The following is a 51700-nucleotide window of genomic DNA, read 5'->3' as shown; positions in this document are numbered from 1 at the left end:
CCGGGCGGGGCGCCCGGGCGCGCCGCCGGGGGGGGGGCCCCCCCGGGGGGGGGGGGGCCCCCCCCCCCCCGCGGCTCGAGGGGCCGGTTCCCTGCTGCCCCCTCAGCTGCCGGAGTGAGTGCGGAACGCCTTCTGGACGGTCTGCACGACCGTGTTCCCCGCTCCGTCCCTGGCCTCCGTGCGCAGCCACACGTCGCCGCCGGGTTTGTCGATCGTGACCTGCCAGCGGTCTCCGCTCGGCTGGACCGCCGCCTGGCTCCACGTCCTGCCGTCGTCCGCCGACCACTGCACCTTCACGACGGTGATGGGTGCGCTGTTGGAGGCGTGCAGGTGGTAGGTGAACGGTGTGCCGGCCGGTGCGGAGTTCATGAGGCCGAGCGGCAGGTCGTGGCGGAGCCGGATGAGCGGCTGGAACTGGCAGGCCGGTTGGCCCGCGTGACACGCGTACCCGGTGGGAGGAGGGTTCTGCGAGCGGTGGGACTGGAAGGTCCACGTGGTCTCGGTGCGCGGAGCGAGGGTGAACAGCACCGGGTTGACCGCGCCCGCGACCGCTCCCGGGGCGTGCGTCTCGACCGCTTCGAGCCGGTAGGCCGCCTTCTCCGGTGCCATCGTGAAGGTGGGGTAGAAGGCCAGCGGCTCCTGGGTGGCCGGGATCTCCGCGTCTCCCCGGAACAGGCGGACCTTGGTGGTCGTGAAGAACTTGCTGTTCTGGTAGGGGTTCGTGTAGTGGCCGGGGTTGCCGTCGGTCCACTGCAGGGCGGGGACGAACGTGTCGCCCGCCCGGCAGTTCGAGCAGAGCTGCCGCCACGCGCCGTTCGCCGCGGGGTAGCGGGCGGGGTGGTCGGACTGCAGTGCGATCGCGGTGCTGTGCATCGGTCCCGCGAACCACCGTTCCGGCGCGGCGGCGGCACCCTCGCGGAACACGTTCTCCTGGAACATGGTCATGGCCGCGCGCTGGCCCTTGGCGTCGGTTCCGCTCAGGGTCACGTGCCGCTTCCAGACGATCCGCTCGTCTCCCGGGCCGATGTACTCCGTCCACGCGGCCGGCGGCGTGAACGTGGTGCCGCGCAGGATTTGCGTCTGCCACAGGCCGGTCGGGAACGGGTACCACGTCTTCTGCACGGTCAGGCCCGGTTTGTCGGCGTGGTAGGCGGTCTGCCGCTTGACCAGCTTGGCCGGGTCCACCGTCCGGCGGTGGTCGGCCGGGATGCCGTTGGCGTCGAGGAAGCTCAGGTTGAACACGGACTCCGGGCCGGGTTTGACGGTGAGCCTCCAGGACGTCTGCTTGGCGAGGAACTCGCCGTCCGCGTTGCCGACGCTCAGCGCCGGGAGCGAGGCGCTGGAGAGCCCGGTGAGCGCGAGCGCACCCGGTGCGTCCACATAGGACAAGATCGCCTTCTTGCCGGCCTGGGCCGCGGCCGTGGCGGCGGTGTTGGCCGCCTTGACCATGTTCGCGGGTGTGTCCGGCTTGATCTTCACCAGTGCCGTGTCCCCGCCGAGCGTCAGGTCCCGCTCACCGGACCACTTCGCGGAGAGCACGGCCACGTCGCCGTCCGTCGTGAGCGTCCGGCCTCCCGAGGACGCGGTGACCGTCGCGGTCTGCAGGGTCACGTTGTCCTGCAACGAGATCGCGCCCTTCTTCGCGGCCGCGGCGGGCGTGGCCCGGATCTCCCACGGTGCCGAGCCGAGCGCGGCGGCCATCTCGGTGATCAACGGCAGCCTCACCCCGTCCTCCGGTACGACGCGGCGCAGGGTGACGGTGCGGTCGCGCTGTTCGGCCGGACCCGGTGGCACGACCTCGATCGGCACGGTCTTCTGCGCGTCGAGCGAGATGTCGGCGGCACCGGTGACGGTCAGTTCCGGTGCGGCGAGCGCGGACCAGCGCCGCACTCCCGCCGTGTTCTCGGTCGCCCAGGTCACCGCCGAGTAGCGGCCGCTCGGCACGTTCGCGACGCCTTCTCCGTTCACGACGTCGAAGTAGTAGCTCAGGGTCTCGTCGAACGGGTCGTTGACGTCGTCGCCACCGTTGGTGTCGTCGACCAGCTGCCCCATCGCCGGTGCGGGCGGTTTGCCGGCGCCGTCGCGGACCCGCACGGACACCGGGAACGTCTGGGGTGCCTCGTAGACGCTGACCGGGGTGCGCAGCGTCGTGCCGCCCCCGGTGGCCGTGACCACGCCGCCGTACACGCCTGCCGGGCCCACCTCCGGGTCGAGGGCGAGGGTGGCGGACGCCTTGGCGCGGGCGGGAACGGTCAACCGGCTGGTGCCGAGGGTGAACCCGGTCGTCGACTTCCCGTCCCAGCCCTTCAGCGTCGCGGTGAGGTCGAGGGTGAGCGCCGTGTCGGAGGTGTTGACGTACTGGAGCTCCCTGGTGAGCACCCCGCCCGTGCCGCGTTCGTGCCGGCCGTAGCTCGCCGACGCGGTGGCCGTGGCCTTCTGCGTGACGGCCCTGGCGACGTCGAGACGGCCGGCACCCTGCTCGTACCAGGACATGCCGACATCGGTGGCGCTGGTGACGAGGGCGTTCTTCACCGTCTGCGCGTCCCAGTCGGGGTGCTGCTGCGCGAGCAGCGCCGCGGCGCCCGCGACGTGCGGCGTCGCCATCGACGTTCCCGAGGCGGCCGTGTAGAGGCCGTCGACCGGGGCGCCCATCGAGGTGTCCGCCGCGCGGGCGGCCACGACGCCGACACCGGGTGCGTTGATCTCGGGCTTCACGTGCGCGTCACCGACGCGCGGACCGGTGCTGCTGAACGGTGCCAGCTTGTTCTGGCGGTCGACCGCGCCGACGGTGAGCGCGGACGCGGCGGCGCCGGGTGAGGTGACCGAACGGCCGGCGGGGCCGTTGTTCCCCGCCGCCGCCACGAACAGCACGCCCGTCTCCGCGGAGAGCCTGTCGACCAGCGCGCTCATCTCGTCACTGCCGTCCGTGACGTCCCCGCCGAGGCTGAGGTTGACGATCCTCGCCCCGGAGCGGGCCGCCCACTCGATGCCCGCCATGACCTGGGAGGTGTCGGCCTCACCGGCGCCGTTGAACACCTTGGCGATCACGAGAGCCGCGCCGGGGGCCACGCCCTTGTACCTGCCCGCGGAACCCTGGCCGGTGCCCGCGATGGTCGAGGCGACGTGCGTGCCGTGGCCGTGCCGGTCGACGACGTCCGGTTCGTCGGAGAAGTTCTCCGTCGCGGTGATCCTGCCGGCGACGTCGGGGTGGTTCGCGTCGATGCCGGTGTCGACGACGGCGACCGTGACACCGGTGCCGTCCAGGCCCGCCTTCCAGGCCTCCGGGGCACCGATCTGCCTGGTGGTCTGCTCGAGCGCGACGCGCACCGGGCGGTCGTACTTCAGCCGCACGCCGGACTTCGCGCTCATGTCCAGCGAGCGCCAGAACTCGCGCGCCTTCGACTTCTCGACCCGGATGCCCGAGGCGCCGAGAGTGCTGATCCGGGTGTGGGCACTGGCGGAGAAGCCACCCGTCATCAGCACCGGTACCGCGGCCGCGCGGTCGTCGGACTGACCGGTGCGCGCGAGCTCGGTGACGTTGAAGAGGGTGCGCTCGACCGTTCCGGACGTGACGGCGCTCATCGCGTCCGACGGGTAGACGTGCAGACCTTTTGCCGTCGTCATCGTGTGGAAGATCGGCTGCTCGCCATCCCTTGGCGCGGCGTGGATCTGGGCGAATTTTCGCCCGTCCGACCGTTCGGTGTAGTCCACGACGTCACCGGTGATGAGCGTGATCCGGTGCGACGCCTCGGATGTCTGCGTCTCCGCCCGCTGCGGTGCCGGCTCGGCGGACGCGGCTGGTGCGACGAGCGTTGCGGCAGCTGCGGCAAGTGCCAGAACTTGTCGAATCACGGCGCCCTCCCTCGTTGATCAGGTCACAGCAGGATGAGGGGCCGCAAATCGTTGGGAAACAGTAAAAAGCGGCGGTTAGTCGCCGTTGGCGACTTCGCGCCACGCACGAGCGTGCCCGGACCACCGAGGGGAGGTGGTCCGGGCACTTCGTTCGGTGCACCCGTTGGACGGTCGGATCCTGTTGGTCAGAAGCTGCGTTCCTGCAGCGAGAAGTCACGCTGGTTGTTGTTGGTGTCCTGGTTCAGCAGGTTGCGCGTGTTGGAACCGTTGAGCTGCGCGGTGCGCTGGTTCTCGGGCTGGGCGTGGACGCCTTCCTTGGCCGCGGTCACCGGCGACGAGAATGCGACACCGTCGATCTTGAAGGCGGTCGGGGCGAGGCTGCCGAAGACAGCCACACCACCGAGAGCCGGGATGCCTTCGGCGCCGGAGAATCGCACCGGGAGAACGTTCGGCGTGGACGTGGTGCCGGAGAACTCCGCGCCCGTCAGCACCAGCGTGCTGCCGACGTTGTTCGCGGGAGCCAGCGTGAGCGGCCCGCCGAGCGGGTCGACCAGCGGGATGGTCTGGATGACCTCGTTGCGCTGGTTGTAGATCCTGATGACCCAGTTGCTCAGGTCGATCTGCTCGTTCGTGGTGTTGATGATCTCGATCGCCTCGTCGAGCGGGCCGTTCGGTCCCATGGTCGAGACCTCGTTGATCAGCACTGCCGGCAGCTGCATGACCTCGGGAGACTCGGGCTCCTCGGCGGCCGTTGCCAGTCCGGCGAACGCGATGGTGCTCGCGATTGCCAGGGCGGCAGCTCCGCTCAGCAGTCGACGCATTGTCCTGTCCCTTCGAGAAAGTGAATTCGGGGTATTCCTCGTAGCGGCCCTGTGGTCGAGGGGAACGACCTGTCTTGCCGCTGGGACTGACTTTGCTCGCATTCGTTCGGCCTCGAAAGGGGCCATTGTTGATTGATCAGTGATTGCTTTCGCCGGGAGAAGGAATTCGGCAGCTGAAGTCGGCTGAGTTGTGATCCGTGTCCCGCGAGGCGCCGTCGCGGCCGAGCGATGAATCTGCGCAAGGTGTCGCGGCTCCCGCTTCCCGGCACGGCGAGGAGGAGCTGAGGCCGACGCTGTCGGTGTGTGCGCCGTGCCGGTTCCTGGCGATTACGCCACTTCCGTCCACGGTCTCCACGATCAGGCCGTTCGGCACTGTTCCGCTGAACGCGGCACCGACTATGACGAAGTATTCGCCCGGACCCAGGGGCGTGCCGGGTGAGATGGTCGCGAGGATTTCGGAGGTGCCGCCGGCGCAGGTCCGGACCGTCCACCCTCCGATGTCTGCCGTCGTGGAGGCCGTGTTGCGCAGTTCGACGAATCCGGCGGGGCCCAGTGCGATCTCGTTGACCTTGACCGGGGAAACGCCCGGTGTGCCGCCGATCGTGCTACCGGCGAGTAGGAGCAACGTCGCGACGGAGTGTCCGAAGGTTGTCACTTCACGAAGTCTGGCCCCCTGTGCGCGGACGCACAGGGGGCCAAAGGTCCTTCCTGCCTGGGACTTGTGGTAGGGCGGTGCCTGCGGCGGCCGCTGTGGGCACCGCCCTCCTGCGGGCGGGCAGACCCCTGCCGTCTGCCCGCGCACCGCTAGCAGGAGTGGTCTTCCTCCCTGGTCCTGCGGCATTCCCGCTCGATCACCGCGGCGCGGTCGAGAGCTGCGTGCGGCACGTCGAGCGCCTCGCTGATCCAGGCGCGCCAGTAAGGGCCGGGAATGCGTTTGCCGCGTTCCCATCTCGACACTTCTTCACGGGTGACGCTGTCGTTTTGTGAGATCTCGCACAACAGGTCCGCGAGTGCGCGCTGGGTCAGCCCTTGTTCTCGCCGCGCCTGTGGAATCAAGGCGGTAATCGGCGGGGTGTCCGGGTGCTCGTGGGCTTGAGTGGCTGCCTTGAGCACGGTTCTGCTCCGTTTCAGTGAGTTGGCGGGTGCGTCATCAACCATGCCTCAAAGTCCGGCAGTTCGTGCCGTGCATTGCGGTGATACCGACGGTCGTTGAAACTTCAGGTACCAACGGAATCGTCCGATCGGATGTTTGGGTGAAACGCAGCTGGTCCAATGGGGTGTGCGCACTCACATTTCGAGCGTCTCGCTAGTGTGACCGCACCGAGTTCATTGCCGCAGCAATGACCGGGATGAGAAGGTGAGTGAAATGTTCTCGACGGTCGAAGCGGTGCAGGTCTTCCTGGCACGACTCGCGGCACAGGACGCACCTGGCATCGCGCGGTTGTGCGCACCGACCGTGGAATGGGAGGCGCCCGACCCCAACGGCGTCCGCTGGGCACTCGGCAGGCGTACCCGCCGTGAGGTCGAGTCCCAGTTCCTGACCTTGTTCGCCACGTTCGACCTGGAGCAGCTGTCGGTGCGCCAGGTGATCGTCGACGGAGGGGACGCCGCCGTGATCGGCTCGGCGCGCTGGCGGATCCGTGCCAGCGGGAAACCGGTGGAAGTGCGCTTCGCCGCGGTGCTTTCGGTGCACCTGGGGGAGATCGAGCAGTACTGGCAGATGCCGGACACCTTCGCCACAGCCGTCGCGACCGGCGTCGCACGGACCAAATGATGAGTTCCAAACGCGAGAAGTCGGCGCACACGCGCACGAAGCTGCTGCGGGCCGCGGCGGAGGTCTTCGACCGCGAAGGGTTCTCCAGGTCGAGCCTCACGGCCGTGTGCGCGCGAGCGGACGTTTCGAAAGGTGCGCTGTATTGCCACTTTCGTTCCAAAGAAGCCCTTGGCGTCGCCATCATCGAGGAGCAGTCCCTGCTGTGGCACCGGCTGCGTGACGAGGTGCTCGCGGTCGAGCCGTCACCGGTGCAGGCGCTGATCGTGATGTCGTACGAGTTCGTCGGCCGGCTCGAGACGGATCTCACCGTGCGGGTGAGCGCGAAGCTGTTGCGGGAGGCGGTGTTCTTCGACGTCGCCGCGGCCGCGCAGGTGATCGGCTGGGTCACGGTCGTGCGGGACCTGCTGTCGCTGGCCTCCGAACGCGGCGAGCTGCGGCCGGAGGTGAACGTGCGGCACGCGGCCGAGCAGATCGTCGCCGAGCTGCTCGGCCTGCAGTTCGTGGCACAGGCGTTGACCGGCGGCACCGATCTCCGCGTCCGGCTGAGCCGGGTCTGGCAGGCCACCTCCGGCTGCCTCGTGACCGCCGAGGTCCGGGAGAAGCTGCGGTTCGAGTGACGGTCGTCCCGGCCCGGCCGGGAGCTGTACGACCTGGCCGGTCGTGCGCCGGATCGGCTCGGCGAAGTCCGCGGGAATCCTCGGTTGCGTTAACAAGCCGTACCCCGGCGACGACAAGGTGCTCGTGCGGGAACTCGCGGTGGGAGCGGTGTACTGGTGACGACACGCCTCCACCAGCGGGAACGCGGCGTGGCGGTGGGCCGGGAGATCTACACCGGGCAGATCGTAGTTTGATCTTCAGGTAGGGCGGGTACCGGAATTCCAGGTGACCCGTTAGGTTGCTGCGCAGGCGAGCGGAGGCCCATGAGCGCACCTTGGGACGGCGATCTGACCGGGTCGGTGATCGACGACCGTTTCGTCGTCGGCACGCTTCTCGGGTCCGGCGGCATGGCGGAGGTCTACCGCGCGTACGACAGATCGACGACCTCCTCGGTGGCGATCAAGATCTTCTCGGGTCCCGGCCTGCCCGACGACGAGCTGCGCCTGCAGCGCGAGGCCTCGATGCTGGTCTCGCTGGACTGCCCCGGCATCATCCCGGTCTACGCCTCCGGCACGGTGTCGCGCCGCCCGTACTTCGTGATGCGCGAGATCACCGGTGGCACGCTGCGCCAGCGCATGCGGGAACCGCTGCCGCCCCGGTTCGTGGCGCGGATCGGCAGCCAGATCGCCGCGGTGCTGGACCACGTGCACGACCTGGGCGTCGTGCACCGCGACATCAAGCCGTCCAACATCCTGCTCGACGACACCGAGAAGCAGGCCTACCTGGCGGACTTCGGTCTCGCGCTGGTGGCCGAGGTGACGCGGGTGACGACGTCCGGCGTGCTGGTCGGCACCGCCGGCTACCTGTCGCCGGAGCAGGTGCGCGGCGCCGACGTCGGCCCGCCCGCGGACATCTACTCGCTCGGTCTCGTGCTGCTGGAGTGCCTGACCGGGCGGACCGAGTACCCCGGCGGCGACGCCGAGGCCGCGCTGGCCCGCCTCGCCCGGTCACCGCGGATACCCGTGGACCTGCCGCTGGCGTGGGTGTCGTTGCTGTCCGCGATGACGGACATGGACCCGGCGCGCCGGCCGTCCGCCACTCAGTGCTCCCGGTCGTTGCAGGCCGCCTTCGAGGCCAGCCGCGGACTGCCGGCGTTGCTGCCGGACGCGGCCGTCGCACCGGACGAGCCTCCGGCCGTGCCCGAGCCCCGGTCCGGCCGGGGCAAGCGCGTGGCGATCGCGGCCGCGGCCGTCGCCGTGACCGCGGTGGCCGTCGTGGTGGCGAACTTCGGCGGTGGCGGGAACGAGGCCCCGGCGGCGGACCGGCCGGTGGTGCCGGACGCGCAGACCCAGGTCGTGACGGTCACGCCCTCGACCGTGACGGTGGTGCAGACGCAGGACGGGTCCGGCGTGCCGGCCGTCTCGGACGCGCCGGGGGTGCCCGGAGCGCCACAGCCCGGGGCCGGTGGGGTCGTGCCGTCGTCGGCTCCGGTCGTGGAGACCACCGAGGTGGAGCAGCCCGGCGGGACGACCAGGCCCAGCAAGGAGAAGAAGGACCGCGGCAAGCCCTCGGGGGATCCGGCTCCGTCGACCGTTCCCCAGCCGTAGGCCCGCGACGTCAGGCCTTGGGGTCCTCCACCACGGCGAACGGCAGGTCGGCCAGCTCCGCACGCAGCGTGTCCAGGTCCGGGTAGACCGCCGAGGCTCCGTTGTCGACCAGTTCGTCCTCGCCGAACCCGCCGGTCAGCAGCCCGATCGACGGCAGCCCGACCCGTGCGGCCGCCTCGCAGTCCCACACCGAGTCGCCCACCACGACCGCGCGCTCGCCCTCGACCTTGCGCAGGGCCACCTCGATGAGGTCCGGCGCCGGCTTGCTGTCGTCGACGTCGTCCGAGGTCGTCCAGGCGACGTCGCCGGGGTCGAGCAGCTTCAGGTAGTGCTCGACGTGCTTGCGCTTGCCCGAGCTCGCGAGCACGACCGCCAGTCCGAGGTCGGTCGCCGCGCGGACCAGGCGGTGTGCGCCCTCCAGCGGCTGGATCTCGTCCAGCATCTCGTCGAAGTACCGCTCCCAGGCCTGGCGCACCTTGTCGCCGTGGTCCTGTTCGACCTTGTCGCCCGCCACGGCGGCCACCAGCTTGTCGCCACCCATGCCGATCGCGCGGTGCACGCGCCATCCCGGCACGGTGACGTCGACGGTGCGGAAGGCGCGCAGCCACGCCACCGTGTGGTGGTAGTTGGTGTCGACCAGGGTTCCGTCCACGTCGAGGACCACGGTGTTGCTCATGAAACCAGGTTTGCCCGCGCTCCTACCTCGGCAAACCCACCAGCTCCCTGCTGCTCTCCTGCAACGAGGACAGCTCGCGGCGCAGCACGCCGTCGAGCCAGTGCGCGTCCGACATCCACGACTGGTTCGTGTTCAGGCAGACGTGGACCGACGACTTGTAGACCGACAGCGCGATGCCGACGGCGTGACCGGGTGCGACGGGTGCGACCGGGTACATCTCGCACAGCGCGGCACCGTCCAGCGCGAGGGGGACGGACGGCAGCGGCACCGACGTGACCAGCGTGTCGAACAACAGGGGAGCGCAGCGCCCCATGACCGGCGCGGCCAGGCGGTGCACCAGCGGCGGCACCTTGTCGGCGAGCAGCGGCAGCGCCCCGGCGCCCCGGTCCGGGCCCGCGGCCTTCGCGGACTCCATCTGCGCGCGGACGTTCCGCAGCCGCCGCACCGGGTCCGCCTCACCGACCGGCAGCGCGACCAGGAAACCGGAGATCTGGTTGCCCGAGGCGCCGTCTCCGGAGCGTGAGCGCTGGTTGACCGGGATCAGGGCGCGGACGACCGAGTCGGGACCGGCGCTGCCGTGGGCGGAAAGCCAGTGGCGCAACGCCCCTGTGACGAGGGCGAGCAACACGTCGTTCACCGTGCCGCCGTGTGCGCGGCGGATCCGGTGCACGTCCGCGAGGTCCAGGCGCGACATCACCACGCGGCGCGGCCGGGTGGACGCGGTGAGCACCGGCGAGTTCAGCGTCGGCGGGCGGGTGTTCATCAGCACGCTCGACGCGATGTCGATCGTGTCCTTGATCCCGCGCAGCGACGGCAGGGACGGGAGGATCGACTTGGCCGCCGGCTCCGCCGCGTCCGGAATGGACAGCCGTGACGGGTCGAAGAGCTGGATTCCCAGGCCGACGGCCTTCATGCCGTCGCACAGCGAGTGGTGCAGCTTCGCGACGACGGCGAACCGGCCGCCCGCGAGACCGGTGACGACGTGCAGCTCCCACGGCGGGCGCGCGAGGTCGAGCGGCTGCGCCATGAGGTGCGAGACCAGAGTGGCGAACCGCTCACGGCCGCGCGCGTGGTGCGTGAAGACGTGGTCCTCCGGCGCGAAACCGGGGTCCTCCACCCAGCGCGCGCCACCGAGCAACGAGGTGCGGGCGCGCTGGCGCAGGCGCGGAATCTCTTGCGCCCGTTCGCAGAGCACGGCGGCGATACGGGCCGGATGCACCGGAGTGGACGGTGCGAAGGTCGCGACCGCGCCGAGGTGCAGCGGATTGGTGTCGCCCTCCATCGCGAGGAAGGCGATGTCGAGGGGGGAGAGGTGGTCTGTCATATCTGAGCAAGGAAAACAGGTCATCGTGTCGTGCGCATTGCGATGAGATGGCGGTGACTCCCTACCGTCCCAAGTACACTCGAACGGTGGTACCGCTGTGACTCGTGTGGGTGCGAACCAGGTCACACAACAGGTTCACCATCACGATCCCGAAGCCGGACAGGCCGGTGAACGACGGCGGGAAGCCCGAGCCGGAGTCGCTCACCTCGCACACGACGGTGCCGTCCTCGCGCCACAGCCGCAGCACGCCACGGCCCGATGCGTGCAGGATGCTGTTCGTCGCCAGTTCGTTCACCGCCAGCACCAGGTCCTCGACCTGCTCGCGGCGCAGCCAGTGCGCGAACGCCGACACGATCTTGCGCATGTGCGCGAGCGTGCCGACGGAGAACGGGTGCTCCTCGGCGTCCGCGGGCGGCGGCGGTAACGGCACGTTGTAGACGTCGGCCAGCACGGAGGGATCCGTGTACCACTTGCTCGCCGTGCGCCGCCCGCCCTCGATCACCACGGGATGGGTGCGGCGCGCGTCCTCCAGCACGTGGGCGGGCAGCGCCGTCGCGTCGTACGGGCACAGGATGACGCCCGGCCGTCCCTCGAACGCCGTGTTGATCAACGCCTCGTGCTGCACGCACGCCGGGTACTCCAGTTCGGTGCGGCCGGGCCAGATCGGCTGCCCGACCACGCGGAACCGGCGTTGCGTGCTCGCGCTGAACGCCATCAGCACACCGGGGATGATCCGCCCGGGGTTGCGGCCGGCCTCCGTCATGTCGATGAAGTGGACCTGCTCCGCCACGCCGCCGAGCCGCTCGCGCAGCGGGCTGATGCTCACCTCGGGCACCGCCACCAGCACCGGCTCGCCTCTGTCGACACCTTCCGCCACGAATCTCGCCGTACCGGAGAGGAAGGTGTCCTCGTCCCGGTAGAACAGGGCTTCGTGCGCGAACGGGGCAACGGAGTTCATCGGCTTCCCGGTGAGGTCGGTGACGGCGGCAGTCCTCCATTCTGCTCCCCGTAACAGTGTTACGGCGGGGGCCAGGCCGGTGGTTGTCCACGAGCGGCGAACCGCAGGTTGGATTCGTCGTGCGAGTGGGGAACACCCCAGGCAGACTCCCGGTTGTCGGGGCACAGCGAGGAGGTGACGCCGTGCTGCACCACACGTTGACCGGCCCGCGAGACGCGCCGGTGCTGGTGCTCGGCAACGCGCTCGGCACGACGACCGAACTGTGGCGCGACTTCTCGCTGCCGTTCCGCCTGCTGCGCTTCGACCACCGCGGCCACGGCGGCAGCGCGCCCGTCGAGGGCCCCTGCGCGATCGAAGACCTGGCGCGCGACGTAGTGGAACTGCTGGACCACCTGGGACTGCGCCAGGTGTACTACTGCGGCGTGTCCCTCGGCGGCATGGTCGGCATGTGGCTGGCCGCGCACACCGACCGGATCTCGCGGCTGGCGCTCGTGTGCACCACCGCGTGGGTGCCGGACAAGGCCCGGCTGGACGAGCGGATCACGCTGGTGCGCTCACGGGGAATGGAGGCCGTCGCGGACTCGGTCGTCTCCCGGTGGTTCACGCCGACCTGCGCGCCGGCCGTCGTCGCGCACTTCCGCGCCGAACTGCTGAAGACCGACCTGCCGACGTACCTCGCCTGCGTCGAGGCCGTCCGGGTGATGGACCTGCGGCCGGACCTGGCGAAGATCGACGTGCCCACCGTGGTGATCGCGGCGGCGCAGGACCACGCGACGCCGACGGAGCTCGTCCGGCACATCGCGGACGACCTGCCGGACTCGGAGCTCTACGTCGTCGGAGACGCCGCGCACCTGGCGGTCGTCGAGGCGCCCAGGACGATCTCGGTGATCCTCGACGACCACTTCGGCAACGAGTAGCCGGGTCCGCGCACCCGGTCAGAGGTCGTGCCCGAGCCACCTGGCGCCCACGTCAGAGAGGTCCGCCGCTTCGGACAAGGCATCTGATCAGGCGCTCAGACCTTCTCCAGGGGCCGGTGCGGTTCCGCGGGCAGCTCCACGCGGATCTCGTCGCCGGGCCGGACCACGCCACCCGCCAGCACGACCGACATGATGCCCGCGCGCCGGACGAGCTCACCGTCCGGACCCTTGCCCACGACCTCCTTGAGCAGCCCCTTCGCGAAGGCGTCGATCTGCAGGCACGGGTTGCGCAGGCCGGTCACCTCGACCACGGCCTCCGGGCCGAGGCGGAGCAGCGTGCCGGTGGGCAGGCCGAGCAGGTCGATGCCGCGCGTCGTGACGTTCTCGCCGATCTCGCCGGGGGCCACGGAGAAGCCCTTGCCGCGCAGTTCGTCGAAGAGCTCGGAGTGGATCAGGTGCACCTGGCGCAGGTTCGGCTGGGTCGGGTCCTGTGCGACCCGTGACCGGTGCTTGACCGTGACGCCCTGGTGGACGTCACCCTCGACACCTAGGCCGGCGAGCAAAGTGATGCTCTCGCGCACGGGCTTGGTGAACGTGTACTCCTCGTTGCGGCTTACCGCCGTGACAACCCCCATGACCTCGATTGTGCACGATCAGTTGAGACGCTTCGCGTACCCCGTTCGGCGCAAGGGGCTCAGGTGGCGCGAATCGATCAAGGTCGTTCGAACCGGGTTGCTCGACAGTGCTCTACCTGCGTCGATGCACCGCGCTGTGGAAACGCTCTCACGAACTTCCGGCAAGGCTCTTGACTAATCCTCACGTCAGGCTGTTGACTCCGTCACACCTCGTCGGAACCGGTACCGAAACCGGTTCCAGGAGGCGGCGGAAGGAAGTTCGGCATGCGTGTCACGATCGCAGAGGTCGCCCAACGCGCCCAGGTGTCCAAAGCGACCGTGTCACGTGTGCTGAACGGCAAGCCGGACGTGGACGCCTCCACCGCGCAGCGCGTTCGCAAGGTCATCGACGAGATCGGGTACGTGCCCAGCGCCCGCGCCGTCGGCCTCGCGCGGGGTCGCACCCGCACCGTCGCGATGCTCGCGCCGTCGCTCACCTGGCCGTGGATGGGCGAGGTCCTGCAAGGCATCGTCGACACGCTCGAAGCCGACGGTTACGGCCTGCTGCTGTACACGCTGAACCGCGGGCCCGAGTCGCTCAACCAGTTCGCGAACCACGTGTCCGCCAACGCTTTCGACGGCCTGCTGGTCGTCGAGCCCCCGGACGCCCTGCACTACATCTCCACGCTCTACCGGGCGGGCCTGCCGGTCGTCATGATCGACGACCGCGGCTCGCACCCGGAGTTCCCTTCGGTGACGACGACGAACCGGCAGGGAGGCGCGGATGTCGCGAGGCATCTCGTCGCGGCGGGTCGCCGCAGGTTCGCCGTCGTCACCGGACCTCCGCACTTCGGGTGCACTCAGGCGAGGCTGGACGGGTTCCGGCTCGCTTTGGCGGAAGCGGGCCTGACGCTGCACCCGGACCTCGTCGTCGACGGCGACTTCACCACGGAAGGTGGTGAGGTCGCCGTGGACAAGCTCGTCGCGAGTGGAATCCCGTTCGACGCCGTGTTCGCGCAGAACGACCTCTCGGCGGTCGGAGTGCTGCGGGCGCTGCGGGAATCCGGCAGGACCGTCCCCGACGACGTGTCGGTGGTCGGCTTCGACGACGTCCCGGTCGCGGGACACACCGAACCTCGGCTGACGACGATCCGCCAGCCGGCACAGGAGATGGGTGCCGCCGCCGCGCGGATGCTGCTCTCCACGCTCGAGGGACAGCCGATGCCCGACCACCCGCTGGTGCTGCCGACCTCGTTGATCGTGCGCGAATCCGCGCCCTGACCCACCCCGCTCCACCACAACTGAAACGGACACGCCAGGCGACTGGGACCTGCTTCGCGAACACGACCCGTGAAGCGGACCTTTGCCGTCTGGCGAGTTCGCCGCACGTATGAGAGAGCGCTCTCATACACCGTCGTATCGGGAGATTCCCCCATGCGCAGAACAGTCATCGTCGCGTTGGCACTGGCGCTCGCGGCGACCGGTTGCTCCTCTGGTGGCGCCACCAAGGCCGCCGGAGTGCTGACCGTGGGCATGCCCAACGGGCCCCTGACCGAGAACCACAACCCGTTCCTGCCCACGTCCGCGGCGGGTTCGCTCGGCTACCGCTACCAGATCTACGAGCCGCTCGCGTTCGTGAACAACACGCGCCCGGCCCAGGAGCCGGTGCCGTGGCTCGCCACCAAGTGGGACTGGACGCCCGACTACAAGAAGGTCACCTTCACGATCCGGGAGAACGTGAAGTGGTCCGACGGCAAGCCGCTCACGGCCGCTGACGTCGCCTTCTCGTACGAGATCCTCAAGAAGTGGCCCGCGCTCAACAACCGCGACTCGCTCAAGGTCGAGACCGCCACGGCCACGCCGGACGGCAAGGTCGAGGTCTCCTTCCCGAGCCCGCAGTTCGTGAACCGCAACAAGGTCATCAGTGCGATGGTGATCCCCCAGCACATCTGGAGCACCGTCCCGGACCCGACGACCTACACGAACCCGAAGCCCGTCGGCACGGGTCCGTACGAGCTGAAGTCGTTCACCTCGCAGACCGTCACGATCGCGCGGCGCGCGGAGTACTGGCAGGAGCTCCCCAAGGTCCCGGAGATCCAGTACACCTCGTACAACGACAACACGGCGCAGACCACCGCGCTGGCGTCGGGTGCGAGCCAGTGGTCGTACGTCTTCATCCCGGACTACCAGAAGCTGTACGTGGACAAGGACCCGGCCAACCACAAGCTCTGGTTCCCGGCCGGTCTCGGCATCCACGGCCTGTGGCTGAACACGACGATCGCGCCGTTCGACAACGCCGCGCTGCGTTCGGCGATGAGCGACGTGATCGACCGCGAGGCGATCTTCGTCAAGGGTGAGGCCCGCCTGTTCCCGAAGCTCGAGTCGAAGACCGGCATGCCGTTGCCCGCCGGTGACTCGTTCCTCGCTCCGGAGTACAAGGACGCGAAGTTCAAGATCGACGTCGACGGTGCCAAGCAGAAGCTCACCGCCGCCGGCTTCAAGCTGGAAGGCGACGTGCTCAAGGCGCCCGACGGCAAGCCGGTCACCATCGAGCTCACCAACCCGTCCGGCTGGTCGGACTACCTGACGGTCCTCGACATCATCAAGGGCGACCTGAAGAAGATCGGCATCGAGGCGACCGTGCGCACGCAGACCGCGGACGCGTGGACGACCGACTTCGCGAACGGCGCGTTCCAGGGCTCGCTGCGCTGGACCAACACCGGCGCGACGCCGTACGAGATGTACCAGAACATCATGGACGGCGCGGAGATCAAGCCGATCGGGCAGACCGCCGCGGTGAACTTCGGCCGCTACAACAACCCCGAGGCGACCGCGGCGCTGGCCGAGTACGCGAACGCGGCGGACGACGCGGCGCGGGCCAAGGCCCTCGCGGTGCTGCAGAAGATCATGGTCGACCAGGTTCCCATGATCCCGACCTCCGCCGGCCCGATCGGTGCGGAGTACAGCACGAAGAACTGGGTCGGCTGGCCCTCCGAGGAGGACCCGTACGGTCCGCCGCAGGCCACCCTGCCGAACGCCCTGCAGATCGTCATGAAGCTGAAGCCCGCGGGGTCCTAGATGAACGAGGTCGCGCTTGAAGCGAAGGGTCTGGTCAAGACCTACAAGCGCGTGCGCGCGGTGCAGGACGTCTCCATCGTCCTGCGCCGTGGGCGCGTGACCGCCCTCGTCGGCGAATCCGGATCAGGCAAGTCGACGGTGGCGAAGCTGCTCGCGCGGCTCGCGGAACCCACCTCCGGCGAGATCCTGCTGGACGGCGAGAAGGTGCGCGGGGTCCGGAAGTACCGGCGCAAGGTCCAGATGGTGTTCCAGGACCCCTTCGCGTCCCTCAACCCCGTCCACACGATCCGCTACCACCTGACCCGGCCGCTGAAGATCCACAAGCGGCCGGAGACGGTGGAGGAGCTGCTGCAGCGGGTGAACCTCCCGGCGGACTTCGCCTCGCGGTACCCGCACGAGCTGTCGGGCGGTCAGCGGCAGCGCGTCGCGATCGCACGCGCGCTCGCCGCGGACCCCGAGGTGCTGCTCGCCGACGAGCCGGTGTCCATGCTGGACGTCTCCATCCGGCTCGGCGTGCTGAACCTGTTGCTGGACCTGAAGGAACGGCTCAAGCTTGCGGTCCTCTACATCACCCACGACATCGCGTCGGCGCGCTACTTCGCGGACGAGACGTTCGTGATGTACGGCGGGCAGATCGTCGAGGGCGGCGACAGCGAGTCCGTGACGCAGCGGCCGGCCCACCCGTATACGCAGCTGCTGATCGAGTCCGCGCCCGACCCGGAACGCTCGGTGATCGCCTTGGACGCGCCGCTGGAGGAGACCGCCGAGGTCTCGACCGGCTGCCAGTTCGCGCCGCGCTGCCCGAAGGTGCAGTCCCGCTGCTGGACCGAGGCGCCACCGCGCACCGAGGTCGACTCCTACGGGCACTGGGCGGCCTGCTGGTTGTACGTGGAGGCGGCGGCATGACGTTCCTGCTCCGCCGTGCCGCCTTCTACCTCGTCACGCTCTGGGCGGCGATCACGGCGAACTTCCTGCTGCCGCGCCTGCTCCCGGGCGACCCGGTGCAGGCGATGATCACCAAGCTCGGTGGCCGGCTGAACAGCGACGCGATGGCGTCGCTGTACGTCCTCTTCGGGCTCGACAAGAACAAGTCGATCTGGGAGCAGTACGTCGACTACTGGGCCGCCCTCGTGCAGGGCGACCTCGGGCTGTCGTTCACGTTCTTCCCGACGCCCGTCGCCGACGTGCTGTCCCAGTCGATGCCGTGGACGCTCGGGCTGGTCGGCGTCACCACGGTCATCGCGTTCCTGCTCGGCACCCTGCTGGGCGTCTACGCGGGGTGGAAGCGCGGGTCGTGGATGGACAACCTCATCCCGATCACGACGTTCCTGTCGTCCATCCCGTACTTCTGGCTCGGCCTGATCGCGATCTCGGTGTTCTCCGTGACCTGGCCGCTGTTCCCGGCGTCCGGCGGCTACGCGCCGGGCCTCGTGCCGGAGTTCTCCGGCGAGTTCATCGGCAGCGTCCTGGAGCACGCCGTGCTGCCCGGCGTCACGATCGTCGTGAGCTCGGTGGCCGGCTGGATCCTCGGCATGCGCAACATGATGGTCACCGTGACGGCGGAGGACTACGTGCTCGTCGCGCGGGCCAAGGGCCTCACGCAGAAGCGGATCATGTTCGCCTACGCCGCGCGCAACGCCGTGCTGCCGTCGATCTCCGGTTTCGCGCTGTCGCTGGGTTTCATCGTCGGCGGCGCCCTGCTGGTCGAGATGGTGTTCTCCTACCCGGGCCTCGGCTACGTGCTGTTCCAGGGCATCGGCGCGAAGGACTACCCGTTGATGCAGGGAGTGTTCCTGGTGATCACACTGGCGGTGCTGGTGGCGAACCTGCTCGCGGACATCGGCTACCTGCTGCTGGACCCGCGCACCCGGCGGGAGGGCTGATTCCCCGATGAACTTCAAGACGAAACTGGGCCTGGGCATCCTGGCGTTCTTCGCGCTGATCGCGGTGGTCGGCGAGTGGATCGCGCCGTACGACCCGTCCGCGATGAGCGACGACGCGCTGTCGCCGCCCTCGGGTGCGCACTGGTTCGGCACGACCATGACCGGGCAGGACATCTTCTCCCAGGTGCTCGTGGGCACCAGGGGAGTGATGGTCGTCGGGCTGGTGTGCGGTGTGCTCGCGACCATCCTGTCGATCCTGGTCGGGGTGACCGCCGGGTTCCTCGGCGGCGCGGCCGACGAGGCGTTGTCCATGCTGTCCAACATCTTCCTGGTGATCCCGGCGCTGCCGCTGATCATCATCGTCGCCTCGATGCTGCCGTCCGCGGACACGGTCCTGATCGCCGCGGTGATCAGCCTGACCGCCTGGGCGTGGGGTGCGCGGATCCTGCGTGCGCAGACTATGTCGTTGCGGCGCAGGGACTTCGTGGAGGCCGCACGGGCCTCCGGGGAGCGGACCTGGCGCATCATCGTGTTCGAGGTGCTGCCGAACCTGCTGGCGGTGATCGGATCCGGCTTCGTCGGCACGGTGATCTTCGCGGTCATGCTGCAGATCACCCTGTCGTTCGTCGGCGTGATCTCGCTGTCGACCTGGAACTGGGGCACGATCCTGTTCTGGGCGCAGAGCAACCAGGCGCTCGGCCTGGGCGCGTGGTGGTGGTTCGTCCCCGCCGGCCTGTGCATCGCCCTGCTCGGCACGGCCCTGGCTCTGATCAACTTCGGGATCGACGAGTACGCGAATCCCCGCCTGCGGAAGGTGCGCGCATGAGCCCGGTGCTGGAGATCCGCGATCTCTCGGTCGACTACGGCAACCTGAGGGCCGTGCACAACGTCTCGCTGACGTTGAACGCGGGCGAGGTGCTCGGCCTGGCGGGGGAGAGCGGCAGCGGCAAGTCCACCCTGGCCTACGCCGCGACCCGGCTGCTGCAGGCGCCGGGCAGGGTGCCGTCCGGCGAGGTCCTGTTCAAGGGCCAGGACCTGCTGTCGCTGACCGACAAGCAGCTGCAGGTGCTGCGGTGGAACGAGATCGCGATCGTGTTCCAGGGCGCGATGAACGCCCTGAACCCGGTGATCTCGGTCGGCACGCAGATCGACGACGTGCTGCGCACGCACCGGCCGCAGATGAAGCGCCCGCAGCGGACCGCGCGCGGCCGTGAGCTGCTGTCGCTGGTGGGCATCCCGACCGACCGGCTGTCGTCGTACCCGCACCAGCTCTCCGGCGGGATGCGGCAGCGGGTGATGATCGCGATGGCGCTCGCGCTGGAACCCGAGATCGTCATCATGGACGAGCCGACCACCGCGCTGGACGTGGTGGTGCAGCGGCAGATCCTCGGCCAGATGATGCGGCTGCGCGAGACGCTCGGCTTCTCGGTCGTCTTCATCACCCACGACATCTCGCTGCTGGTGGAGTTCTCCGACCGCATCGCGATCATGTACGGCGGGCGCGTGGTCGAGGAGGCGCCGGCGAGCGAGATCTACCGCGCCGCCAAGCACCCGTACAGCCAAGGGCTGCTGGGCTCGTTCCCGGCGTTGCGCGGGCCGCGCCGTGAGCTGAAGGGCATTCCGGGGTCACCGCCGGACCTGCGCTCGATGCCGTCCGGCTGCCCGTTCCACCCGCGGTGCCCGTCCGCGATGGACGTGTGCGGCGAGCGGATGCCGTCGCTGGAGTCCGTCGAGGAGAGCCGCCGCGTGGCGTGCTGGCTGGAGGACGTGCGTGTCTGACGTGACCGCGGGATTGCCGGCGGACTTCTTCTGGGGCGTAGCGACTTCCGCGTACCAGATCGAGGGCGCGCACGACGAGGACGGCAGAACACCGTCCATCTGGGACACGTTCTCCCGCCGTCCCGGCGCCGTCGAGAACGGTGAGACCGGCGACGTGGCCTGCGACCACTACCACCGCATGCCGTCCGACGTGGCGATGATCGCGGGCCTCGGCGTCGACAAGTACCGCTTCTCCGTGTCGTGGCCGCGCATCCAGCCCGGCGGCCGCGGCCCGGTGAACCCCCGGGGCGTCGACTTCTACTCGCGGCTCGTCGACGAGCTGCTGGACAAGGGCGTCGACCCGTGGCTCACGCTCTACCACTGGGACCTGCCGCAGGAACTGGAGGACGCGGGCGGCTGGCCGCACCGCGACACCGCCTACCGGTTCGCCGAGTTCGCGGGCCTGGTGCACGACGCGCTGGGCGACCGCGTGCCGACGTGGACGACGCTGAACGAGCCCTGGTGCTCCGCGATGCTCGGCTACGGCGTCGGCCGGCACGCGCCGGGCCGCACGGACTTCGCCGAGGCCGTGCGCGCCACCCACCACCTGCTGCTGGCGCACGGCCTGGCCGCGCGGGAACTCCGGGCGCGCGGCGTGGCGTCCCTGGGCATCACGCTGAACATGGGCACCCACAGCCCGGCGTCCGACGACCCGCGCGACGTGGACGCAGCCCGTCGCGCCGACGGCCTGGGCACCCGGATCTACCTGGATCCGCTGGTGCACGGGCGTTATCCGGAGGACGTGCTGGCCGACATCGCCGCGCGCGGTGCCGCGATCCCGGTCCAGCCCGGCGACCTGGAGATCATCTCGACGCCGCTGGACGTCTTCGGCGTCAACTACTACACCTCGCACGTCCACCGGGCGACCGGCGACCCGGCCGTGTCCGAGGTCGTGCCGCAGGGCCGTCCGGTCACGGCGATGGGCTGGGAGATCGTGCCGGAGGGCTTCACCTCGCTGCTGGTGCGGCTGCACCGGGACTACGGCGTACCGATGGTGATCACCGAGAACGGCGCGGCCTTCGACGACCTCGACGTCGTGGACGGCCACGTCGCCGACGCCGACCGGGTCGAGTACCTGCGGTCGCACATCGAGGCCGTGGCCGCCGCCGTGCGGGCCGGCGCGGACGTGCGCGGCTACCTGGCGTGGTCGCTCATGGACAACTTCGAGTGGGGCTACGGCTACGGCAAGCGCTTCGGCATCGTCCGCGTCGACTACGAGACCCAGGAGCGGACCCTGAAGCAGAGCGCGCGGTGGTTCCGCGACCTGATCACGCGATCTCGCGCGAAGTAGCTGGTCCGGCCCAGTCTCCGGCCCGGTCGTCGTGGAATCTGTGCGCCCCCACGGCGACCGGGCCGGTTCCACGTCCGCGGCCCGATCCCCGGTGGAGCCGCACTCGCGTACGACCGTTCTCCCGGTCCAGCGGCGTAGATCACGCCCGAATGCACTAGCTAAGGCATACCTTAGTTAAGTTAGGGTTACTTTACGCCCTGTGAGTGCCAGGAGAGGATCGCGATGGAACCGGTGTTAGACCTGGCCGGAATAGGCTTCGGGCCGTCCAACCTCGCTCTCGCGATCGCCGTCGAGGAGCACGAGCTGCCCGTCAGAGCTCGTTTCTTCGAGAGGCAGCCCCGCTTCGGCTGGCACCGGGGGATGTTGCTGGAGGACGCCACCATGCAGGTGTCGTTCCTCAAGGATCTTGTCACGTTGCGCAACCCCACCAGCAGTTTCAGCTTCCTGTGCTACCTGCGCGACCGCGGGCGGTTGATCGACTTCGTCAACCACAAGAACCTCTTCCCGTTGCGCAAGGAGTTCCACGACTACTTCGAGTGGGCCGCGGAACGGGTTGGGCACCACGTGTCGTACGGCGCGGAGGTCTCCGGAGTCCGGGCGGTCGACGACGGCTTCGAGTTCACCGTCGGCGGGCAGCAGGTCAGGACGCGCAACCTGGTGCTCGCGACCGGCCTCGAGGCGAACCTGCCGGACGGCATCGAGACGAGCGACCGCATCTGGCACAACAAGGACCTGCTGACGCGCGTCGACACCCTCGACGATCCGCGCCAGGTCGTCGTGGTCGGCGCCGGGCAGAGCGCCGCCGAGGCCGTGGCCTTCTTCCACGACCGGTTCCCGCAGGCCGAGGTGCACGGCGTCTTCGCGCGCTACGGCTACAGCCCCGCCGACGACAGCTCGTTCGCGAACCGGATCTTCGACCCCGCCGCCGTGGACGACTTCTACGCCGCGCCGGAGGAGGTCAAGCGCAGGCTCATGGGCTACCACGCCAACACGAACTACGGCGTGGTCGACGGCGACCTGATCGAGGAGCTCTACCGGCGGGTGTACCGCGAGAAGGTCGTCGGCAGGCAGAGGTTGTTGCTGCACAACACCTCCAAGCTCACCGACGTCACGGCCGACGGCAAGTGCGCCGTCGAGTCGCTCGCCGACGGCAGCCGGCTGCCGATCGACGCCGACGTGATCGTCTACGCCACCGGCTACCGGCCCGCGAACCCGGTCAGGCTGCTCGGCGACCTCGCCGGCCACTGCGAATGCGACGAGCGCGGCCGGCTGAAGGTGACCCGCGACTACCGCGTCGTCACCGACGACGGCCTGCGTGGCGGCATCTACCTGCAGGGCGGCACCGAACACACGCACGGCATCACGTCGTCGCTGCTGTCGAACACGGCCGTGCGCGTCGGCGAGATCCTCGACTCGGTGCTGCGCCGCGTGCAGCAGCACCACACCGAACCGAAGCTCCAGGCAGTCAAGTGAGCAGCTCCACCAGGAAGGACCCGTCATGACCAACCCGTTCGAGGACCCGCAGGGCCGTTTCTTCGTGCTGGTCAACGAAGAGCAGCAGCACTCGCTGTGGCCGACCTTCGCGGACGTGCCCGCCGGGTGGACCAAGGTCTACGGCGAGGAGAGCCGCGAGGCCTGCCTGGCCTACGTCGAGGAGAACTGGACGGACCTCCGCCCTCTTTCTATCCGTGTTTGATTGCCGCTGCTCCGCAGACGGCGGTGAGTTCGCCGGGAAGTCGGTCGGCCGGCCGACGCGCTCCTGCCCAAATGGGCTTCGCCGCTTTCGGCATGAGCGGGTGACCGGACGACCGACGCGAACTCACGAGAGCTGGTCGCTCAGGTAGTCCTCGAACGTGCGCACGCCCACCGCGCGGCCGGGAGTCAGGTTCCCGCCCGCGCGGTAGGCGCGGTAGGTCGCCCCCGGCACCTTCACCGGGACGAGCCTGCGCTTCTTCCCCGTCGCGGCCAGGTACGTCCGGGCGAAGTCGGCGGCCTCGCGGATCTCCGGCCCGCCCATCTCGGGTGCCTTGCCCGCGGGCGGCGCCTGCGCCAGCGACGCCAGCTCCAGGCCCACCTCGGCCTCGTCGACCGGCTGGAACCGGAACCCCGGCACGGGCATCAGCGGCAGCTTCGACGCGCTGTCGAACATCCCGCGCAGCAACGAGTGGAACTGCGTGGCTCGCAGGATCGTGTGCGGCACACCGGAATCGATGATCAGCCGCTCGGCCGCGAGCTTCTGCCGGTAGTAGGGGAGCGGCACCTCGTGGCAGCCGACGATCGAGATGTACACCAGGTGCGAGGGCTTCGACGCCAGCACGGCCCGGACCATCCGCGTCTCGTGCCGGAACGACGTCGCGCAGTGCACGACCACGTCCGCCCGGAGAGCGCCCAAGCCGGTGCCGCGCAACAGATCCGTGCCGGTCGAACGCGAGACCGGCCGCGCGCCCGGCAGCGCGGCGACGACGTGCCTGCCCAGCGAGCCGCTGCCACCCGTGACGACGAAACTCATGCCGTCACTCTGACACGGTGGTAGTAGGCCAGCACGACGGTGCCCGACACCGCGGCTACCGCGCTGATCACGAGACCCGCCTGCGACAGCCCGCTCATGCCGGTGCCCTCGCCGAGCAGCTTGATGCCTATCCACGCCGCGACGATCGGGTTCACGACTGTCTGCCCGGCCACGACCAGATCCGGTGGTCCGGCGGCGTACCCGAGCTGGATGAACCACGCCCCGGTCAGGAAGGCGACGACCAGACCGCCGAGTGAGATCCACTCGATCACGGGAAGCCCGGTCGTGACGTCCCTGACCAGCACGGCGACCAGCCCGTAGGCGATCCCGGCGCCCACGGAGAGCGCCAGTGCCCGCACGGCGCCCAGCGTGAAGGTGGCGGCCACGACGCACACCAGCACGCCGGCGACGACGAGTTGCCCGGCCTGGAGCGCGACCTTCGGCGACACCTGGGTCGGCACCGCCTCGCCCGCGGTGATGGACACGAACACGACGATGCCCGCCGTCGCGACGAGCACGGCGACGGCGAGCAGGCCGGACAACCGTCGCGCGCGGCACACCGCGATGATCGGGATGGCCAGCGCGTTCAACGGCGCGACCACCGAGACCGGGGCCAGCGACAGCGCCACGACCTGCAGAACCGCGCACGCGAACAGCACCAGGAATCCGTGGACCCAGCGGCGGGAACGCACGAGCTGGAGCGCGGAGGTCAGCTTCAGCTCGCCCGTCTCGCGGACACCGGCGTGCTGCCACATCGCGCCGAGTGCGCTGCACCCGGCCGCGAGCACCGCGCACAGAATCGCGACCCCGACCACCTGGCCCATGCTACGCCGCCACTGCTATGGTTCATTACATGAGTAACGAACCAAGGAACTAGCGATGTTCGACGACCGGAGCCCGATCTACCGGCAGATCGCCGACCGGATCAAGGCGGACGTGCTCAGCGGGGCGTTGAAGGCGGACGAGCAGGTCATGTCGACCAACCAGTACGCCTCGTACTACCGGATCAACCCGGCCACGGCGGCGAAGGCCTTTCAGCAGCTCGTGGAAGAACAGGTGCTCTACAAGAAGAGGGGGATCGGGATGTTCGTGAGCGCTCAGGCTCGCGACATGCTGCGGGCACAGGGACGGGAGACCTTCTTCGGCGAGGTCGTGGACCCGATGGTGGCGGAGGCGCTGGCCATCGGCATTCCGCTCGCCGACGTCATCCGCCGGATCGAGCAGCACGAGAACAACGGGGGCGTGTGATGCGGATCGACGTGCAGGGCTTAACGGTGCGCTACGGCGACGTGACGGCCATCGACGACATGAGCTTCTCCTTGTCCGGCAACAAGATCTACGGACTGCTCGGCCGCAACGGCTCCGGCAAGACCAGTCTGATGTCGGCGCTGGCGGGTTACCGCAAGCCTTCAGGGTCCGTTCAGCTCGACGGCCTTCCCGTCTTCGAGAACGCGGCCGCGATGCGCCAGGTGTGCCTGGTGCGCCACACCGCGGATGCCGCGGACAAGGGCGACAAGGTCTCGCACGTGCTGGAGTACGGCGCAGCGTGGCGCGACACCTGGGACAACGACTACGCGCTGGAGCTCATCGACCTGTTCGGGATCGGGATGGGGACCAAGGCCGGCGAACTGTCGCTGGGACAGCGCTCGGCGCTCGGTGTCGTGATCGGGCTCGCCAGCCGGTCGCCGCTGACGATGCTCGACGAGGCGCACCTCGGCATGGACACGCCGACCCGGTACGCGTTCTACGACGCGCTGCTCCACGACTTCATGGAGCACCCGCGCACGATCATCATCTCCACGCACCTGATCGAGGAGCTGGCCTCGCTGCTGGAGGAGGTGCTGATCATCGACAGCGGCCGGCTGGTGCTCCAGGAGGAGGCCGACGTGCTGCGCTCACGCGGCACCGAGGTCACCGGCAACGCCGCCGACGTCGACGAGTTCACCGCCGGGCTGACCGTCCTGGGTGAGAAGTCGCTGGGCCGCACCAAGGCCGCCATGGTCTACGGCGCGCTCGACGACGAGCAGCTGGTGCGGGCCCGTCAGCTGGGGCTGGAGCTCGGCCCGACCGCGTTGCAGGACCTGTTCGTCCACCTCACCGACCCGGTCGGGGGGAAGCGGTGAAGATCTTCCGCCACCTGACCACCTCGCTGCTCCTCTTCTGCGCGATGGTCGCCGCGGGCGCCTTCGCGTTCGCCCTCGTGGTCACCTTCGTGGTCTCGGCCTTCCGCAGCGTCGAGATCAGCGCGTGGAACGTCGTGACGTCGCAGATCGCGCGCTGGTTCCTGTTCGCGATCGGTGTCTACGTGATCCACAACCTGCTGCCGATCGCCGTCGCGCACGGCCGCACCCGTCGCGAGTTCCTCTTGGCGGCGTCCGGGTTCACCGTGGTGCTCGCGCTCGGGATGGCGCTGCTCGGCTGGCTCGGGTTCCTGGTGGAAGGCGGGATCTACTCGCTGATGGACTGGAACGTCGATGCGCACGGCTCGCCGGTCGCGTACTTCCTGATGTTCCTGGCGTGGTGCGCGGTCGGCATGTTCTGCGCGGCGGCGTTCGACAGGTTCGGCGCGGTTGGCGTCTTCTCGGTGCCGATCGGCCTGGTGCTGGTGGTCACGACGACCGTGGCGATCCCCGGATCGGGCACCCTGCCCTTCATCCGCGACATCCCGGCGCTGTTCGGTTCGAGCTGGCACCTGGTGTCGGTGGTGGCGTTCGTGGCCGCGCTGGCCGGCACGTGGGCGATCGCCCGGGACATGCCGGTGCGGCTGCGCACCATGTGATCAACCGCTGTCACGCACCACGAGTGAGGGTTCGAAGATCACCGACATGGTGGGGGAACGCGGTTCGGTGATCTGGCGCAGCAGCTGCCGCGCCATCTCCGCGGCCATGTCGGTGATCGGCTGGCGGACGGTCGTGAGCTCGGGTTCGGACGTCAGCGCGGCACTGCTGTCGTCGAACCCGACCACCGCCACGTCATCGGGAACCTTGCGACCGCTGCGGTGCAGCACGGGGATCGCGCCGTTCGCCATCAGGTCCGAGGCGATGAAGACGCCGTCGACGTCCGGGCAGCAGCGCAGCAGCTCCTCCATCGCGGCCACGCCGGACTGCCGGGTGAAGTCCCCGTGCACCACCACGGCGTCGGGCACCTCGGCGAGGAACCCGGCGAGCCGGTCCTGGCCCGCCGGGGTGTCCTGCGGGCCGGTGATCGTCGCGATCCTGGTGCACCGCGACGACTTCAGGCGGCGTGCGGCCAGGGCGGCACCGGCCGTCTGGTCCACGTCCACGTAGGTGATCGGCATCGGTTCGAGCGGCCGGCCGGCGAGCACGACGGGGAGCCCGGCCGCGATCAGCTGACCCGGCACCGGATCCGCCGGGTCGGTGTGCACGAGGATCACGCCGTCGAGCCGGCCGCACCGCAGGTCGCTCAACGCACGCTCGCGCGTGCCTGGCCCGGTCATCATCAGCACCAGGTGGACGCCCAGTGGCCGGACGACGCGGGTCACGCCGCTGACGACGCTCGCGAGGTGCGGGTCGCCGTCCATGCGGCGTTCGTCGGGCAGCAGCAACCCGATCGCGTCGGCCCGGCGCGTGACGAGCGAACGCGCGGCGATGTTCGGCAGGTAGCCGGTGCTGGAGATGGCCCTCTGGACCGCGTGCCGGAGCGACTCGTCGACGCTGGACGCGCCGTTCACCACTCTCGACGCGGTCGCGCGCGAGACTCCGGCCACGCGAGCCACCTCCTCCAGGGTCACGCGCTTCACCCGGCCGCCAGTTCCGCCGTGCGGTGACGTTCCATCAGCCTGACCACCTCGGCGGTCGGCGGGTGGGTGATGGCCGGGCCCGCCGACTTCAGCACCTCCAGCGACTCGGTGAGGTGCGCGCGCACGAACTGCTTCAGCGCCTCCGGGTCCGTGGACGCGAGCTGGATCTCGGCGTCCGTCGGCATGCCCGGCATGTCGTGCCCGGCGTGGTGGTTCACGTACGGGGCGTCGAGCAGCTTCCGCAGTTCGGCGAGCTCGATGTTCCGGTTCCCCCTGAGCTGGGCGGAGTCCGTGAGCTCGAGCAGCTTGAGCGCCTGCTCGTCGGTCGCGATGGCGAGCTCGACGAACGCCCGTTCCGTTGCGCCGTAACCGTTCTGCGGAGCCGGTGGGGGAGAGGAGGGCGGGGGTGGAGCCTGCTGGCAGGCCGCGAGAAGGCCTGCCAGCAGGAGCGTTGTCATCCGTGGTTGCCGTTGTGGTCGCACTTGATCACCACGTTGAGGCAGTTGCGGACGCGGCGCTCCATTTCAGCGCGCGGCCACACGTTGAAGAAGTCGCCGTGCATCGTCTGCCCGGTGCCGGAGGCGAGACGCAGCCCGGCCGTGCTGCCGTTGACCGGATACCGCAGCACCATGCGCAGCTTCGGCACCGAGACGGGGTGGCTCGACGGGCAGCCGCCGGCGACCGGGTACGACATGTGGGACTTGTGGTCGGCCGAGTCGAGGTTGCGGCCGTCCCAGCACTGCGGGAAGTCCAGGTAGGTCTCGAGCATCGTGCCCGCCGGGCAGGTCACGAAGTTCTTGGACGGGTTGACGTGCCCGGCGTGCAGGCAGGACCAGCGCGCGATGCTGTCGGCATCACCGGTGGCCTTCGCGTTGCCCGCCACGATCTTCAGCCCGTACGGCGTGGGCTGGATCGCCGCCGGGTTGTTCACGCCCTCACCGAGGTAGTAGAAGGTGACGCCGGTGGGGGCGATCGCGGTGTTGTTCCGGTACAGCGTCGGCACCCAGTACGACGAGATGTCCGAGGCCGGGTTGCAGTTGCCCGTCTGGCCCTCCATCGACTGCAGGGTGGAACGGGCGTTCGTCGAGTGGTTGCCGAAGAAGTCGTGGAAGTGCGAGGCACCGGCCAGGTTCGGCAGGACGATCGGGTCGTCCGCCAGCCGGTGGCTGATCGGGCACTCCGCGAGGAACTCGGCGACGCGGACTGGTTCTCCTTGTGCCGCAACGGGAATGCTGAGTGCGGTGGCTATCAGCCCGATGACGGCGGCGATGTGGAACAAGGGCTTCCTCATTGAAGCTTTCCTCTCCGCAGCAGGATTGGGAGAGCGCTCTCACGCTCTTCGAGCATGGCGCAGCCCGTAATCGGCCGTCAATCCGCAAGAAACGTTCAGAAGTCCCGGTTTTCTTGACAGGCCGTGCCCGGTGCCCTGACTCTCGGCTCTGAACTCCTGTCGCAGAGAGCGCTCTCTCGCCGTCCTCGCCCGTTCTCCGGCCTCAGGAGCACCCATGTCAGGAAGGCTTCAACGCGGAAGACTCCCCCTGTTCGCCGCGGCCGTGGTCGCGGCCGCTCTGATCGTTCCGGTGCAGGCGTCCGCCGCCGGTCCGCTGATCTCGCAGAACCGCCCGGTCACCGCCTCCAGCAGCGAGAACGCCGCGTTCGGCGCCGCCGCGGCGGTGGACGGCGACCTCGGCACGCGCTGGTCCAGCTCGTTCGGCGACCCGCAGTGGATCCAGATCGACCTCGGCTCGTCCGCGCGGGTCGACCAGGTGGTGCTGGCCTGGGAGACCGCGAGCGCGCGGGCCTACACGCTCAGCATCTCCGCCGACGGCACCACCTGGCAGGAACTTCGTCGAACGACGACGGGACCCGGTGGCACCGAGACGCTTCCCGTCACCGGCACCGGCAGGTACGTGCGTCTCGACCTCACCCAGCGGGCCACCCAGTGGGGCTACTCGCTCTGGGAGTTCCAGGTGTTCGGCACGCCGGGCACCGGGACCGCGGAAACCCTGCTCTCGTACGGCAGGACCGGTGCCGCGTCGACGTTCCAGGACGACGCGAACTGCGGCCAGTGCACCCCGGCCAAGGCGTTCGACCGCGACCCGGCCACCCGGTGGGCGACCAGCGCGACGAACGGCTGGGTCGACCCCGGCTGGATCTCCGTCGACCTCGGCGCCACCGCCACGATCTCGAAGGTCGTGCTGCAGTGGGATCCCGCGTTCGCCACGGCGTACCGGATCGAGGTCTCCGACAACAACTCCAACTGGCGCGAGATCTACTCGACCACGACCGGCCGCGGGTTCAAGGAGACGCTGACGGTCAGCGGCACCGGCCGTTACGTGCGCATGTACGGCACGGCCAGGTCGAACGGCTACGGCTACTCGCTGTGGGAGTTCCAGGTGTACGGCACGGGCGGCGCTCCCATCACGCCGCCGCCACTGCCACCGAACCCGTCGTTCCCCGGCCGGCTGGTGTGGGGTGACGAGTTCAACGCGCCCGCGGGCACCGGGCCGGACGCCTCGAAGTGGCAGCCGGAGATCGGTCCCGGCGTGAACAACGAGCTGCAGTACTACACGAACAACAACAACGCCCGGCACGACGGCAACGGCAACCTGGTGCTGCAGGCCCGGCGTGAGGTCACGCCCGGCAGCGCGTGCCCGGTGGACCCGGTCAGCGGCAGCACGACCTGCCAGTACACGTCGGCGCGGCTCAACACGTACGGCAAGTTCACCTTCACCTACGGCCGCGTCGAGGCGCGCATCAAGGTGTCGTCGACTCAGGGGTTGTGGCCCGCGTTCTGGATGCTGGGCGCGGACTTCTTCGACCAGCGCAGGCCGTGGCCCGCGTGCGGCGAGATCGACATCATGGAGCACGTCGGCAAGGAACCGAACCGGGTGTACTCGACGCTGCACGCGCCCCAGTACTTCGGCGCGGGCGGGTTCGGCTCACCGCTCGACCTCGGCCAGCCCGCGTCCAGCGCGTTCCGGACGTTCGCGGTCGAGTGGGACTCCAGCCACATGACGTTCAGCGTGGACGGCACCAGGTTCTTCACCGTCGACCGGGAACAGCTGGAGACCACCCGCGGGCCGTGGGTCTACGACCACCCGTTCTTCCTGATCATCAACAACGCCGTCGGCGGCGACTGGCCCGGCCCGCCGGGGGCCGGGACGCAGCTGCCGCAGGACATGGTGCTCGACTACGTCAGGGTGTACCAGTGATGGAGATCTTCGCGGGCGGCGAGACGTCGAACGCCTCGCTGACCGCCTCGACCTCGATCTGCGCGGTCTCGCCGTTGTTCAGCGGGATCGCCGGCACGAAGTACGCGTCGTTCGCCGTGCCGCCGAGGAAGATCCGCTCGGAACCGGTCTGCTTGTAGACCCGGTACTGCCGGATCGTGCCGGGTGAGCGCGTCCAGGTGAGCCGTGCCGACGCCGTGGTGGCGCCGGTGCGGCTCACCTGCTCGACCCGGACGCCGGACGGCGCCGCCGGGGGAGTCATGACCGGGTTCGTGACGCCGATCCGGCCGATCAGAGCGGTGATCGCGGCTCCCGGCAGGACCCGCAGGGAGATCTCCGTGAGCGTCGCGCCAGCGTGCTCTCCCAGCGGGAACACGCTGCGCCGCCACGCCCCGCTGACGCCGCCGAGGTCCAGGACGCGTTCTGTCGTGCCGAACCGCAGGACCGCCTGCAGGCGCGACGGGCCGGTGCCGGTGCGGTGCACGATCTCGAACTGGCTGGCGCCGGTCAGCTTCAGCGACGTCGCGAACAGCCGGACGTCGTTGGCGGACTGCGGTGTGCCGGTGATCTTCAGCGCGGTGCCGCCGTCGTACGGGTCGTCCCAGTCGAGCGACGGGGTGACCTTCGCACCGGTGCCCGTGACACTCCACCGCCAGGTCGGCAGGACGTCCTGCAGCGACAGGTTGTTCCAGGCCTGGGTCGACCGGACGGTGCCGTCGACGGCGAACTTCCTGCCGTGACCGGTGTTGAAGTTCGTGACGAACGGGAGCGTCGTGATCGGGGTCAGCTCGGTGACGTAGTGGGCGACGCCCTTCCAGCTCGCCGTCGTCGTGGTGTTCGACGGGTCACCGTTCGGGCCGACCCAGAACCTGTTGTCCCGGGCGTAGAAGTCGGCGGGACCCGTGGCCGACTTGAACGTCCACTCCGGACGGTAGAAGCCGAGTGACGTCACGTGCGGCTTGCCCTCGGGGAAGACGGAGGCCCAGCCGACGCCGGTGTTGTAGCCACTGGCCTCGACGTCCACGCCGGCCGCCAGGTCGTACGGGCTGCGGCCCATCTGCCGGGCGAGCGCGGCGGAGCTCGCGAGTCCCTGCGCGCTCCACCAGAAGTTCATGAACATCTCGTCGGACTGCTCGAAGAACACCCGGTTGCGCGCGGTCAGGGCGTTCTGCCAGCTGACGCTGCCGCTGTCGGTCATCGCGTCGTACCAGATGACCCGCAGCCCGGACCTCTTCATGTAGACGATGAAGTCGCGCATGTCGTTCGCGAGCTGGGTGTTGCCGCCGGCGGTCTCCTGGTTGAGGAACCAGCCGTCGAAGCCGTGATGGCGTGCGACCTGGACCATCTTGTCCGCCACGGGGAACCTGTCGCCCTCGCGCCGGACGAAGTCGCGGACCCACTGGATCTGGCCGCCGTACGCCGTCGGCGGGAGGAACACGTTGCCGATCACGCGCACGCCGTTGCGGTGCGCGGCGTCGGTGACGGTCGGGTTCGGCGCGAGGATCAGGCCCTCGGACGCCGAACCGCCCCAGAACACCAGTTCGTCGATGTACTGCCAGTAGTTCGTGGCGTAGTAGTTCATGTCGAGCGAGCCCTGCGCCGGGTTGCCGCTCGTCGGCGCGTAGGCCACCAGCGCCTGCACGCGGGCCTCGTTCGGGCGGGCGTGCGCGTTGGCCGGTCCGGCCGGCACGACCCGTCTCGCGAGCGGCACCGTGCTGCGGTTGTACTTCGCGTCCCGGTCGGTCGACGGATCCCAGTCGAGGATCGTCGCCGGGTGCCAGTAGGACGCGTACGGCTGCGCGGTGTCGGCAGCGGACGCGGGAGTCTCGGACAGCAGACCGGTGAGTGCTGCTGTGGAGCTCAGAACGAGGAACTGTCTCCGGGTGGGCACGAGATCACCTTCGTGGGCCGTCCGAATCGCCGCATACCGCCGCTGCGGTGACCGGACAGGACGACAACGTCCCGGTCCGCTGCGGTGGGTGACGAGCCGACGCTGGGAAACATTCTGTCGAACAGCGTCGAAACGTCCCCGTAACCATCCATGTGGCCGAATCCCAGCGAGGCTACTGGGCGGTAGCGTGTGGCTCGCCGTCGTTTTTGGTTCCCCTGCAACCATTCGAGGTGTCTTCGTCGTGCGCATCAAAACCATGCTTGCGGCGCTGGTCCTGGCGCTCATCCCAGCCACCGCCCCCGCCGTCGCCACCGCGGCGGCCAACCCCTACGAACGCGGCCCCGCACCCACGGCCGCATCGGTCGAGGCCTCCCGGGGCACGTTCGCCGTGACGTCCGCGGCCGTCGCCCGCCAGTCGAACTTCGGCGGCGGCACCGTCTACACACCGACCAGCGATCTCACGTTCGGCGCGGTCGCCGTCTCACCCGGCTTCACCGCCACCCAGTCCTCGGTCGCGCACTTCGGGCCGCGACTGGCGTCCTACGGGTTCGTGGTGATCACCATCAACACCCTGTCCGGCTTCGACGACCCGGACAGCCGCGGCCGTCAGCTGCTCGCGGCGCTCGACTACGTGGTCCGCACCAACCCCCGCGTCGACGCCTCGCGCCTCGCCGTGATGGGCCACTCCATGGGCGGCGGGGGAGCGCTGCGCGCCTCCGCGACCCGTCCCGCCCTGCAGGCCTCGATCCCGATGGCCGGCTGGCACACCACCAAGAGCTGGTCGACGGTCCAGGTGCCGACGCTGGTGCTCGGCGGCCAGAACGACCCCACCGCGCCCAACTCGCAGCACTCCACGCCGTTCTACAACTCGATCACGGCCGCGCCGGACAAAGCGTTCCTCGAACTGCGCGGCGGCGACCACTCGGCACCGCGCAGCGACAACGTGACGGTGCGCAAGTACACGCTGTCGTGGCTCAAGCGCTTCGTGGACGACGACGTGCGCTACGACCAGTTCCTGTGCCCGCCCCCGGCGCCGAACACGCTCATCAGCGCCTACCGGGACACCTGCCCGCACGCGTGAAAGAAGGGTGCTGTGCCAGAAGCGCGACGGCCTGGCACAGCACCCTCCTCTTCCACTCACTCGTAGGCGATCGCGTCCAGCACGTTCAGCCTGGCGGCCCTGATCGCGGGCAGGATCGCCGCGATCACGCCGACGAACGCCGCCACCACCAGGTACTGGACCATGGTCATCCACGGCAGTCCGATCTCGGAGATGCCCTGGTCCTTCAACGCCTGCACGGTCGCGATTCCCAGCGCGAGACCGACCGCGAGGCCGAGCACCGCGCCGAACACCGAGATCACCACCGACTCGACGGTGATCATCCGCATCACCTGCGCCCGCCGCATGCCGATGGCCCGCAGCAGTCCCAGTTCACGGGTCCGCTCGATCACCGACAGCGCCAGGGTGTTGATGACGCCGAGGACGGCGATCAGGATCGCCAGCGCCAGCAGGATCTGGATCATCAGCAGGACCGTGTCGAACTGCGAGGTCGTCTGCTTCACGAACGCGCTGCGGTCCTGGACGGTGATCTCCGGGTTGTCCGCGAACAGCGGTTCGACGCGCTTCTGCACGTCTGCCGCCGACACGCCCGGCGCGACCTGCACGAACGCCTGGGCGATCTGGTCGGACCGGAAGTCCTTGCTCGCCGACTCCGGCATCACCAGCGCGCCCTGCAGCACCTGCGACTTCGCCCAGATGAAGCCGACCGAGTAGGTCTTCGGCTCGCCCTTGGCCAGTTGCAGCGTGACCTTGCTGCCCACCGACCAGCCCTTCTCGGCCGCCATCTCCTCCGGCAGCGCGAACTGGTCGTCCTTCAGCGGCGCGATGGTGCCGGACTTCGGCTTCAAACCGAACATCGTCGCCAGCGCGGGCATGTCCGTGACGCCGACGGCGAAGAGCTGGTTCTCGCCCTCGAGCACGCCGTCCTGCGACCAGCCGACCGCCGACTTGACGCCGTCGGTCTTCTCGATCTTCGTCAGGACCTCCCGCTTGAACGTCGCGGCCTCGCCCTCCATCTGGCCCTCGCCGGAGACGATCAGGTCGGTCTGCAGCTGACCGGATGCCAGCTTCTCGATCGACTTGGTCGCCGACGTCAGCACCACGCTCACGCCGGTGATCAGCGAGATGCCGACCATCAGCGCGGCCGCGGTGATCGCGGTGCGGCGCGGGTTGCGCGCGGAGTTGCGGCGGCCCAGCAGGCCCGGCATCGACCAGGACAGCAGGCGGCCGATCAGCGACACCATCGGCTTGGACAGGATCGGCGTCAGCAGCGCGACACCGACGAACGCCACCAGGATGCCGCCGAAGATCAACGGCAGTGAGGCCTGGTTGAAGCCGAACGCCAGCGACGTGCCGCCCGCGGCCGCCACCAGGGCACCGGTGATCGTGATCTTCGTGAGCGGACGGTCCGGCGTGGCCGCCTCGCGCATCGCCGCGACCGGCGCGATCCGCGACGCCCGCAGCGCCGGCATGACGGCCGCGACCACGGTGACGATCATGCCCACCGCGAACGACGAGATGACCGCCGACATCGGCACGCCGATGCCCGCGAGCTGCAGGTCGGTACCGCCCACCGAGCTGAAGATCTTCGCCAGCAGCGCGCCGATGCCGATGCCCGCCCCGAGGCCGACGATCGACGCGATCAGGCCGATCACCAGCGCCTCCAGCACCACGGACCCGATGACCTGCCCGCGTGAGGCGCCCATCGACCGCAGCAGCGCCAGTTCCCTGGTGCGCTGGGCGACGATGATGGAGAAGGTGTTGAGGATGATGAAGATGCCGACGAACAACGCGATGCCGGCGAAGCCGAGCAGCACGTAGTTGAAGAACTTCAGGCCCTCGTTGATCTGATCGGCCTGCTCCTTCGCCAGCACCGCACCGGTCTTGACGTCGTAGCCGGAGCCCAGCTTCGCCGCGACGGCGTCGCGCAGCGCCTCGTCCGTGGTGCCCTGGGCCGCCGTGACGGTGATGCCGGAGAACACGTCCTTCTTGCCCAGCAACAACTGTTGCGCCACGGGCTCGGTGAACGCCACCGACAGCTCGCCGCCCAGCGAGTCGCGGCCGCCCGCGTACTCGTAGACACCGGTGATCTTGAAGGTCTTCTTGGGCTCCAGCGTCAGCAACGCGATGTCGTCGCCCACCTTGAAACCACCGGTCGACGCGAGGTACCCGCCGACGGCGACCTCGTTCTCGGCGGCGGGCGCCTTGCCGTCGCGGATCTTCTCCTGGCCGGTGCCCGTCCAGTTGAAACCGAACCGCGGCGAGCCCGACGTGGTGATGACCTTGCCGTTCTTGCCGATCGGCCGCGCGGACCCCTGCACGTCACCGACGGCCGACGCCACGCCCGCCACCGACTTCACGTCCGTGATCGCCTGCGGCGTCAGCGGTTCGGGCTGTTTGCCCTTCTCCGCCTTCGGCGTCACCGAAACGTCCACATTGGCGAAGGCCGACGAGAACAGGTCGGTGAACGACCGCTGCAGCGTGTCGGTCAGCACGAACGAACCGGACACGAACATCACGCCCAGCACCACCGCGAGCGCGGACAGCACCAGCCGGAGCTTGCGCGAGAGCAGGCTCTTGAGAGTCGCTTTAAACATGCGGCACCGCGACAACTGAGTCGAGGTGCTTCATCGTGTCGAGGACCTCCTCGGCCGACGGCGACAGCAGCTCGCGGACGATGTGGCCGTCCTTGAGGAAGATGACGCGGTCGGCGTACGAGGCGGCGTTCGGGTCGTGCGTGACCATCACGATCGTCTGCCCGAACTCGCGGGCGGACCGCTGCAGGAACCCGAGCACCTCGGCACCGGACTGCGAGTCCAGGTTTCCGGTCGGCTCGTCGGCGAACACGACGTCAGGGCGCGACACCAGGGCGCGTGCACAGGCGACGCGCTGCTGCTGGCCGCCCGACAGCTGCGTCGGCCGGTGGGTCAGCCTGTCCCTCAGACCCACCGTGTCGACCACGACGTCGAACCAGGCCTTGTCGACCTTCTTGCCGCCGATCGCGAGCGGCAGCGTGATGTTCTCCTCGGCGGTCAGCGTCGGCAGCAGGTTGAACTGCTGGAAGATGAAGCCGACCTTGTCCCGGCGCAGCTCCGTGAGCCCGCGGTCCTTCAACCCGGTGACCAACGTGTCACCGACCCACACCTCGCCGCTGGTGACGTCGTCGAGCCCCGCCAGGCAGTGCATCAGGGTCGACTTGCCCGACCCCGACGGGCCCATGATCGCGGTGAACCTGGACTTCTCCAGGTCGACGCTCACCCCCGCGAGCGCGGTCACGGCAGCGTCGCCGGACCCGTAGGACTTCCAAACGTCGACGGCTCTGGCCGCGACTCCATCGGACGCGCTCACTTCTCAGTCCCCTCCTTGGGCTTCGTGCGCACCATCTTCGGCGACACGGGCACACCGAAGGGTCAGGTCTTCCACTGAGATCGACCCTGAGATTAACCCCGGTGCCCCCGCCCCGAGTCGCCGTGCTGAGAGTTCTCTCAGCTGCACCGCGTGCGCGGATGGTCGCAGGAGGAGACGATATTTCACTGGCGCGGCAGTGTCTTCAGCCTTCGGAGGACTACGCCGTCAACTTCCGTCGCATGGGGACGGTCGGTTCCATCAGCCATGAAACCAATTCCACGCGGAGGCCTTCGCGCAGCGCGTTCTCGGCCAGCCAGTGGTCCACGTCGCCGCGATAGGCGCTCGCGGGCCTCGGCCAGTGGGCCAGCCACTCGCCGAACGCCGCGTTGAACGCGATCGGGCCGCCCGGCGGTCGCACGCCGAGGACGAGCACGGGGTCCTCTCCGGTGGCGAGAGAGGCGGCGGTGTCGTACGTGCCACCGAAGAGGATCCGATCCGCTCCCAACTCACGGGCCTTGTCCGCCACCCCGAAGAACGCCGACCCGCGCCCGTGAGCGCGCACCACGAGCTGGTGCGCACGGAAGTCGGTGTCGAGGAACTCGTCGGCGTACGTGCCGTCGTCGGCCAGCACCAGCACGTTCGTGCCGTCGGGGAGCGCCCCGACCTGCCCAGGATGCGTGATGCCGATGACGGTGATGCCCACGCCGTCCATTCTGCTCGGCGAGTGTTAAGCCGTTGCGGCGCTTGCGTTAAACAAGTTTCGGAAGCACTTCGGAGCCGAACAGCCGGATCGTCTCGACGACCGAGTCGTGGGGCATGCCACCGATGTCCACCATCACCAGGTGCGTGTCGATCGACAGGTGCTCCGCCAGCGCGTTGAGCCGTGCCGCCACCTCGTCCGGCGTCCCGCACACCGCCGCGCCGTCCATGATCGAGTCGACGTCGATGTCGCCGTCCCCGCGCCACGGGTCCGCGAACCTCGCGTACTCGGCGAGATGCGGCCGCCAGCGCTCCCGCGCGTCCTCGCGCGCCACGAAGACGTGACTCGGCACGCCCACGCGTCCGGCGGGGAAGCGTTCGCGGTACCGCTGGACCACCTCGAGGTAGATCGACGGGTCCCGCAGCGTCGACGGCAGCATCAGCGGCATCTCCAGCTCGGCGCCCAGGTCCGCCGACACCGCCGACCCCGATCCGATCCACACCGTCGGCCGCGGTGTCTGCACCGGCCGCGGCGTCGTCGTCACGTCGCTCAGCTGACCGCGGAACCGCCCGTCCCAGCTCACCGACGGCTCTTCCAGCAGCTTGAGCAGCAACCGCAGGTGCTCCTCGAACCGCGCCCGCAGCTCACCCGGCTGCACGCCGAACGCCGCGTCGGTCTGCTGGTCGACCCCGCGCGCCACGATGAGCTCGGCCCGCCCGTCCGACAGCACGTCCAGCGTCGCCAGCGCCTCGGCCACCAGCACCGGGTCGCGGTGGGCCAGCAGCGTCACGCCGGTCGAGAGCCGCAGCGTGCTCGTCCGCGCCGCCACCGCCGCCAGCAGCAGCTCGGGCGCGGACACGATGTAGCGGGTGAAGTGGTGCTCGCCGATCGCGACGCCCGCGAACCCCGCCTCCTCCGCCACCACCGCCTGCTCGACCATCGCCCGTAGCCGGTCGGCCTGGGGGACCTCCTGCCCGGTGCACGGGTTGGGCAGGTGGTCACCCAGGATCAGGAGGTAGACGTCCATGCGGGCCATTTTCCATCTTCCGGGGCAAGATGGTTGACGTGGTCACCAACAACAAGGCCGAGAGCCGCTACGAGATCCACGTCGACGGAAAGCTCGCCGGCTTCCTGGAGTACCGCGACGTCGCCGGCGTCCTCGCGCTCGTGCACACCGAGGTCGACGAGGCGTACGCCGGTCAGGGCCTCGGCGCCCAGCTCGCGAAGTACGCGCTGGACGACGTGATGGCGCGGGATGTCAAGATCTCCCCGTTGTGCCCGTTCGTGGCGAAGTACATCGACAAGCACCCTGAATACCGGGTTACTATCCGGTAGGAATTAGTTGCTGTCGCTAACGACGAGGTGGCGAGCGTGTGGAGTGAGCCGGGCGCGTTCGAGGTCGCACCAGGTGTGCACCGGATTCCGCTACCGCTGCCGAACGACGGCCTGCGCGCGGTCAACGTCTACGCGATCGAGGACGGCGACGGCCTGGTCATGGTCGACTCGGGCTGGGCGCTCGACGAGGCGCGCGACCAGCTCGAAGCGGCGCTGGGCACCCTGAACAAGGGCTTCGAGGACATCAAGAGGTTCCTCATCACGCACGTCCACCGCGACCACTTCACGATGGCGGTGTCGCTGCGCAGGACGTTCGGCAGCAGGATCGGCCTCGGTCTCGGCGAACAGCCGTCGCTGCGCCACATGCTGCACGGCCAGGACGACCAGCACGTCGACGACCTGCGCAAATGGGGCGCGAGCGAGCTGGCCGAGACGTGGATCAAGATCATGCACCACGTCGACCGCGGTGAGGCGCTGCGCGACTACGAGGAACCCGACGAGTGGCTCGTCCGCAGCACCGTCGGCCTCGAGCACCGCGAGCTGGAGATCGTCCCGACGCCAGGCCACACCCGCGGTCACGTCGTGTTCGTCGACCACACCGCGAAGGTCCTGTTCTCCGGCGACCACGTGCTCCCGCACATCACGCCGTCGATCGGCTTCGAGCCGCTGCGGCCCGAACTGCCGCTGGGCGACTACATGACGTCGCTGCGGCTCACCCGCGAGCTGCCGGACCTCAAGCTGCTGCCCGCGCACGGCCCGGTGACCGACAGCTCGCACGCCCGCGTCGACGAGCTGCTGCAGTTCCACGAGCAGCGCCTGGAGGAGATCCTCAGGGCTGTCGCGGGCAGCGCGTTCGAGACCGCGCGCAAGATCGGCTGGACCCGCCGCCAGCGCCGGTTCGACGATCTCGACATGTTCAACCAGGTGCTGGCCATCGGGGAGACGGCCGCGCACCTCGACGTTCTCGTCGAACGTGGCGAATTGACCAGAACCCTGAACGCCGGCGTGCTCGAATACCAGGTGTGACACCGCTGGAGCTGGCCGCCTGGACCTGGAAGATGCCCCGCAGGGGCAGGGGATTCTGGTTCTCGCTGGCGATCGACGTCCTGTGGCCCGTCGTCGTGCTGTTCGTGCGCCTCAGGGTGCGCGGCAAGCAGCACGTGCCGGGCGACGGCGGCGTGATCCTCGCGTTCAACCACCTGTCCAACGCGGACACGGTGGCGGCCGTGGTGTTCGCGCTGATGTCCGGCCGGGTGCCGCGCGTGCTCGCCAAGGCCTCCCTGTGGCGCATGCCGGTCGTCGGCTGGGTCATGCGCTCCGGGGGCCACATCCCGGTCGAGCGGGGCACGGTGAAGGCCTCGGAGGCGCTCAGGCCCGCTGTGGAGGCGTTGCGCGACGGCGAGTGCGTGATGGTGTTCCCCGAGGGCACCTTCACCGACGACCCGGAGAACTGGCCGATGAAGGGCAAGTCCGGCGTCGCGCGGATGGCGCTGGAGTCCCGCGTGCCAGTCGTCCCCGTCGCCGAGTGGGGCACCCAGGACCTGCTGCCGAGAGGCAGGGTCCTGCCGAGGTTGCTGCCGCGCAAGCGGGTCGAGGTGGTCGCGGGCGCTCCGGTCGACCTGTCGGACCTGTACGACCTCGATCTCACCGCCGAAGTGCTGGCAGAGGCCACCCGGCGGGTCATGGCGGCCATCACGACCATGCTGTCAGGCATACGTTCGGCTGAGGCGGGTAGCCGAAGTGCATGAGCACGCGAGAGGAATTCGAGTTACGCAGGCAGCGTCGTCCGGGTGGAACGGGGATGTGGGCGCCGGTCATCCCTGAGCCGCGCGAGCCCCAGGAGTGGGTCGTGCAGGCCGACGAGGAACCCGTGATCGTCCGCAGCGTCGACTGAGCGTCCAGACCACCTAGACGCGTCTAGACGTCCTAGACGCGTCTAGCTAGGGTAGACGGCATGGCGCTGGACGAAGAACTGCTGGCCGCGGCGCGGAAGGCGGGCACGGCGTCCGCCGACGCCCAGAACCAGGCCGACATCGCCAAGGCCGTCTACCACCACACCGTGCTGCGGCTGCACCGCGCCGGCGGGTCGATGCGCGAGATCGCGGAGGCGCTGGGCATCAGCCACCAGCGCGTGCACCAGATCGTGGAGCAGTCCAAGCGGACCGAGCGGTGCTGGTTCTGCGGGCGCGGCGCCGCCGACGTCGGCAAGCTGATGGCCGGGCCGGCCGCGCTGATCTGCGATCTGTGCGTCGCCGAGGCCCAGACCGGCGAGGTCGGCGACTGCTCGTTCTGCAGTGAGAGCAAGCCCGTCCACGAGGGGGCGGAGGCCCGGATCTGCCGGTCCTGCCTGGACTTCAGCGCCGCCGTGATCAGCGCGGCAGCTTCACCACGGTGACGAAGAAATCATCGATCTGGCGGACGACCTCGATGAACCTGTCGAAGTCCACCGGCTTGGTCACGTACGCGTTGGCGTAGAGGCTGTAGCTGCGCAGAATGTCCTCCTCGGCCTCCGACGTCGTCAGCACGACGACGGGGATGGAGCGCAGCTCGGGGTCGTTCTTCACCTCGCTCAGCACCTCGCGGCCGTCCTTGCGGGGCAGGTTGAGGTCGAGCAGGATCAGGCCCGGCCGGGGCGCGTCCTCGTACTGGCCCTCGCGGCGCAGGAACTCCAGGGCCTCCACGCCGTCCTTCACCACGTGCAGGACGTTGCGGATCTTGTGGTGCTCGAACGCCTCCTGCGTCATGAGGGCGTCGCCCGGGTCGTCCTCCACGAGCAGGACGTCGATCACGTTCAGGTCAGATTCAGTCATGCGGTTACCTCAACCAGGTCTTCTGCGGCCACGGGCAGGGTGAACTCGAACTGGGTGCCGGAGTCCACATCGGTCTTCAGCCAGATGGTGCCGCCGTGGTATTCGACGATCTTGCGGCACATCGCCAGGCCGATCCCGGTGCCCGGATAGGCGTCCTTGGGGTGCAGGCGCTGGAAGATGACGAAGATCCGATCACTGTACTCCGGCTCGATCCCGATGCCGTTGTCGCGAACGGAGAACTTCCACACCTCGCCGTCGCGCTCGGCGTCGATCGCGATCTCCGGAGCCGACGGTCCCTTGAACTTCAGCGCATTGCTTATCAGGTTCTGGAACACCGCGCTGAGCAGAGTGGCCTCACCTCGCACGGAGGGGAGCTCGCCCACCGTGATGGTGGCGCCGGTCTCCTCGACGCGGTCGGAGAAGTTCTCCACCACCTGGGCGACCAGCTCGTCCAGGTCGATCATGGTGCGTTCGCGGGTGATCCGGCCCACGCGGGAGAACGCCAGCAGGTCGTTGATCAGGCCCTGCATGCGTTTCGCGCCGTCCACGGCGAACTCGATGTACTGGTCGGCGCGCTCGTCGAGCTGGCCGCCGTAGCGTCGCTGCAGCAGCTGGCAGAACGACGCGACCTTGCGCAGCGGTTCCTGCAGGTCGTGCGAGGCCACGTAGGCGAACTGCTCCAGCTCGGCGTTCGAGCGCTGCAGCTCGGCCGACTTCTGGTCCAGCGTCTCGAGCTCCTGCACGATCCGGCGGCGCATGGCGTTCACGTCCTCGCCGAGCATCACGGTCTCCAGTGGACCGTCCGCGTCGATCTCGTGGTCGAAGTCGCCGGAGGCCACCTGCCGGGTGTGCGCGGCGAGGTTCGCCAGCGGCGCGACCAGCAGGCGGTGCAGCAGCACCGACAGCCCGCCGATCGCCACGACCAGCAGCACGCCCATGCCGATCACCAGCCACAGGACGACCTTCGCCACCTGGTCCAGGTCCTCGCGAGCCTGCCGGGCGAGCCCGCCGATGTCGCCGCGCAGTGCCGACACCTCGGCGCGGAGCTGGTCGAACAGCACCTTGCCGCGTTCGATGTCCCCTGCGGCGCCGCCGCCGGACTGCTCGACCCCGGAGACCGTGGGCTCCGCGTATTCCGAGCGCCACTGCCGGGCCAGGACCTCGATTCGGCTGACCCGGCCGTTGACGTCGCCGACGAGCTCGCGCAGGCTCGCGGCCGTCTCGGTCTCGGCCTTCTGGCCGTCGAGGTACGGCGCGAGAAAGTCGTCCTGGCTGGTGAGGACGAAACCGCGCACCCCGGTCTCCTGGTCCAGCAGCGCGCGGTTCAGCTCGTTCACGCGGCGCCCCGCGGGCTCGATCTGGTCGACCGACCGCGACCGCGCGTTGCTCAGGGAGTCGAGGGCGACGACCGTGGACGAGATCGCCACCGCGGTCATGGCCAGCAGGATCGCCACGATGACGCCCAGCAGGCGGCTCGCCGGAAGCCTTTGCGGCAGGTTCACTTTCCGTCCTTCAGCAGCAGGATGGCCACGTCGTCGTCCAGCGTCCCGCCGTTGAGCTCCGTCACCTCCGCGATGACCGAGTCCATCCAGTCGGGGCCGTTCCGCAGATGTCTGGCCAGGATCTCGCAGAGGCGCTCGACCCCGAGCCGGTCGACGTCGTCAGGTACCCGGCCCTCGATCAGTCCATCCGTGTAGCAGGCGAGGGACCAGCCGGACGGCAGCGGCACGTCCACCCCGGTCCACGCGTAGTCGGGCAGCACGCCCAGCGGCACGCCGATCTTCGACTGCGGCAGGTCCACGATCTGCCTGCCGACCATCATCAGCGGTTCGGGATGCCCGGCGAGGAAGTAGCGCGCCGAGCGCCGGTCCGGCGCCACGGTGATCATGCACGCCGTGGTGAAGATGCCCTCACCGTGCCGTTCCGCGACCAGCACCTGGTCGAGCGTCCGCAGCACCTTCTCCGGCGGTTCGCCGGCGAGGACCAGCGCGCGCCACGCGATGCGCAGGCAGACGCCCAGCGCGGCCTCGTCCGGGCCGTGGCCGCAGACGTCGCCGATGATCGCGTGCACGGTGCCGTCCGGCATGCCGACCGCGTCGTAGAAGTCGCCGCCGAGCAGCAGCCGCTGGCCACCGGGCTGGTAGCGGACCTCCAGGTTCACGTCCGAGTTCTGCAGCAGCGGGGGAGGCAGCAGGCCGCGTTCGAGCCTGCTCCGCTCGGCCGCCAGGAGCTTGGCCTCGCGCAGCTGGAACTGGGCGTGGTCGGCGCGGCGGCGTTCGACCGCGTACCGGACGCCGCGCAGCAGCAGTTCGCCGTCGACCTTGCCCTTGATCAGGAAGTCCTCGGCGCCGGCGGCGACCGCGGAGATGCCCTCTCGTTCGTCGTCGAGACCCGTCAGCACCAGGATCGCCGGCGCGTCCGGTTTGGCCAGCAGGCGGTGCAGGCCGTCGAGCCCCTGCGAGTCGGGAAGTCCCAGGTCGAGCAACACGCACTCGGCGTCGGGGAGCAGCCGTTCCGCCTCCGCGAGCGTACGGGCGCGCGCCAGGACGAAAGGCGCGCTCGCTTCTTCGAGCAGCGCCTCGACCAGGAGGGCGTCGCCGTCGTCGTCCTCGACGAGGAGGACGCGCACTGTCTTCGTTCGCATCAGGAAGGAACTTTAACGTTATTCGGCTGCGCCGCTCGCGTCCGACCTACCAGGATTGCGGGCGTGTTGATCCGTCTCGCCCAACCAGCCGAACTTCCGTACCTCCAGGAGATCGAAATCGCCTCCGGAGCACCGTTTCGCGACATCGGGATGCCCGAGATCGCCGACGACGCCCCGATGTCCCTGGTAGACCTCGCCGAGCACGAGGTCTGGGTCGCCATCGGCGCGGAAGGCGTGCCCGTCGCGTTCATCGCGGTCGGGGACGTCGACGGCGCGACGCACGTGCACCAGGTCAGCGTGCACCCCTCGCACGCGCGCCAGGGGATCGGCGCCGCGCTGATCGAGCACGTCACCCGCTCGGAACGCGCTGTGACGCTCACGACGTTCCGCGAAGTGCCGTGGAACGCGCCGTACTACGAACGCCTCGGGTTCCGCGCCGTGGCGGACGTCTCGCCCGGCCTGGCCGGGATCATGCAGGAGGAGGCCTCACGGGGCCTCGATCCCGCGACCCGTGTCGCGATGGTCCTTCTCCCAGCGCAGGTACGAGCCTGAGGCCACCGAGAGACTGCTGAGCAGCCACACGAGGACACCCGCGTCGTCGGTCACGCCGATCACCGGCAGGAACTCCGGCAGGACGTCGATCGGCGACACGAGGTAGACCAGCGCCACCGCCCACATCAGGACCTGGCTGCGCGGCAGTTCCGGGTACTTGCCGCCACGCCAGGTCTTCCACAGCCGCGGCAACGCCTTGACGCGCGCGATCGGGTTCCCGACCGGGCCGGGACCGTTCTGCGCGCGCTTGCGGCGGTTGCGCAGGACGCCGAGCCCCGCGAACACCAGGCCGAGCGGGATCAGCACCCAGCCGACGACCGCCGGGCTGAGCCCGCCCAGCGGGGCGTTGCGGAACAGCAGGATCAGCAGACCTGACAGCGAGATGAACGATCCGAAGACGACCATCTGGCTCCCTAGCTCGGCTCCTGGAAGAGCATCGACGGAATGGCTTTGTGCGGCTGCCTCTGCTGGGCGGGCTCGGGCTCCCTGAGGTCGATCGCACGCTCGGGTTCCTCGGCGGGGGCCTCTTCAACCGCGGGCTTGCGGACGGCCTTCACCGGAGGCGGAACGACCTGGTCCAGAGCGGCGCGCGCGTTGGAGATCCAGACCCGCTGCATGGCCTCGTCCTTGCTGCCGGCCGCGGTGGCCGCGAGTCCGGAGAGGACACCGCGGATGCGCGGAACCAGAGCCGGATGACGCCGGATCGCCTGCCACACCGCGTGATCACCCGGTAGCCGGGCGGACACGAGCCGCGTGACCTGAGCGCGCAGCTCCTCTGTGGACAGATCGAGCCAGCGCTCGACCGCTGACGGGCCTATCGCCACGTAGCCAGCCTTCCCCGAACCTCTGCGGAAAACTCCGCGAACGACAACTGCCCCCACAGGATCTCACGGATCCCGCGGGGGCAGTGGGCTGGTGTCGCGAAAACGTCAGGAAGCCACGACTTCGAGCAGCGTCTTCCCGTTCTCGTCGACGATGCGGAACGTCGCGATCTCGTGCCACCGCATGGCCACGTTCGCGGCCAGCTTGATGGTCTTCTTGTCGCCCGCCACCGGTTCCGGGGCGTACCAGGACGTGACCTGCGCGACACGGCCCGCGCGGCCGACGGCGACGAGCGAACCCCTGCTGGGGCCGGACATGCCGGTGACCTCGATGTCCATCGCGGTCCCCGACGGGGTGTCGGACGCGGTGATCTTCGTGCCCACGCCGCTGTTCGGGTCCTGGTGCTTCACCTCCATCGACGAGTCGTTGGAGTTGTTCGCCACCCTCGTCTGCGACGTCGAGGTGCCGGGGTTCTGGGGCGCCGCCTGGTTCGAACCGTCGTTGCCGCCGCGCACGACCAGTGTCGTGACCACGGCCGTCACCGCCACGACGCCGGCGGCGGCGGCCGCGACGCCCTGGGCGACGAACCACCGTCGGCGCTTCCTGCGCGCCGCGACGGCGTCGAGCATGACCCGCACCGACTTGCCGTCGGGGCGTTCCGGAGCCGTCCCGCGCAGCATCCCGCCGGCGTCGGCCTCGTCGATGAGGTCCGGCACCACCGCGAAGTCGCGCAGGTCAAGAGCACACCGCCGACACTCGGTCAGGTGGTTCTCGAACGCCTCCACCTCATCGGCATCGAGGATGCCGAGCACGTAGGCGGCTACGTCGAGGTGATCTGGTGCCGTTGTCACCGCGTCTCTCCCCGATCGTGCAACGCACGCCGCAACGCACGGAGCGCGTAGTACACCCTCGACTTGACCGTTCCCGGCGGCACACCCAGTGCAGCCGCGGCCTCACCGACGGTGCGGTCCCGCAGATATGTTTCGAGAATAGCCTCCCTGTGTTCCTCGGAGAGACCGTTCATCGCCTCCGCCACGACGATCGCCGCGAGGGTGCGATCCTCTTCGCCGCCGGAGGGCGACTCGTCCGAAGGGGTCAGTTCGAACTCCTGCGGACGGACGCTTCTCTTACGTCTGTCGTCAATGACCAACCGCCTTGCCACCGTGAACAACCACGACCGCAAGAGCACGGGGTCACGCTCGAGTTTCTCGGCGTTGCGCCATGCCCTGACCAGGGTCTCCTGCACGATGTCCTCGGCCCACTGACGATCGTGGCCCGTCAACCTCATGCAGTGTCCCAGCAGGGCACTCCCGAATTCCTCGTACAGCCGACGGATCAACTCTTCCTCGAGAGACCCCGGTCTTGGTGATTGTTCGTCTAACTCGCGTTGACGTCTATGCCGCGCCACGGGGGACATCCTTGCCCCATCAACCGTCTCAAGTCGAGAGGCAAATATTCCTCACGAAGTTCGTGAACCGTTGCCGGATCGTGTCCGTACTCCTCGGTACCCCCGCTGAGAAAGGACCTGCCGATGCGAAGTGGACCAGCCATCACCGCCCTCGCGGCACTGGCTCTCTCCCTCACCGCGTGCGGCAGTGACCAGACCCCTCCCGGAGGGGCGGCCGCCGCCGGTGGCCTGCAGGCCAAACCCGCTGATCTGGAAGGTCACAACAACTACTTCATCGCGAACACCGAGCAGATGGGGTGGTTCGTGATCGACGCCGAGGGCCTGCCCATGTACCGCTACGACAAGGACGTCCCCAAGCCGTCCAAGTCGAACTGCGAGGGCGAGTGCGCGAAGGCCTGGAAGCCGGTCCTCGCGGACAAGACGCCGATGGCGACGGGCGTGGACCCGATCTCCATGGGGGTCTTGACCAGGCCCGACGGCACGAAGCAGCTCACCATCCAGGGCTGGCCGCAGTACACGTTCGCCGAGGACAAGGTCGCCGGCGACATGAAGGGCCAGGGCAAGGGTGGTGTGTGGTGGGTCACCGCGCCCAACGGCGCCAAGATCACCGGCGGGAAGGCCCAGAACAACAGCAAGAGCAGCAGTACGCCGAGCACGTCCCCCAGTTCCGGGACGGCGCAGACGCCGCAGTCAGCGCCTCCTCCCGCGGCGCCCGGCTACTGAGCCCACTGCTCCACGCGATGCATCCCCCTATCGACTTCCTTTGGACAACGAGGACAACAAGACGATGACCAGAGCCCTCGCCACCGTCTTTGCGATGTTGTTCCTCTTCTCCGGTCTGACCGCCACGGCTGCAGCGCAGCCCGCGGACACCGGGGGAGTGATGGACACCCCGTCGGGGCCGTTGACGGCGAACGACCGCGAACTGCTCAACAGGGTGCGCCTCGCGGGCCTGTGGGAGATGCCCATGGGCGAGCTCACGGCCACCAAGGCGTCCAACGCCAGGGTCAAGCAGATCGGCAAGATGATCATGCTCGACCACATGATGCTGGACGCGCTGACGAAGAAGACGGCCGCCGGGTTCGGGCTGACCACGCCCGACGTGCCGAACCCGACGCAGCAGTCGTGGATGGAAGAGATCAACGCGCTCGAAGGCGACGCGTTCGACCAGGCGTTCGTCGCCCGGTTGCGCGCCGCGCACGGCCAGATCTTCCCCTTCATCGCGAAGGTGCGCTCGGGGACCCGCAACGACGTCATCCGCGGGTTCGCCCAGGCCGGCATCGACGTGGTGATGAAGCACATGACGTTGCTGGAGAGCACCGGTCTCGCGGGCGACTCGTCGTTCGCCGAACCGCAGCCCGCGGGCAACATCATCAACGCGACCCTGGCCTCCGGTGAGGGGCCGAACATGTGGGTGATCCTCACGGTCACCGCCGCGGGAGCCGTTCTCACCGTGCTCCTGCTCCGAGTACTCCGCCCGCGACGACCGGTGCGGTGATTCAGCAAGACCCCGTTGCACCACGGGAAACGGAGGTGGTGTCCCAAGGTCAGAGGCACTCCAACGCGGACCTGTTCCCACCCGCCCGGCCCTGATGTGTCCACTCCTGCACCCAGGACCGGGCGGGTTCCCGCGAGAGTTCTATCGGAGGAAGTGTTGTTGTCCAGCCAGATTCCGCTCCTGGTGGCCCAGTCGGCCGAGTTCGACTCGGGTGTCAAGAAGATGGCTCAGCTGTCTGCCAGGCTGGCTTACGTCATGATGTGCGCCACCTTGTCCTGGGGTGTGCTCATCGCGACCGGGTGGGCCGAGAAGCTCACCGGACGTGAAGGACTGAAGAACGGGCACATGGTGCTCGCCTCGTTGGCTATCGCGTTCGGCTGCATCCACGCGTTCGCCTTCACGCTGATCCAGACCGGTACGTTCAGCTTCGTCAAGCTCGTCCTGCCGTTCGTCGACGGCGGTCTCTTCCGGCACGCGCTGGGCATCCTCGGCCTGGAGGTCATGCTCGCGATCGCCGTGCTCGCCTCGATGAGGCACCGAGTCTTCTACCGCAAGTGGTTGAGGTTCCACCAAACGGCGTACATCGCGGTGACGATCACCGTGGTGCACTCCTGGTTCGGCGCCATCGCCAACGGCAACCTGTCCGTTCTCTGGCTGGCCGGCCTCACCGTTCTCGTCCCCACCGCGACCCTGGCCCTGGCCCGGTTCCTCCCGCCCGAGGTGCTGATGCGCATCGGCATGCTCGACGCCGAACGCGGCAAGGAACCCGGTGTCGGCGAGGGCGACGCGATGGACGTGAGCGTCAACAACGAGAAGTGCCACCGCTACGGCACCTGCCAGGCGGAGGCCCCCGACGTCTTCCAGCTGATCGAGGACAACCGCCTGACCTACAACCGCCGTCCGCCCGAGGAGCACTTCGCTCAGGCCAGGTCGGCAGCCCGCGCGTGCCCGATGCGCGCGATCGAGATCAGGGAGCGAGTGAAGTGAGCGAACGGATCGTGGTCGTCGGCGGCGGACTCGGTGGAGTCCGTTCCGCGGAACGGCTGCGGGAGATGGGTTTCGACGGGCAGATCACCATCCTGTCCGCCGAGCGGCACCTCCCGTACCACCGCCCGTGCCTGTCGAAGCAGATCATCACCGGTGAGTGGACCCCGGACGACTCGTTGCTGTCGTTCTCGGGTGACCTCGACGCCGAGTGGCGGCTGAACTCCCCGGCCCTGCACCTGGACCCGAAGAAGCAGTCCGTCTGGGTGCCCGGCGGCGAGGAGATCAAGTACGACGGCATGATCATCGCCACCGGCGTCGACGCCAGGGCGATGGGCGGCGCTCCGCGCCACGACCCGCGGGTGCACGTGCTGCGGACGCTGGACGACGCGATCGCGATCCGCAGGAACATCCGTCAGTCGCAGGGTCTCGTCGCCGTCATCGGCGGCGGGTTCATCGGCTGCGAGCTCGCGTGCTCGGTTCGCCACATGGGCCGCGACGTCGCCCTGATCGTGCGCTCGCCCGCGTTGCTGGGCGGCGTCGTCGGCGACGACATCGGCAAGAAGATCACCGAGGCGCACGTCGAGCACGGCGTGCGCCTGGCCACCGGCGTCGGCATCAAGCACTGGGTGCGCCAGCCCGGCGGCATCGGCATCCACCTGAGCGACGGCCAGGTCTTCTTCGCCTCCTGCGTCGTGCTGGCCGTCGGCGCCTCCCCGGCCGTCGACTGGCTGCGCGGCTCCGGCCTCGACATCTCCGACGGCGTGCTGTGCGACTCCACGAACCACGTGGTCGGAGCCGAGAACCTGGTCGCCTGCGGTGACGTGGCCCGCTGGCCCAACATGCGCTTCAACGGCGTCGTCCGCCGCGTCGAGCACTGGCTCAACGCCGTCGAGGGAGGCCGCGCCGCGGCCGAGAACCTCCTGGTGGGCCGCAACCACGCCAAGACCTACACCCCGGTCCCGCGCTTCTGGACCGAGCAGTACGGCATGCGGGTGCAGGGCGCCGGCCTGCCCGTCCTGGGCACCGACACCACCGACGTGAACGGACTCACCGGCTTCATCGCCAACGGCAAGCTCGTCGGCATCGTGGGTCTGGAGTCACCGGGCAAGATCATCACCGAGACCCCGGAACTCTTCCGGCAGAACACGGTCGAGACGAACGTTCCAGTGTGGACGCAGCCGGAACCGGCCGCGGCCGAGGCACCGGAGGTCCTCCCGACCGCCATGATCCCGGTTCCCGAACCGGTCGCCGCCCACGCATCATCCGTTCCCCCGTCCGTCTCGTCGTCGATGTCGCCGCCATTGCAGCGGCGGAGGCATTCGCGCTCGAGGCCGGAGATGGTGCGAGTGGGCGGAGGGCGCGCGAGGCCCTAACCAGGTGGTGGAGGACTTCAGGCAGCCGGTACAGGGCAAGCGGGAACGGCGAACTCCGACGTCGCCCGCGTGGCCAGGTGGCGGACCGATGACGTCACGCGGCGATGCGCTCGTTCCCGCGCCGGCGGCCTGAACCTTCCTCTCGCGCGTCACCGGCGGTGTGGCGGCTCGGAGGGCTCCCGAGTCGCCACACCGGCCTATTTGTTTTGGGTTGTTTTTGGCGGGGGTTGCCTTGCCCGTTGCGGGTGGTCGGCTTGCGGGTGGCGGCTGTGCGGGTCGGCTTGCGTTGGCTTGTCGCGTTCCAGCGGGGTGGTCACCTGCCGGGCGGGCGGTCACCTTGCGAGGGCTTGCGGGTTGGCACCGGTGCGGGTCGGCTTGCGGGCGCTTGTCGCGTTCCAGCGGGGTGGTCGCCGATGCGTTCGGGTCGCCTTGCGTGGGTGGTTGGGCGGGCAGTACCGGGCCGGTGTGGGTCATCGCCGCTGCGCGTCGATAGCGATTGGGGCTTGACCTTGAGCCTCTGGCGGGATGCTTGACGGCCGGAAAAGGCCGGGCTGAAAAGC

52 protein-coding genes are annotated in these 51700 nt (G+C 69.1%); 27 read left to right on the top strand and 25 right to left on the bottom strand.

Annotated elements, in window-relative coordinates:
• Nucleotides 1-102 precede the first annotated feature (102 nt).
• The 4 genes from ORI60_RS37495 to ORI60_RS37480 form a co-directional block, all read right to left on the bottom strand.
• Complete coding sequence (locus ORI60_RS37495) at nucleotides 103-3852, bottom strand: S8 family serine peptidase (protein ID WP_266042765.1); 3750 nt, start codon at nucleotides 3850-3852, stop codon at nucleotides 103-105.
• Between the two features lie 185 nt (nucleotides 3853-4037).
• Nucleotides 4038-4673 carry a lamin tail domain-containing protein gene (locus ORI60_RS37490; protein WP_266042764.1) on the bottom strand — a complete coding sequence of 212 codons (636 nt, stop codon included), beginning with the start codon at nucleotides 4671-4673 and terminating at the stop codon, nucleotides 4038-4040.
• A 136-nt stretch (nucleotides 4674-4809) separates the two neighbouring features.
• Complete coding sequence (locus ORI60_RS37485) at nucleotides 4810-5298, bottom strand: lamin tail domain-containing protein (protein ID WP_266042763.1); 489 nt, start codon at nucleotides 5296-5298, stop codon at nucleotides 4810-4812.
• Nucleotides 5299-5477: 179 nt separating this feature from the next.
• Nucleotides 5478-5786: a helix-turn-helix transcriptional regulator gene (locus ORI60_RS37480; protein WP_266042762.1), complete on the bottom strand. Its 309-nt coding sequence runs from the start codon at nucleotides 5784-5786 to the stop codon at nucleotides 5478-5480.
• Between the two features lie 253 nt (nucleotides 5787-6039).
• Between ORI60_RS37480 and ORI60_RS37475 the strand changes: the two genes are divergently transcribed.
• The 3 genes from ORI60_RS37475 to ORI60_RS37465 all read left to right on the top strand — a co-directional run bounded on the left by ORI60_RS37475 (nucleotide 6040) and on the right by ORI60_RS37465 (nucleotide 8651).
• Nucleotides 6040-6447, top strand: a complete 408-nt coding sequence (locus ORI60_RS37475) for a nuclear transport factor 2 family protein (protein ID WP_266042761.1) — start codon at nucleotides 6040-6042, stop codon at nucleotides 6445-6447.
• Nucleotides 6447-7064 carry a ScbR family autoregulator-binding transcription factor gene (locus tag ORI60_RS37470; protein ID WP_266042760.1) on the top strand — a complete coding sequence of 206 codons (618 nt, stop codon included), beginning with the start codon at nucleotides 6447-6449 and terminating at the stop codon, nucleotides 7062-7064. Before ORI60_RS37475 ends, ORI60_RS37470 begins: the two co-directional genes overlap by 1 nt.
• 303 nt (nucleotides 7065-7367) lie before the next feature.
• A complete protein-coding gene (locus ORI60_RS37465; RefSeq protein ID WP_266042759.1) occupies nucleotides 7368-8651 on the top strand; it encodes a serine/threonine-protein kinase in 1284 nt (427 codons plus the stop codon).
• Between the two features lie 10 nt (nucleotides 8652-8661).
• On the opposite strand, the gene ORI60_RS37460 is transcribed toward ORI60_RS37465, so the two are convergent.
• The 3 genes from ORI60_RS37460 to ORI60_RS37450 form a co-directional block, all read right to left on the bottom strand.
• Nucleotides 8662-9327 (bottom strand): HAD family hydrolase, encoded by a 666-nt coding sequence (locus ORI60_RS37460; protein WP_266042758.1) that lies wholly within the window; start codon nucleotides 9325-9327, stop codon nucleotides 8662-8664.
• Between the two features lie 22 nt (nucleotides 9328-9349).
• Complete coding sequence (locus tag ORI60_RS37455; RefSeq protein ID WP_266042757.1) at nucleotides 9350-10651, bottom strand: wax ester/triacylglycerol synthase family O-acyltransferase; 1302 nt, start codon at nucleotides 10649-10651, stop codon at nucleotides 9350-9352.
• 61 nt (nucleotides 10652-10712) lie between these two features.
• Nucleotides 10713-11609 (bottom strand): anti-sigma factor RsbA family regulatory protein, encoded by an 897-nt coding sequence (locus ORI60_RS37450; protein WP_266042756.1) that lies wholly within the window; start codon nucleotides 11607-11609, stop codon nucleotides 10713-10715.
• A 182-nt stretch (nucleotides 11610-11791) separates the two neighbouring features.
• Between ORI60_RS37450 and ORI60_RS37445 the strand changes: the two genes are divergently transcribed.
• A complete protein-coding gene (locus ORI60_RS37445) occupies nucleotides 11792-12526 on the top strand; it encodes an alpha/beta fold hydrolase (protein WP_266042755.1) in 735 nt (244 codons plus the stop codon).
• 95 nt (nucleotides 12527-12621) lie between these two features.
• On the opposite strand, the gene ORI60_RS37440 is transcribed toward ORI60_RS37445, so the two are convergent.
• A complete protein-coding gene (locus ORI60_RS37440) occupies nucleotides 12622-13161 on the bottom strand; it encodes an MOSC domain-containing protein (RefSeq protein ID WP_266042754.1) in 540 nt (179 codons plus the stop codon).
• A gap of 264 nt (nucleotides 13162-13425) precedes the next feature.
• Between ORI60_RS37440 and ORI60_RS37435 the strand changes: the two genes are divergently transcribed.
• The 9 genes from ORI60_RS37435 (at nucleotide 13426) to ORI60_RS37390 (ending at nucleotide 22906) form a co-directional block, all read left to right on the top strand.
• Entirely contained in the window at nucleotides 13426-14421 is a 996-nt protein-coding gene (locus tag ORI60_RS37435) for a LacI family DNA-binding transcriptional regulator (RefSeq protein ID WP_090065120.1), read from the top strand.
• A gap of 153 nt (nucleotides 14422-14574) precedes the next feature.
• Nucleotides 14575-16218, top strand: a complete 1644-nt coding sequence (locus ORI60_RS37430) for an ABC transporter substrate-binding protein (protein ID WP_266042753.1) — start codon at nucleotides 14575-14577, stop codon at nucleotides 16216-16218.
• Complete coding sequence (locus tag ORI60_RS44805) at nucleotides 16219-17124, top strand: ABC transporter ATP-binding protein (protein ID WP_416234556.1); 906 nt, start codon at nucleotides 16219-16221, stop codon at nucleotides 17122-17124.
• A complete protein-coding gene (locus tag ORI60_RS37415; RefSeq protein WP_266042752.1) occupies nucleotides 17121-18101 on the top strand; it encodes an ABC transporter permease in 981 nt (326 codons plus the stop codon). The genes ORI60_RS44805 and ORI60_RS37415 overlap by 4 nt, the downstream gene beginning before the upstream one ends.
• A gap of 7 nt (nucleotides 18102-18108) precedes the next feature.
• Nucleotides 18109-18927 carry an ABC transporter permease gene (locus ORI60_RS37410; RefSeq protein WP_266042751.1) on the top strand — a complete coding sequence of 273 codons (819 nt, stop codon included), beginning with the start codon at nucleotides 18109-18111 and terminating at the stop codon, nucleotides 18925-18927.
• The gene (locus ORI60_RS37405; RefSeq protein WP_266042750.1) at nucleotides 18924-19880 is read left to right on the top strand and encodes an ABC transporter ATP-binding protein; all 957 of its coding nucleotides are present in this window, start codon (nucleotides 18924-18926) and stop codon (nucleotides 19878-19880) included. The genes ORI60_RS37410 and ORI60_RS37405 overlap by 4 nt, the downstream gene beginning before the upstream one ends.
• On the top strand, nucleotides 19873-21210 hold the full coding sequence (locus tag ORI60_RS37400) for a GH1 family beta-glucosidase (RefSeq protein WP_266042749.1): 1338 nt from the start codon (nucleotides 19873-19875) through the stop codon (nucleotides 21208-21210). Before ORI60_RS37405 ends, ORI60_RS37400 begins: the two co-directional genes overlap by 8 nt.
• Nucleotides 21211-21432: 222 nt before the next feature.
• On the top strand, nucleotides 21433-22683 hold the full coding sequence (locus tag ORI60_RS37395) for a lysine N(6)-hydroxylase/L-ornithine N(5)-oxygenase family protein (RefSeq protein ID WP_266042748.1): 1251 nt from the start codon (nucleotides 21433-21435) through the stop codon (nucleotides 22681-22683).
• 25 nt (nucleotides 22684-22708) lie between these two features.
• Nucleotides 22709-22906 (top strand): MbtH family protein, encoded by a 198-nt coding sequence (locus ORI60_RS37390; protein ID WP_266042747.1) that lies wholly within the window; start codon nucleotides 22709-22711, stop codon nucleotides 22904-22906.
• Between the two features lie 123 nt (nucleotides 22907-23029).
• Here ORI60_RS37390 and ORI60_RS37385 read toward each other — a convergent pair whose 3' ends face one another.
• Together ORI60_RS37385 and ORI60_RS37380 are read right to left on the bottom strand one after the other, a co-directional pair.
• Nucleotides 23030-23719 (bottom strand): SDR family oxidoreductase, encoded by a 690-nt coding sequence (locus tag ORI60_RS37385; RefSeq protein ID WP_266042746.1) that lies wholly within the window; start codon nucleotides 23717-23719, stop codon nucleotides 23030-23032.
• Nucleotides 23716-24534 carry a hypothetical protein gene (locus ORI60_RS37380; RefSeq protein WP_266042745.1) on the bottom strand — a complete coding sequence of 273 codons (819 nt, stop codon included), beginning with the start codon at nucleotides 24532-24534 and terminating at the stop codon, nucleotides 23716-23718. The genes ORI60_RS37385 and ORI60_RS37380 overlap by 4 nt, the downstream gene beginning before the upstream one ends.
• 64 nt (nucleotides 24535-24598) lie before the next feature.
• Here ORI60_RS37380 and ORI60_RS37375 point away from each other — a divergent pair, with 64 nt between their 5' ends.
• From ORI60_RS37375 to ORI60_RS37365, 3 genes are read left to right on the top strand one after another with little or no spacing between them, the layout of a single operon-like run.
• A complete protein-coding gene (locus ORI60_RS37375; RefSeq protein ID WP_266042744.1) occupies nucleotides 24599-24967 on the top strand; it encodes a GntR family transcriptional regulator in 369 nt (122 codons plus the stop codon).
• Nucleotides 24967-25842, top strand: coding sequence for an ABC transporter ATP-binding protein (locus ORI60_RS37370; protein ID WP_266042743.1), 876 nt, complete (start codon nucleotides 24967-24969; stop codon nucleotides 25840-25842). Before ORI60_RS37375 ends, ORI60_RS37370 begins: the two co-directional genes overlap by 1 nt.
• Complete coding sequence (locus tag ORI60_RS37365) at nucleotides 25839-26498, top strand: hypothetical protein (protein WP_266042742.1); 660 nt, start codon at nucleotides 25839-25841, stop codon at nucleotides 26496-26498. The genes ORI60_RS37370 and ORI60_RS37365 overlap by 4 nt, the downstream gene beginning before the upstream one ends.
• Here ORI60_RS37365 and ORI60_RS37360 read toward each other — a convergent pair whose 3' ends face one another.
• The 3 genes from ORI60_RS37360 to ORI60_RS37350 are packed head-to-tail and all read right to left on the bottom strand — an operon-like array spanning nucleotide 26499 to nucleotide 28770.
• Complete coding sequence (locus tag ORI60_RS37360) at nucleotides 26499-27470, bottom strand: LacI family DNA-binding transcriptional regulator (RefSeq protein WP_266042741.1); 972 nt, start codon at nucleotides 27468-27470, stop codon at nucleotides 26499-26501.
• Between the two features lie 5 nt (nucleotides 27471-27475).
• Nucleotides 27476-27937: a hypothetical protein gene (locus ORI60_RS37355; RefSeq protein ID WP_266042740.1), complete on the bottom strand. Its 462-nt coding sequence runs from the start codon at nucleotides 27935-27937 to the stop codon at nucleotides 27476-27478.
• Nucleotides 27934-28770, bottom strand: a complete 837-nt coding sequence (locus ORI60_RS37350; protein ID WP_266042739.1) for a DUF1996 domain-containing protein — start codon at nucleotides 28768-28770, stop codon at nucleotides 27934-27936. Before ORI60_RS37350 ends, ORI60_RS37355 begins: the two co-directional genes overlap by 4 nt.
• 214 nt (nucleotides 28771-28984) lie before the next feature.
• Between ORI60_RS37350 and ORI60_RS37345 the strand changes: the two genes are divergently transcribed.
• Nucleotides 28985-30694 carry a discoidin domain-containing protein gene (locus ORI60_RS37345; protein ID WP_266042738.1) on the top strand — a complete coding sequence of 570 codons (1710 nt, stop codon included), beginning with the start codon at nucleotides 28985-28987 and terminating at the stop codon, nucleotides 30692-30694.
• On the opposite strand, the gene ORI60_RS37340 is transcribed toward ORI60_RS37345, so the two are convergent.
• Entirely contained in the window at nucleotides 30678-32603 is a 1926-nt protein-coding gene (locus ORI60_RS37340; protein WP_266042737.1) for an endo-beta-N-acetylglucosaminidase, read from the bottom strand. The two genes, ORI60_RS37345 and ORI60_RS37340, sit on opposite strands and share 17 nt — an antisense overlap.
• A gap of 241 nt (nucleotides 32604-32844) precedes the next feature.
• On the opposite strand from ORI60_RS37340, the gene ORI60_RS37335 reads away from it, so the two are divergent.
• Entirely contained in the window at nucleotides 32845-33684 is an 840-nt protein-coding gene (locus tag ORI60_RS37335; RefSeq protein WP_416234555.1) for a dienelactone hydrolase family protein, read from the top strand.
• Nucleotides 33685-33740: 56 nt separating this feature from the next.
• Here ORI60_RS37335 and ORI60_RS37330 read toward each other — a convergent pair whose 3' ends face one another.
• From ORI60_RS37330 to ORI60_RS37315, 4 genes are all read right to left on the bottom strand, one after another.
• Nucleotides 33741-36260 (bottom strand): ABC transporter permease, encoded by a 2520-nt coding sequence (locus ORI60_RS37330; RefSeq protein WP_266042736.1) that lies wholly within the window; start codon nucleotides 36258-36260, stop codon nucleotides 33741-33743.
• The gene (locus ORI60_RS37325; RefSeq protein ID WP_266042735.1) at nucleotides 36253-37011 is read right to left on the bottom strand and encodes an ABC transporter ATP-binding protein; all 759 of its coding nucleotides are present in this window, start codon (nucleotides 37009-37011) and stop codon (nucleotides 36253-36255) included. Before ORI60_RS37325 ends, ORI60_RS37330 begins: the two co-directional genes overlap by 8 nt.
• A gap of 217 nt (nucleotides 37012-37228) precedes the next feature.
• Nucleotides 37229-37714 carry a hypothetical protein gene (locus ORI60_RS37320; RefSeq protein ID WP_266042734.1) on the bottom strand — a complete coding sequence of 162 codons (486 nt, stop codon included), beginning with the start codon at nucleotides 37712-37714 and terminating at the stop codon, nucleotides 37229-37231.
• A gap of 46 nt (nucleotides 37715-37760) precedes the next feature.
• Nucleotides 37761-38738 carry an LLM class flavin-dependent oxidoreductase gene (locus ORI60_RS37315; RefSeq protein ID WP_266042733.1) on the bottom strand — a complete coding sequence of 326 codons (978 nt, stop codon included), beginning with the start codon at nucleotides 38736-38738 and terminating at the stop codon, nucleotides 37761-37763.
• Between the two features lie 38 nt (nucleotides 38739-38776).
• On the opposite strand from ORI60_RS37315, the gene ORI60_RS37310 reads away from it, so the two are divergent.
• The 4 genes from ORI60_RS37310 to ORI60_RS37295 all read left to right on the top strand — a co-directional run bounded on the left by ORI60_RS37310 (nucleotide 38777) and on the right by ORI60_RS37295 (nucleotide 41441).
• The gene (locus ORI60_RS37310; RefSeq protein ID WP_266042732.1) at nucleotides 38777-39046 is read left to right on the top strand and encodes a GNAT family N-acetyltransferase; all 270 of its coding nucleotides are present in this window, start codon (nucleotides 38777-38779) and stop codon (nucleotides 39044-39046) included.
• A 36-nt stretch (nucleotides 39047-39082) separates the two neighbouring features.
• A complete protein-coding gene (locus ORI60_RS37305; protein WP_266042731.1) occupies nucleotides 39083-40072 on the top strand; it encodes an MBL fold metallo-hydrolase in 990 nt (329 codons plus the stop codon).
• On the top strand, nucleotides 40069-40794 hold the full coding sequence (locus tag ORI60_RS37300; RefSeq protein WP_323055988.1) for a lysophospholipid acyltransferase family protein: 726 nt from the start codon (nucleotides 40069-40071) through the stop codon (nucleotides 40792-40794). The genes ORI60_RS37305 and ORI60_RS37300 overlap by 4 nt, the downstream gene beginning before the upstream one ends.
• A 206-nt stretch (nucleotides 40795-41000) precedes the next feature.
• Nucleotides 41001-41441 (top strand): MarR family transcriptional regulator, encoded by a 441-nt coding sequence (locus ORI60_RS37295; protein ID WP_266042730.1) that lies wholly within the window; start codon nucleotides 41001-41003, stop codon nucleotides 41439-41441.
• Here ORI60_RS37295 and ORI60_RS37290 read toward each other — a convergent pair.
• The 3 genes from ORI60_RS37290 to ORI60_RS37280 are packed head-to-tail and all read right to left on the bottom strand — an operon-like array spanning nucleotide 41416 to nucleotide 44500.
• The gene (locus ORI60_RS37290) at nucleotides 41416-41856 is read right to left on the bottom strand and encodes a response regulator (protein ID WP_266042729.1); all 441 of its coding nucleotides are present in this window, start codon (nucleotides 41854-41856) and stop codon (nucleotides 41416-41418) included. The two genes, ORI60_RS37295 and ORI60_RS37290, sit on opposite strands and share 26 nt — an antisense overlap.
• Nucleotides 41853-43358: a sensor histidine kinase gene (locus ORI60_RS37285; protein ID WP_266042728.1), complete on the bottom strand. Its 1506-nt coding sequence runs from the start codon at nucleotides 43356-43358 to the stop codon at nucleotides 41853-41855. Before ORI60_RS37285 ends, ORI60_RS37290 begins: the two co-directional genes overlap by 4 nt.
• Complete coding sequence (locus ORI60_RS37280) at nucleotides 43355-44500, bottom strand: PP2C family protein-serine/threonine phosphatase (protein WP_266042727.1); 1146 nt, start codon at nucleotides 44498-44500, stop codon at nucleotides 43355-43357. Before ORI60_RS37280 ends, ORI60_RS37285 begins: the two co-directional genes overlap by 4 nt.
• Nucleotides 44501-44566: 66 nt before the next feature.
• Here ORI60_RS37280 and ORI60_RS37275 point away from each other — a divergent pair, with 66 nt between their 5' ends.
• The gene (locus tag ORI60_RS37275) at nucleotides 44567-45052 is read left to right on the top strand and encodes a GNAT family N-acetyltransferase (RefSeq protein ID WP_266042827.1); all 486 of its coding nucleotides are present in this window, start codon (nucleotides 44567-44569) and stop codon (nucleotides 45050-45052) included.
• On the opposite strand, the gene ORI60_RS37270 is transcribed toward ORI60_RS37275, so the two are convergent.
• From ORI60_RS37270 to ORI60_RS37255, 4 genes are all read right to left on the bottom strand, one after another.
• Nucleotides 44987-45457, bottom strand: coding sequence for a YkvA family protein (locus tag ORI60_RS37270; RefSeq protein WP_266042726.1), 471 nt, complete (start codon nucleotides 45455-45457; stop codon nucleotides 44987-44989). The two genes, ORI60_RS37275 and ORI60_RS37270, sit on opposite strands and share 66 nt — an antisense overlap.
• A gap of 8 nt (nucleotides 45458-45465) precedes the next feature.
• Nucleotides 45466-45876: a hypothetical protein gene (locus ORI60_RS37265; RefSeq protein ID WP_266042725.1), complete on the bottom strand. Its 411-nt coding sequence runs from the start codon at nucleotides 45874-45876 to the stop codon at nucleotides 45466-45468.
• Between the two features lie 105 nt (nucleotides 45877-45981).
• On the bottom strand, nucleotides 45982-46725 hold the full coding sequence (locus ORI60_RS37260) for an anti-sigma factor family protein (RefSeq protein ID WP_266042724.1): 744 nt from the start codon (nucleotides 46723-46725) through the stop codon (nucleotides 45982-45984).
• Complete coding sequence (locus ORI60_RS37255) at nucleotides 46722-47291, bottom strand: sigma-70 family RNA polymerase sigma factor (RefSeq protein WP_030468711.1); 570 nt, start codon at nucleotides 47289-47291, stop codon at nucleotides 46722-46724. The genes ORI60_RS37260 and ORI60_RS37255 overlap by 4 nt, the downstream gene beginning before the upstream one ends.
• 114 nt (nucleotides 47292-47405) lie before the next feature.
• Between ORI60_RS37255 and ORI60_RS37250 the strand changes: the two genes are divergently transcribed.
• From ORI60_RS37250 to ORI60_RS37235, 4 genes are all read left to right on the top strand, one after another.
• Nucleotides 47406-48005 (top strand): hypothetical protein, encoded by a 600-nt coding sequence (locus tag ORI60_RS37250; protein ID WP_266042723.1) that lies wholly within the window; start codon nucleotides 47406-47408, stop codon nucleotides 48003-48005.
• A gap of 64 nt (nucleotides 48006-48069) precedes the next feature.
• Complete coding sequence (locus ORI60_RS37245; RefSeq protein WP_266042722.1) at nucleotides 48070-48780, top strand: DUF4142 domain-containing protein; 711 nt, start codon at nucleotides 48070-48072, stop codon at nucleotides 48778-48780.
• Nucleotides 48781-48939: 159 nt separating this feature from the next.
• A complete protein-coding gene (locus tag ORI60_RS37240) occupies nucleotides 48940-49767 on the top strand; it encodes a 4Fe-4S domain-containing protein (protein ID WP_266042721.1) in 828 nt (275 codons plus the stop codon).
• A complete protein-coding gene (locus ORI60_RS37235; RefSeq protein ID WP_266042720.1) occupies nucleotides 49764-51140 on the top strand; it encodes an NAD(P)/FAD-dependent oxidoreductase in 1377 nt (458 codons plus the stop codon). The genes ORI60_RS37240 and ORI60_RS37235 overlap by 4 nt, the downstream gene beginning before the upstream one ends.
• Nucleotides 51141-51700 lie beyond the last annotated feature (560 nt).

Source organism: Lentzea sp. NEAU-D7 (genome assembly GCF_026242055.1).
Lineage (GTDB): Bacteria > Actinomycetota > Actinomycetes > Mycobacteriales > Pseudonocardiaceae > Lentzea.
The sequence above is the reverse complement of the archived record's forward strand: the minus strand, read 5'-3'. Positions and strand labels throughout refer to the sequence as shown.

Coding starts and splice junctions, on each gene's coding strand:
- ORI60_RS37470 (WP_266042760.1), top strand. CDS start 6,447: ATGAGTTCCAAACGCGAGAAGTCGGCGCACACGCGCACGAAGCTGCTG.
- ORI60_RS37410 (WP_266042751.1), top strand. CDS start 18,109: ATGAACTTCAAGACGAAACTGGGCCTGGGCATCCTGGCGTTCTTCGCG.
- ORI60_RS37475 (WP_266042761.1), top strand. CDS start 6,040: ATGTTCTCGACGGTCGAAGCGGTGCAGGTCTTCCTGGCACGACTCGCG.
- ORI60_RS37460 (WP_266042758.1), bottom strand. CDS start 9,327: ATGAGCAACACCGTGGTCCTCGACGTGGACGGAACCCTGGTCGACACC.
- ORI60_RS37415 (WP_266042752.1), top strand. CDS start 17,121: ATGACGTTCCTGCTCCGCCGTGCCGCCTTCTACCTCGTCACGCTCTGG.
- ORI60_RS37280 (WP_266042727.1), bottom strand. CDS start 44,500: ATGCGAACGAAGACAGTGCGCGTCCTCCTCGTCGAGGACGACGACGGC.
- ORI60_RS37290 (WP_266042729.1), bottom strand. CDS start 41,856: ATGACTGAATCTGACCTGAACGTGATCGACGTCCTGCTCGTGGAGGAC.
- ORI60_RS37390 (WP_266042747.1), top strand. CDS start 22,709: ATGACCAACCCGTTCGAGGACCCGCAGGGCCGTTTCTTCGTGCTGGTC.
- ORI60_RS37295 (WP_266042730.1), top strand. CDS start 41,001: ATGGCGCTGGACGAAGAACTGCTGGCCGCGGCGCGGAAGGCGGGCACG.
- ORI60_RS37430 (WP_266042753.1), top strand. CDS start 14,575: ATGCGCAGAACAGTCATCGTCGCGTTGGCACTGGCGCTCGCGGCGACC.
- ORI60_RS37385 (WP_266042746.1), bottom strand. CDS start 23,719: ATGAGTTTCGTCGTCACGGGTGGCAGCGGCTCGCTGGGCAGGCACGTC.
- ORI60_RS37405 (WP_266042750.1), top strand. CDS start 18,924: ATGAGCCCGGTGCTGGAGATCCGCGATCTCTCGGTCGACTACGGCAAC.
- ORI60_RS44805 (WP_416234556.1), top strand. CDS start 16,219: ATGAACGAGGTCGCGCTTGAAGCGAAGGGTCTGGTCAAGACCTACAAG.
- ORI60_RS37345 (WP_266042738.1), top strand. CDS start 28,985: ATGTCAGGAAGGCTTCAACGCGGAAGACTCCCCCTGTTCGCCGCGGCC.
- ORI60_RS37375 (WP_266042744.1), top strand. CDS start 24,599: ATGTTCGACGACCGGAGCCCGATCTACCGGCAGATCGCCGACCGGATC.
- ORI60_RS37465 (WP_266042759.1), top strand. CDS start 7,368: ATGAGCGCACCTTGGGACGGCGATCTGACCGGGTCGGTGATCGACGAC.
- ORI60_RS37255 (WP_030468711.1), bottom strand. CDS start 47,291: ATGTCCCCCGTGGCGCGGCATAGACGTCAACGCGAGTTAGACGAACAA.
- ORI60_RS37490 (WP_266042764.1), bottom strand. CDS start 4,673: ATGCGTCGACTGCTGAGCGGAGCTGCCGCCCTGGCAATCGCGAGCACC.
- ORI60_RS37250 (WP_266042723.1), top strand. CDS start 47,406: ATGCGAAGTGGACCAGCCATCACCGCCCTCGCGGCACTGGCTCTCTCC.
- ORI60_RS37395 (WP_266042748.1), top strand. CDS start 21,433: ATGGAACCGGTGTTAGACCTGGCCGGAATAGGCTTCGGGCCGTCCAAC.
- ORI60_RS37315 (WP_266042733.1), bottom strand. CDS start 38,738: ATGGACGTCTACCTCCTGATCCTGGGTGACCACCTGCCCAACCCGTGC.
- ORI60_RS37440 (WP_266042754.1), bottom strand. CDS start 13,161: ATGGGGGTTGTCACGGCGGTAAGCCGCAACGAGGAGTACACGTTCACC.
- ORI60_RS37435 (WP_090065120.1), top strand. CDS start 13,426: ATGCGTGTCACGATCGCAGAGGTCGCCCAACGCGCCCAGGTGTCCAAA.
- ORI60_RS37350 (WP_266042739.1), bottom strand. CDS start 28,770: ATGAGGAAGCCCTTGTTCCACATCGCCGCCGTCATCGGGCTGATAGCC.
- ORI60_RS37355 (WP_266042740.1), bottom strand. CDS start 27,937: ATGACAACGCTCCTGCTGGCAGGCCTTCTCGCGGCCTGCCAGCAGGCT.
- ORI60_RS37450 (WP_266042756.1), bottom strand. CDS start 11,609: ATGAACTCCGTTGCCCCGTTCGCGCACGAAGCCCTGTTCTACCGGGAC.
- ORI60_RS37370 (WP_266042743.1), top strand. CDS start 24,967: ATGCGGATCGACGTGCAGGGCTTAACGGTGCGCTACGGCGACGTGACG.
- ORI60_RS37270 (WP_266042726.1), bottom strand. CDS start 45,457: ATGGTCGTCTTCGGATCGTTCATCTCGCTGTCAGGTCTGCTGATCCTG.
- ORI60_RS37330 (WP_266042736.1), bottom strand. CDS start 36,260: ATGTTTAAAGCGACTCTCAAGAGCCTGCTCTCGCGCAAGCTCCGGCTG.
- ORI60_RS37455 (WP_266042757.1), bottom strand. CDS start 10,651: ATGACAGACCACCTCTCCCCCCTCGACATCGCCTTCCTCGCGATGGAG.
- ORI60_RS37245 (WP_266042722.1), top strand. CDS start 48,070: ATGACCAGAGCCCTCGCCACCGTCTTTGCGATGTTGTTCCTCTTCTCC.